The sequence below is a fragment of the Duganella radicis genome, assembly GCF_009720825.1.
Classification (GTDB): Bacteria; Pseudomonadota; Gammaproteobacteria; order Burkholderiales; family Burkholderiaceae_D; genus Rugamonas; species Rugamonas radicis.
This window is the reverse complement of record NZ_WNKY01000040.1, coordinates 1-55,912: the sequence shown is the minus strand read 5'-3', so window position 1 is coordinate 55,912 and position 55,912 is coordinate 1. Positions and strand designations below refer to the sequence as shown.

Below are 55,912 nucleotides of genomic sequence, written 5' to 3'. Positions count from 1 at the left end.
ACGCCCGTTTCCATGCCAACCTTGGCATAGGCGTTGACACCAGTTTGTCGAGATCCGAACATACTTTATCTCCTGTGAATGCGTCCGCGGTCAGGCCTTGGCCATGGCCGCGAACTGCTGCGTCAAGAACGACGCGGTGGTATTCATGCTGGCGATCGAGGTGTCGAGCGCCGTGTATTGGTCGCGGTAGCGTTTTTCAATGTCGGTCAGGCGCTCGCTGAAGGCGTCGCGCTGCTTGGTGATGTCCTTGACCGTGTTGTTCAAGCCGGTGGTGCGGCTGGCGATCGCGCCGCCGCTGCCGAGGTAGCCGCCGGCCAGGGTGTTGAGCTGGTAGGCATAGCCCTGCGAGAAGCCGAAGTTGCCGCGCGAACCGGTGGTGTCGCCGGTGATGGTCAGCTTCAGGCCGTCGACCGGGGCGCCGGCCGCGCCGGTCAGGGTCTGGCCGTCGCCGGTGGCGGTATAGCCGCCGATGGTGCCGGCCACGTCCTTGCCATCGACCGGGGCGCCGCTGCCAAAGATGGTCGCGAGGTCGGTGCCGCCGGTCGGGATGATGTGGATGTTGGACTTGGAACCATAGCGCGTCGAGGCCAGCTTGAGGGTGCCGTCGTCGCCCACGGTGGCGGTCACCGAGGCGCCGTTGTTGGAAAACGCGCTGACGCCGTTGATCGACGATTGCAGCAGGGTGGCCAGCTGCGACGGGTTGTAGGTGCCGGCCGGCAGGCTGATGGTGGCCGTGTTGTTCAGGTTGGACGGCACGGTGTCGTTCAGCGTCACGGTCCAGGTGGTGTCGGCGTCGATGGTGGTTTCGGCCGGCAGCACGGCGGTGCCCTGCAACACGCCCTGGGTGGCCAGCTGGGTGATGTTGACGCCGTAGTCGCCGGCCTGGGTCTTGCTGGTCGAGCTGACGAACTTGATGTCCGGATCGGAGCCGCGCCCGACCGCCGCGAACAGGCCGGCGATGTCGTTGAACTTGGTGTTGATGGCGCTTTGCAGCTTGGCGTTGTCCAGCGTCAGGGTGCCGTCCTTCTGGAACGACACGCCGATCTGCGACAGGTTGGTCAGGGTGGTGCCCTGCAGGCCGGTGATCGAGCCGCTCATCTGGCGGCGCACCGAGGCTTGCAGATTGCGCACGGTGGAGTCGCCCAACAGCGGGCCGCCGGTCTTGGTGTCGGGGTCGTAGGCGGTCAGCTGGGTGATCTGCGCGTTGAGGTCGTTGTAGGCCTTGACGAAGGTGTTGACCGAGGTGGTCAGCGAGCTGCTGTCCTTGGCCACGCTCAGGGTCGAGGTGCCGGTCTTGAGCGCGCTGATGGTCACGCCGGCGATGGCGCCGCTGATGGTGCTGCTGCTGCTGGTGACGGCGATGCCGTTGACCGTGGCCTGGGTGTCCAGCGCCGAGGCCTTCTGGCTCAGGTTCTGGGTGCCGGCCGGATCGTAGGCCAGCAGCGACACCAGGTCGGGGTCGGGCGGGTTGCCGCCGGAGCCGGCCAGGGTGATCTTCATGGTCGAGCTCTGGCCGGTGGCGCTGGAGGTCAGGATCAGGTGGTTGGGGGTGGCGCCGGTGCCGGTGGCGCCGTCCGAGACGATGCTGGCGGTGACGCCGAAGTTGCCCTTGTTGATGGCATCCATGATGCCTTGCAGCGTGTTGTTGGAGCTGTCGATCACGATGTTGCCGCTGGTGCGGGTGCCGTCGGCGGCGAAGCTGGCGCCCAGGTAGGCGCCGCCCACGCCGGCGGTGAAGCCGGCGCCGGCCGGGTTGGTGCCGCCCACGCTGATCGGGCTGCCGTCGGCCGAGATCAGCGAGATCGAGCCGACCGCCGTGGTGCTGGAGCCGAGGTTGGCGGCGCCGCTGTTGCCGATGCCGCCGGTGACGGTGCCGCTGACGTTTTCCGTGACGGCGATGTTGCTGCCGTCCGGATTGGTGAATTGCAGGGTGCCGTCGGCGGCGCTGCCGCTGACGGTGATGTTGGCGTCGGCCAGCGCGCGCGCCACCGCCGTGTTGCCGGTCAGCGCCGCGTCCAGCGCGGCCGCGGTGACGCCGGCGCCGGCGGCCACGTTGGCGCCCTGGGCGGCGATCTCGACGCCGCCGACCGACAGCGAATAGGTGCCGCCGCCGCTGGTGTCGATGTCGCCAAAGGTGGAGGCGCCACCGCTGCCGAACAGGGTGGCGCTGGTGGCGGTGGGGGCGGCCTTGGCCGAGACCCCGGTGGTCGAGCTCTTGGCGTTGATGGCGTCCGCCAGCAGGCGGGCGCTGCGGGTGGTGCCGTCGGTGGCGATCGCGGTGTTATTGATGGTCAGCGCGCCGGTGGTCAGGCCGCCGGTGCTCAGGCTGGCGCCCAGCTGGCTGCCGGTGAGGCCGAAGGTGCCGCCGCTGACGGTGCCGAGCGAGAAGTTGATCGTGGTCTTGGCGCCCAGGCCGATGGTGGCGGTGGTGCTCTTGTAGCCGCCCGAGGCCAGGGTTTGCGCCTGCGCCAGCTGGGTGATGTTGACCCGGTAGCTGCCCGGCTGGGCGGTGCTGCTGGCGGTGGCGGTCATCACGCTGGCGTCGCTCGGGGTGCTGAGCAGGGATTGGAAACTGTTGACCGAGGTCAGGCTGGAGAGCGAGGACTGGAAGGTGCCCAGCGCGCTCGACAGATTGCCAAACGCGGACACCTGCGCCAGGTAGCTGGCCGACTTTTTGTCGAAATCCGCCAGCGGCGCCGATTCCACCGCCATCAGCTTGCTGACGATGGTGTTGACGTCGATGCCAGAACCGATGCCGGGAGAAGAGAGGCCCACGTTGTGCTCCTAAGTAAAACAATAATATAAGACAATATCGGCAGAATCAAACCGGACTTGAGAGGGGAGAAAACCCGCCAGTTCGCGCAAAGCTGAAAAAACAGGCAGTGTGTTGAAAACCGGTACTGCCTCGTGATGGACAGCAATGGCGGAGACGGCGCTCCCGGAATCAGGATGCCACAGAAGGGGAAAAAGCGGCGCGCCCCAGGCGCGGCCGCTTCAGGCGGTTTGCTGGATCAGCAGACCGGTGCTGGATTTGGCCTCCAGCGATTTGGCGATTTCCAGCGCTTCGGGCGTGGGAATCTGGCGCAGCACTTCCTTGGTGGTCTGGTCCACCACCTTGACCACGGTGCGCTTGCTGTCGCTGTCGATGGAAAACTCCAGGCCCTGCGACTTGGCCTGCACCGACTTGTTCAGCTGGGACACCGCCTCGCTCACCTGCTCCAGCGAGGGCGCGGCCGAAGGCGCCTTCACCGCGGCGGCGGTCTCGACGGCGGTGGCCGGGGCGCGCGCGGCGCCCTGGGCGACGGCGGCGTCGGAACTGACCGGGGCGCGCTCGGCCGGGCGGCCGCTCGCGGCCGTGGTGGCCGAGCCTATGGTATCGATAGTCATGATGCTTCCTTTACGAAAAATCCCCGACTGACAAAATCAGCCGGGGAACCTGGTTACGGCGGCGCTTGCGGCGCCGTCTCATCCCCGGATTTTAGCCACGCAGCAGCGACAGCACGCCGTTCGGCAGCGAGTTGGCTTGCGCCAGGATCGCGGTGCCGGCCTGTTGCAGGATCTGGCCGCGGGTCAGGCTGGCCGTTTCCGCCGCGAAGTCGGTGTCCTGAATACGGCTACGGGAGGCCGACAGGTTCTCGGTCGCGGTGTTCAGGTTGGCGATGGTCGAGGCGAAACGGTTCTGGATCGCACCCAGCGCGGCGCGGTTGCTGTTGACCTGGTTCAGCGCGGCGTCGATGGTTTTCAGCGCGGCGTTGGAGCCATCCACGCTGGAGACGTCGATCTTGGACACCGATTGCAGGTCCGAGCCGGCCGACACGTTGACGATGTCGGTGCCGGTGTCGGACTTCAGGGCGAAGCCGCTGTCCGACGAGAACTCCAGACCGCCGCCCACCACGGCGGCCACGCCGCCGGTGGCCACGCCGGCCGCGAAGGTGACCAGGTTGCCGGCCACGGCCGCGGTGGCGCCGCTGGCGGCCTTGTCGGCGCCGCGCAGGTTGGAGGTGGCCAGCGCGTCGTTGGTGGCGGTGTTGGTGTTGACGATGTTGATGTCCGCGCCCGACGAGTTGGTCAGCTTGATTTCCTTGAAGCCGCTGGTGGTGTTGGTCACCACCGCCGCGCTGATGCCGGTGGTGCCGACCTGGGCGTTGATCGCCTGGGCCAGGCCCGACAGGTCGCCGCCCTTGACCTGGGCCGAGATGGTCACGGCGGTCGAGTTGGCGTCGGCTTCCACCGAGTTGTCGCCGCGCAGCTGGAACTGGAACGAGCCGTCCGCGATGGCGGTGTTGCCGCCGCCGCCGGTGATGGTGGCGGTGGTGGTGGCGGTGGCCTTGACGCCGCTCGAATTCGACAGCGCGTTGACGCTGGCGGCGATTTTCTTGGCGCTCTCGCCGAGGTCGACCTTGACGTTGGTGGTGGTGCCGGTGCCCGAGGTGAAGGTCAGGTTTTGCGCGGTGATGGCGTTGCTACCGGTGGTGGTGGCCGACGACGAGTTGGTGGCGCCGCCGTCCAGCACCGACTTCAGGGTGTTGTTGCCGATGTCGGTGGCCTTGGCCGACTGGATGCCGACGTTGATGGTCTGGCCCGAGTTGGCGCCGACCTGGAACTGCGACGAGGTCAGCGAGCCGTCCAGCACGTTCTGGCCGTTGAACTGGGTGGTGTTGGCCACGCGGTCCAGCTCCTGCGACAGGGCCGATACCTCGTTCTGGATCGACTTGCGGTCGGAATCCGAGTTGGTGCCGTTGGCGGACTGGACTGCCAGTTCGCGGATACGTTGCAGCAGATCGCCGGCGGTGCTCAAGCCACCCTCGGCCGTCTGCGCCAGCGAGATACCGTCGTTGGCGTTACGGGCGGCCGTGGTGTTGCCGCGAATTTGCGACGTGAAACGCTCGGAAATAGCCAGGCCAGCAGCGTCGTCTTTGGCGCTGTTGATGCGCAGACCGGACGACAGGCGTTGCAGCGACGTCGACAGGTTGGCTTGCGAGGAGGTCAGATTACGTTGCGAATTCAGCGATGCAACATTGGTGTTGATGACTTGTGCCATGATGTTTCTCCAAACTGGTGCTACTTATTGTGGGCCGGGTGCCTCATTTCCCCTTGGTTTGCCTCTCTGTTTCCGAAGCAATCAAACCGCAGTTATTCTCGGTAACGGGTTCCCATGTGGAAAGTTTAGGGAGAAAACGCCGGAAAATTTTTCCCTTCGGGGCTAAAGTTCGCTGCGCATGAGCGTCTAAACGACGTCAAAAAAAGAAACTTTAGGGCGAAAAAAAATTTATTTGCGGCCGCGAAAGGCGAAAAAAAGCCCGGCGCGGGGGCCGGGCGCGACGCCGAGGGGGCGGCGGCGGCCTATTCGGCCACCACCACCCGGTTCTTGCCGGTCTGCTTGGCGGTGTACATGGCCTTGTCGGCGCGCTTGACCAGCTCGGTCTGCTCCTCGTTGGGGCGGCGCAGGGCGACGCCGGCCGAGAAGGTGATCAGCACCTTCTCGTTATCGTGCAGGAAGAAGTGCTTGGTCAGCTCGCGTTGCAGCCGGGTCATGGTGGAGGCGGCCGCCTCCACCGTGGTTTCCGGCATCAGGATCAGGAATTCCTCGCCGCCGAAGCGGGCGATCACGTCCATCGAGCGCAGCGTGTCCTTGACGATCTTCACCAGGTGCTTGAGGGCGGCGTCGCCGGCGATGTGGCCGTAGGTGTCGTTGAGCTTCTTGAAGTCGTCCAGGTCCAGCACGGCGATGCACAGCGGCGTGCCGCGGCGGTCGGCGCGGGCGGTCTCGCGCTCGAACACATCGTCCAGGCCCCGGCGGTTGAGGCTGCCGGTCAGCTGGTCTTCGCGCACCAGCTCGCTCAAGTGCTGCAACTTGGCCTCCAGCGTGTGGATGCGCGCCTCGGCGTCCTGCACCTCCTGCTTGGCCAGCATCATCTTGTCGCGCGCCTTGAGCGCCTCGTTCTGCACCAGCCGGGTTTCCTTGAGCACCTCGTCGAGGATGCTGTTGAGCTCGGCGATATTGTCGGCCTTGCTGATCTTTTCCGAATAGCCGCCGATCTTCTCGTGGAAGTCGCCGGTCGAGGCCGCCACTTGGCCGAGGCGGTCGATAAAGGTCATCATCATGTTCTTGACGGTGAGCTTGACGTCCGCCAGGCTGTGCTTGAGCTGGCCTTGTTTATAAATCACTTCCTTCAGGCTGCGGGTGGCCTCCTCCAGCGCGCGCACGTCCAGCGGGCCGGCGATCAGGTTTTGCACCGCCTCGATCTGGCCGCGCAGCCAGCTGTCGTCGTCCAGCAGCTCGCTGACGTTTTCCAGCAGCAGCTTGAACAGGCGCAGCAGCAATTCCTGCTGCTCGCCGCTGTCGCCGCCGCGCAACTCGATCTGGTAGCACAGCTGTTTCAGGCGCACGGCGATCTCGGCCAGCGCCTCCTCGCTGTGCGCCAGCTTGGTGGCCGCGCCCAGCGATTCGGCCTCGGCCACCAGCACCGGCGCCCCGCTCAGCAGCGAGGCCACGGCAAAGGTCAGGGTGCGGCTCAGCAGGTCGCGCAGGGTGCGGGTCTGCTCGCTTTCCTCGCCGGGCAGGCCGGCCACCTCGATGCCTTTTTTGGGCGCCACGAAATGCTTCTCGACCAGCTGCGACAGCGCGCGCGCATAGGCTTCCCAGTCGCGCGACTTGACCGCGCGGTTGAAGCGGCGGCCGAATTCGGCCAGGTCGCCGGTGTTTTCCGTCAGCCGCGCGGCAAACTGGCTGAGCACCGATTCCGGGCCCGGATCGGCGCTGCCCAGCGGGGCCGGGGCGGTGGCGGCCGGCGCCGGGGCGATGCCGGCGATTTCGTTGTAAATGTCGCGGTAGGCTTCCGGCGTCGGCGCGATGCGGCGCACGGCCAGGCGGCGGAACGCCTCGCGTGCGATGTCGGCCGGGTTCTGCTCGGGAGTGGATGGTTTGCTGGACATGGTGACGCGCGGGCCTCTTAATGAATTACCAATTACGTCTATGATAAGCGAGCTGTCCGGCCGGCAATACTCGAATAAGGGGCGGGAAGGTGGCTTTCATCCGTGTATAACTATCTTAACTCCGCTTATTCGATCAGTTGGTTTTTTATGGCGTAATGGGTCAGTTCGGCGCTGTTTTTCAGCTTCATTTTCACCAGCAGGCGCGCGCGGTACTCGCTCACGGTCTTGACCGACAGCGACAATTCCCTGGCGATGGCGCCCACCGTCTTGCCGGAGGCGATCATGGTCAGGGTCTGGTATTCGCGGTCGGACAGGGTTTCGTGCAGCGGCGCCGCGTGCTCGTCGCCCACGTGGTTGGCCAGTTCCTGCGCCAGCGCCGCGCTGATGTACTTGAGGCCGCCCGCCACCTGGCGGATGGCGTTGACCAGTTCCTTCGGCGCGCTTTGCTTGGTCAGATAGCCGGCCGCGCCGGCCTTGAGCGCGCGCAGCGCGTACTGGTCCTCGCGGTGCATGGACAGCATCAGCACCGCCAGCTCCGGCTTTTCCTTCTTGATCTGCTTGAGCACCTCGATGCCGTTGCGGTCCGGCAGCGAGATATCGAGCAGCATCACCTGGCAGCCGGCCTTGCGGAACAGCTTGATGGCGTCCAGCCCGTTTTCCGCCTCGCCGGCCACCACGATGTCGCGCGTCTCGGCCAGGATTTGTTTCAAGCCCTCGCGCACGATGGCGTGGTCGTCGGCGATGAAGACCTTGATGATGGATTTCTCAGTCATGAATTCCCGTGCATTATTTCTCTTCCGCTATTGTAGCGTCCGCGGCGGCCGCGATGAGGCTGTCGCGCACGGTATCGCGCTTAATTTTAATCGCCACCACCGTGCCGCCGCCGCTGGCGTGGCTCAGCGTCAGGGTGCCGCCCAGCGCGCGCGCCCGTTCGGCCATGCCGCGCAGGCCGAAGGAATCGGCCTTGGCGCGGTCGGCGGCGCGGATGCCGCCGCCGTTGTCGCTGATCTTGAGGCTGACGTGGTGGCGCAGCCGCGCCAGCTTCACGCTGGCCTTGCTGGCGTGGGCGTGCTTGGCGATATTGGTCAGCGCCTCCTGGGCGATGCGGAACAGGGCGGTGGCCTGGTCGTCGTCGAGGCCGACGTCGCGGTGGTTGGCGCTGAAGCTGCTGGCGATGCCGGTCTGCTTGCCGAATTCCCTGACCTGCCATTCCAGCGCCGCCACCAGCCCGAGGTCGAGCAGGGCCGGGCGCAGGTCGAGCGCGATGCGGTGCACCGCGTCGATGGTGCGGTCGACCAGGGCGTCGACGTAGTCGGTTTTTTCGCGCAGGGCCGGCTCGGCCTGTTCCAGGCGCGCGGCCAGCATGGCCACCGCCATCTTGATGGCGGTCAGGTTGCCGCCCAGCTCGTCGTGGATCTCGCGCGCGATGCGGGTGCGCTCCTGTTCCTTGACGCGGTCGGTGTGGGCGCTCAGCTCGGCCAGGCGGGCGCGCGAATGGCGCACTTCCAGCTGCTCCAGCTTGCTGTCGGTGATATTGGTCATGATGCCGTCCCAGCGCACCGCGCCGCCGTCCAGCGCGTGCGGCGTGCAGCGCAGGTTGATCCACTTGACGTCCTTCCAGGCGTCGACCCAGATGCGGCCCTCCCAGTTCCAGCTCCACAGCGCGTTGGCCGAGGCGCGCATGGCGTCCAGGTAGGACTGGCGGTCGTCCTCCAGGATCAGGGCCAGGAAGCGCTGCGGCTGGGCGTGCAGCTCGGCGGCGGTCAGGCCCAGCAGGGCCAGGCACCCCTCGCTCAGGTAGGGGAAGCTGACCGTGCCGTCGGCGTGCAGCACGAACTGGTACACCAGTCCCGGCGTGTTGGAGACGATCGCGGCAAAGCGCGCGCGCACTTGCTCCAGTTCGGCTAACAGGGTGGGATGATCGACGCTCATCCTGTCATTCTACCGTGTCGGCCCGCGGCGGCGGAAGCGCTTGAGCAGGCGGCGGAAGCGCGCGGTCCAGCTGCCGGGCCGCGGCGCGGCGTGCAGGCGCCAGTGGCGCACGGCCTTGCGCAGCGCCTCGCAGCGGCGCCAGGCGCGGGTGGCGCGCAGCCGTTCGATCCAGCGTTCCTTCAGGGCCAGGAACCAGGCCAGCAGGGCGGCGAACCAGACCATGGTCAGCAGCACCGGCCGGGTCAGCAGATACAGCCGCGCCACCGCCGCCGCGCCGCCCAGCTTGGCCAGCACGATCACGCCCAGGCCCAGCAGCGGATGACCGTGCGCCATGCCCCACAGCGCCAACAGCTTGACCGGAAACAGCAGGATGGCCGGCAGCACGAACAGCACCAGCGCGGCGCGCGGGCCGAGCCGGCAAATCCCTGCTTCCAGCCGGTGCAGCGGCGGCCAGCGCGCCAGCCGGTTCATCAGGCGCGTGCCCAGGTCCCACAGCCAGTCTTCCAGCAACAGCAGCAACGCGGCCAGGTAGACCAGCGGCGCCAGCAGTCCGCGTTGAAAACGGTGGAATAATTTCATGCTTGTTCCTTTGCCAGCATGATACGTGAAAGCCGTTACAATAGGCCGCATGAATAAAGCTTTTGTAAAAGAACCGGACGGCGACGAGGACGACGAAGCGGCGGCGCTGGCGTTGGCGATCCCGGCTGGCGCCAAGAATTACATCCGGCCGGAAGGCTACCAGCGCATCAAGGATGAGCTGTTGCAGCTGATCGACGTCGAGCGGCCGGAAGTGGTGAAGATCGTGCACTGGGCCGCCTCCAACGGCGACCGCTCGGAAAACGGCGACTATATCTATGGCAAGCGCCGCCTGCGCGAAATCGACCGCCGCATCCGCTTCCTGACCAAGCGCCTGGACTCGGCCTTCATCGTCGACCCCAGCGCGCACCACGGCAGCGATCAGGTGTTCTTTGGCGCCACCGTCACCTACAGCAACCAGGACGGCGAGGAGCGCACCATCACCATCGTCGGCATCGACGAGCTCGATCCGCTGAACGGCAAGATCAGCTGGGTGGCGCCGGTGGCGCGCGCCCTGACCAAGGCGCGCGAGGGCGACACCATCACCTTCCAGGCGCCGCACGGGGTGGAACAGCTGGACATCCTGGAGGTGAGCTATCCTGCGCCGGTGGCTGATTAAAAGCGCCTGGTGGGTGCTGGCGCTGGCGGGCTGGCACGGGCTGGCGCGCGCGGCCGATGTCTACATCCTCGACATGAACTCCAGCAAATCGAGCTTTAGCGACAGCCACACCCTGCGGCTGGTGGCGGCGGCGCTGGAGGCGTCCAGCGCGAAATATGGCCCGTATGAATTCCGCGTGGCGCCGCTGCGCATGGAGCGCGACCGGTTGTTGCAGGAAATGCTCAAGGGCGAGCTGGTCAACCTGAGCGGACAGGTGACCTCGCTGGAGTGGGAGCAAAAGCTGATCCCGATCCGCATCCCGATCGACAAGGGCATCTCGTGCTACCGCCTGTCGCTGATCGACGGCCGCAACCAGGATCTGTTCAGCGCGGTGCGCACGCTGGAGCAGCTCAAGGCGCTGTCGCTGGGCAGCGGGCGCCAGTGGAGCCTGACCGCCACCTACCGGCAGGCCGGTTTCCATGTGGTGGAGGGCAGCGGCTCGGCGGGCCTGCACGGCATGCTGGCGGCGGGACGCTTCCAGCACTTTCCGCGTTCGATCGACGAGGCCATCTACGAGCAGGCCGCCTATGTGGGCAACTTCCCGACCCTGAGCCTGGAGCGCAGCCTGGCCTTGTACGTGCCGTCGCCGCGCTACTTCTTCCTGGGCGGCGGGCAAAAGCGGCTGGCGCAGCGGCTGGAATACGGCATGCAGCTATTGATCGCCGACGGCCGCTTCGACCAGATCTTCCATGAATTCTACGACGGCCTGATCGAAAAAGCCGGCCTGCGCAAGCGCCGCATCTTCCACATCGACAATCCGCAGCTATCGCCGCGGACGCCGCTGTCCAACAAGGCATACTGGTATCTGCCGTATTAAAATAGAACATCATGATGCGTTCGTCCCTGATCAAGCGCCGCCGTGTGGCCGGCGCGCTGCTTTGCCTGCTGGCCTTGCCGGGCCGGCCGCAGGGGGCGGCCCGCGATGTCTATGTGATCGATCACAATTTCAGCCGGCCGGACAGCCGCGATCGCTACACCTTGCTGCTGCTGAACGCGGCGCTGGAGGCCTCCAGCGCCCGGTACGGCGCCTACGAGCTGCGCCGCTCGCCGCTGGGCATGGAGCGCGACCGCCTGCTGTCGGAAATGAAGAAAGGCGAACTGGTCAATCTTAGCGCGCAGATCACCTCGCAGGAATGGGAGCGCGGCCTGATTCCGATCCGGATTCCGGTCGACAAGGGCATCTCCGGCTACCGCATTTCGCTGATTACGGGCAGCAAGCAGGCGCAGTTCAGCGCCATCACCACGCTGGAGCAGCTCAAGCGGCTGCCGCTGGGGGCGGGGCGGCAATGGAGTTCGACGGCGGTGTTCCTGCATGCCGGTTTCGACGTGGCCCAGGGGAATTCCACCGCCGGCCTGCACAGCATGCTGGCGGCGCACCGCTTCGAGCATTTTCCGCGCGGGATAGAGGAGGCGCTGTTCGAGCAGGCCGCGTACGCGCCGACCTTCCCCGGCCTGGAGGTGGAGCGCAGCCTGGCGATTTATTTCCCGCTGCCGCGCTACTTCTTCGTGACGCCCGGCCAGCCGCGGCTGGCGGAGCGGCTGGAATACGGCCTGCGGCAGCTGATCGCCGACGGCCGCTTCGACCAGATCTTCCATGATTTTTATGACGAGCTGATCGACAAGATCAACCTGCGCAAGCGCCGCGTCTTCAGGCTGGACAATCCCTTGCTGTCGCCGCAGACACCGCTGGCCAACAAGGCCTACTGGTACGACCCGTTCGACCACAAGTGAGCGCGCCACTGTGGTTTTCCCTATCCTACTATCAGGATATCCCGACATGCTTTTTCTGATAACAATGCTAGGCTGGCAACCATGTTATTTTTATCAGGACAATGTTGATGACCGAATCGAAATCCTTGCAGCTGGCCGCCGTGGTGGCGGCGCTGATCGCCATCCCGGCCGCCCACGCCAACCAGGCCGCCTCGCTGACGCCGCTCACGGCCAACACCTCCGCGCCGTCGGACTGGCGCTTCGTGCCGGGTCAGGTGTTCAATGGCGTCGCCGGCGCGCTGGACGGCGTGGCACGGCTGAGCTACACCAACGCCAGCGGCAGCTGGGCCTGCTCCGGGTCCTTGCTGGCGGGCGGCCAGTATGTGCTGACCGCCGCCCATTGCGCCGATGATTTCTCGTCCATGAAGGTGGACTTCGGCTGGGCCGGCGGCAGCGTCAAGGTCAGCCGCAGCGTGGCGCTGACCGGCGCCTATGTGAATCCGCGCTGGAACGGCGACCTCGACACCGGCGCCGACATCGCCATCCTCAAGCTGGACCAGGCCGTCACCACCATCCAGGGCTACCACCTGAGCACCACCAATGACGTCGGCAAGGATTACCTGATGGCCGGCTACGGCACCTCCGGGCCGGGCGGCGGCGACAGTGAACAGAACTGGGGCGAGCGCGCCTGGGGGCATTACGGCTATAACACCTTCGACGTCGACAGCGACAACTTCAACCGGATCAGCGGCCAGGCGGTCGACAACTGGGGCTACGACCCGGCCTACTACGCGCCGGGCGCCACCTACATGAGCGACTTTGACGACGGCAGCGCCGCCCACAACACCCTGGGCCGCATCGCCGATGCCACCGGCAATGGCTGGCGCAGCGGCAGCGGCCTGGGCGCGAACGAGGCGCTGGCGGCGGCCGGCGATTCGGGCGGCGGCGACTTCGTCTGGAATGGCAGCGAGTGGCTGCTGTCGGGCGTGCATTCCTGGGGTTTCCAGGGCAGCGACATGTGCCCCAATTTCAATCTGAGCGGTTGCGACGCCAGCGTCAGCAACCTGTCCGGCTACGGCGATCTGTCCGGCTCCACCGCGACCTATTCGCATCTGGCCTGGATCAACTCGGTGACGGCGGTGCCGGAACCGGCGGGCTGGGCGATGCTGCTGTCGGGCCTGGTGGCGGCGGGCGCGCTGGCGCGGCGCCGCCGGTCCGGCCCGCGCCAGGGCTAGCTGCTCAGCTGCGCTCGCGCAGGATGCGGTTGACGCCGGCCACGCGGCGCACGTTGCGCAGCAGGCCGGCCAGGTGCACCCGGTCCTTGACCTGCACCGTGAAGCGCAGCTGGTGCAGCACGTGTTCCTTGTCCTCGTCCATGCCGACGTACGTGATGTTGGCGTCCGCTTCGCCGATCTCGGCCGCCACGCGCGCCAGGATGCCTTTTTCGTTGTTGATCAACAGCTTGATGCGGCTGTCGAAGCGGCGGTTCAGTTCCGTGCCCCATTTGACCGCGATCCAGCGGTCCGGCTCCTTGGCCTTCTGGCGCTTGGCCTGCGTGCAGTCGGCCGTGTGCACCAGCAGCCCCTGGTCGCGGCGCAGCTGGCCGATGATGGAGTCGCCCGGGATCGGCAGGCAGCACGGCGCCAGCTGCACCGACACGCCCTCGCTGCCGCAGATGGTGACCGGGTCCAGCTCGGCCGCGCTGTTGTGGTCGACCGGCGCGCTGGCCGATTCGCCGCCGCGCAGGCCGAAGATGTGGCGCGCCACCAGCGCCGCCATGCGCTTGCCGACGCCGATGTCGGCATACAGCTCGTCCAGCGACTTGGCGCTCGATTCCTTCAGCAGGCGCTCGGTCAGGTGTTCCTCCAGGTCCGGGCTGATGCCCAGCGAGGACAGCGCGTGCGACAGCAACTGCTGGCCCAGCGCGATCGATTCCGGCAGATTGATGGTGCGCAGGTGATGGCGGATCGCCGAACGCGCCTTGCCGGTGCGGACGAACGACAGCCAGCTCGGGCTCGGCCGCGAGGCCGAGTCGGTCACGATCTCGACGATGTCGCCGTTGCGCAGCTCGGTGCGCAGCGAGGCCGGTTCATTGTTGATGGTGACCGACACCGTGTGGTCGCCAATCCCGGTGTGGATGGCGTACGCGAAGTCGATCGGCGTGGCGCCGCGCGGCAGCGCGATGATCTTGGACTTGGGCGTGAACACGTAGACCGAATCCGGGAACAGGTCGACCTTGACGTGTTCGAGGAATTCGGCCGAGTCGCCGGTCTGCTGCTGGATGTCCAGCAGCGATTGCAGCCAGGCGTGGGTACGCTGCTGCAAGTCCGACATATTCGCCTCGCCATTCTTGTACAGCCAGTGCGCCGCCACGCCCGATTCGGCGGTGCGGTGCATCTCTTGCGTGCGGATCTGGAACTCGACCGGCGTGCCGTACGGGCCGATCAGCGTGGTGTGCAGCGACTGGTAGCCGTTCAGCTTGCGGATCGCGATGTAATCCTTGAACTTGCCCGGCATCGGTTTGTACAGCGAATGCAGGGTGCCGAGCGCGACATAGCAATTCGGGAAGCTGTCCACCACCACGCGGAAGCCGTACACGTCCAGCACCTGCGAGAACGACAGGTGCTTGCTGCGCATCTTCTTGTAGATGCCGTACAGGGTTTTTTCGCGGCCGTACACCTCGGCCTCGATATTGGCCATGGCCAGCGTGTTCTTGACCGATTCGAGGATTTTCTTGACCACCTCGCGGCGGTTGCCGCGCGCCGCCTTCACCGCCTTGGCCAGGGTGCGGTAGCGCAGCGGGAACAGGTGGGCGAACGACAGGTCCTGCAATTCGCGGTAAATATTATTGAGGCCGAGCCGGTGCGCGATCGGCACGTACACTTCCATGGTCTCTTTGGAGATGCGCGCCTTGGCGGCCGGCTTCATCACCTCCATGGTGCGCATATTGTGCAGGCGGTCGGCCAGCTTGATCAGGATCACGCGCACGTCCGAGGCCATGGCCAGCAGCATCTTGCGGAAGTTTTCCGCCTGCGCCTCGATCTGGCTCTGGAACTCGATTTTCTCCAGCTTGGAGAGGCCGTCCACCAGGTTGGCCACCGGCGCGCCGAAGCGCTCGATCAGCTCTTCCTTCTTGACGTCCTGGTCTTCCATCACATCGTGCAGCAGCGCGGCCATGATGGCTTGCGCGTCCAGCTTCCAGTCGGCGCAGATTTCGGCCACCGCGATCGGATGCGAGATGTAAGGCTCGCCCGATTTGCGCAGCTGGCCGAGGTGCATTTCGTCCGAAAAGCGATACGCTTCCTTGACCTTTTTCAGGTCGGCAGCGTTCATGTATTCGGCCAGTTTTTCAGACAAATGGGATACCGACGCGACACCGGCCGTCATGGCGGGAGGCGTGGCCAAAGGCGACGAGGAAATCACGGGAGGTGCGGAGGGTGGAGCAGGTGGTGCGGAGGCGTTATCGCCCGCGGCCGATCCGGACATGACTGCGGCCGGCTGCCGGGCCGGCCTTTTCGCCCGCGCGGGCTTGTCACTCACTGTAGGATCTGCGGGGATCAGATTCATACGTTTGCGTTCCGTCTCGATGAGAATGTCCAATACTACTGCTAAACCGCATCATTCACATTGTTCGGGAACGCGGTCCCAACTTACATTGGGACCTTTTTCAACATTTCCAGACCGACTTTGCCGGCTGCGATTTCACGCAGGGCGACGACGGTAGGCTTGTCCTTGGCTTCCACCTTGGGGGTGTGGCCTTGCAGCAGTTGGCGTGCGCGGTAGGTCGCGGCCAGGGTCAGCTGGAAACGGTTAGGTACGTTTTTCAGACAATCTTCAATCGTAATGCGGGCCATCTAGTAACTCCTAAAAATCTTGTGTATTTATTTATTCAGCGTGGATGCCCAACTGGGCAAAGAGCGAGGCGTTGCGTGCCGCTTGTTGCGCAAACCGGCAACGGGCCGCTCGGACGATCGCCGTCAGTTCCGACAGCGCTACGTCGAATTCTTCGTTGATAATAGCATACTCGAACTCGGGGGCGTGGGCGATTTCGCCGCCTGCCGCCAGCAGGCGTTTGGTGATCACGTGCGGCTCGTCGGTGGCGCGTTTGTTCAGGCGTTGTTCCAGCGCGGCGATGGATGGCGGCAGGATGAAAATGCCGGCCGCCTGCGGGAACAATTTCTTGACCTGGCGCGCGCCCTGCCAGTCGATTTCCAGCAGCACGTCGGTGCCGGTCTTCATCTGTTCTTCCACCATCAGGCGCGAGGTGCCGTAGTAATTGCCGTGCACTTCGGCCCACTCCAGGAACTCGCCTTGCTTGGTGCGGGCGATGAAATCGTCCGCCGTGGTGAAGTAGTATTCCTTGCCGTGGGTTTCGCCCGGACGCGGCGCGCGGGTGGTGGTGGAGATCGACAGCTTGATGGTCGGTTCCTTGGCCAGCAGCGCGTTGACCAGCGTCGACTTGCCGGCGCCGGACGGCGCGGCCACAACAAACAGGCTGCCCGCAAATGCGTTGGTTGAGCTCATGGTGATCTTTCTAAAACGTCAGCGGGCGGCGAAACACGACGCCCAAAGATGTATTTTACCAAGAGCAATGGCCGGAGTTCAATTTACAGCAGGGAGAGGAAATGCTGCGCCGCGGCGGGCGCGCGTTCCTTGGCGCCGTTGATGAAGTAGACGTACACCTGTCCCGACTTGGCCTGCTGTTGCCAGTCCTTGGCCTGCTTGCTCCACTGCTTCAAGGCCGGCTTGCTGTAGCCGGTTTCGATGTCGCTTTGCGCATCCATCAAACGGGCGTAGACGAACTCGCCGGTGATGTCTTCAAAGTGCGGGAATTTCGGCGAGTCGGTGATGACGGTAGCCACTTTGTGCTTGCGCGCCAGCTTGAGGTAGTCGTCGTTGAGAAAGCTGTCGTGGCGGGCGTCCAGCACATGCTGGAGCTTGCGCTTGCCGAGCTTGGGCGGCAGCAGCTTGAAGAACGCTTCGATGTCATCGGCATCGAACTTTTTGGTGGCGGCCAGCTGCCACAGGATGGGGCCGAGCTTGTCGCCCAGTTCGGTGAGGCCGCTCTGCATGAAACGTTCGATGGATTCGCCGGCCTCGGCCAGCACCTTGCGGTTGGTGGCGTAGCGCGTGGCCTTGACCGAGAAGATGAAATCGTCGGGCGTTTTTTCGGCCCAGCTGGCGAAGTGCTCGGGCTTGGCGGAGCGGTAAAAGGTGCCGTTGATTTCGATGCTGGTCACTTGCGCGCTGGCGTATTCCAGCTGCTTCTTGATCGGCACGTCCTTGGGATAAAAGGTATCGCGCCACGGCGCAAAGTCCCAACCGCCGATGCCAGCCCTGATCTGCGCCATTCTGCGTCTCCTGATAGTATCGAAGTTTTAGTCTGCCAAGGATATAGCATGAAAGACCTGATCGTCGTTGCCACCATCACCGCCAAAGAGGGCCACGAAGTGCTGGTGCGCGAGGCGTTGGAAAAAGTGGTACCGCCGAGCCGCGCGGAAGCCGGCTGCCTGCGCTACGACCTGCACATCGATCTGGGCAACCACGCCAGCTTCGTCATGCTGGAAGCGTGGCGCGACGAAGCGGCGCTGGCCGAACACGAAACCACGCCGCATTTCCTGGAACTGGTGAAAACCGTCGGCGGCAAAGCTGACATCCAGGTCCTCAAACTCAACCAGGTCAGTCTGGGCTGAAGGCCTTGGCGGCGGCGAGGGTGTCGAGGGCTTCGCGCAGGTGTTTGATTTTGCCGTTCTCGGCCGCCAGCATGCCGGCGTAGGTTTGTTTGTAGACCTTGCCGGTCGAGAGCACCTTGGCTTCCACGCTGTATTCGCCGAACACCTTGTCTTCGGTGTCGATGAACAGCTGCACGTCCTTGAAGCGGAAGTCCGGCACGTTTTTCAGCAGGCCGCCGATGAAGGCTTCGATCGCGGCCGGGCCGACCGCGCGGGCGTTGATGCCCAGCGAGGACAGCGTCGGCAGTTCCAGCACGCCGTCGTCCGCGAACAGGGCCGCGGCGGCGGCGGGGTTCTGGATGTTGTCGAGGTAGGCATGCAGTAATTGGCTGGCGTTTTTCATGATGTTTCGCTTTCAGTGGAAGTTGGAATGGCTTCACTGTAGCGCGCCCCGAGTCATGGATAAACAGGCTAAAGACGAATACTTTATGCATATGGATGGATAATCGGGATAATAAAAAAGGAGCCGAAGCTCCTTTGTTTATTCCAGGTTCTGAACCTGTTCCCGCATCTGCTCGATCAGCAGCTTGAGTTCCATCGAAGCGTCGGCCAGCTCCTTGACCGAGGCCTTGGCGCCCAGCGTGTTGGCCTCTCGGTTCAGCTCCTGCATCATGAAGTCCAGGCGCTTGCCGACCTGGCCGCCTTTTTTCAGGATGTGACGGGTTTCGGACAGGTGCGCCGACAGGCGGCCCAGCTCTTCCGCCACGTCGATGCGGATGCCGTACAAGATCACTTCCTGGCGAATCCGCTCCAGCGCATCCTGGCGCGACAGCGCCGAATTCGAGCCTTGGCAAGCCAGCCCCAGCGCATCCTGCATGCGTTCCACGGCTTTCTGCTGGAACGCCGCCACCACCTGCGGAATCAGCGGCGTGATGCGCTTGACGATGCCTTCCATGGCCTCGATCCGCGACAGCAGCATGGTTTCCAGCGCCGCGCCCTCGCGCTGGCGGCTCAGCACGAATGCTTCCACGGTGCGGGCGGTGAGGGCGGCCACGTCGGCTTGCAGCGACTCCTGGCCAATCTGCGCCTCTTCGATCACGCCCGGCCAGCGCAGCAGCTCGGCAACCGACATCGTTTGCACGCCGGGGAACAGGCCGCTCACTTCGCCCTGCAAGCGTTGCAATTCGGTCAATAGGGGCAGATTCAGCGCCTGCGAGCCGGCGGTCGCGGCCTTGCGGCCAAAGCTCAGGCGCAGCTCGACTTTGCCACGCGTGATGGCAGCCATGATCGCCGAGCGTAAATCGGGTTCAAGGGCGCGCAAATCGTCGTTTATTCGGAACTGCAAGTCCAGGAAGCGCGAATTCACGCTCTTGATCTCGATGGTCAGTGTTCCCGCCGCACTTTCACTGGTGGCGACCGCGTAGCCCGTCATGCTCGAAATGCTCAATGGATATCCCCGATTTAATCTTTACAAAACAGTGATTTATCCACACAATCCGGTTGTCGAGGCGAGGAACCTTATGGCCGCACAAAACAACGCCCCCCTACCAGATGGTCTGGAAATTGCTGGATATCGCATTGTAAAGAAAATTGCGTCCGGTGGGTTCAGTATTGTTTACCTTGCGTACGATAGTGAGGGCGTGGCGGTGGCCATCAAGGAATATCTGCCTAGTTCTTTGGCACTGCGGCAGGAAGGCGAGCTGGTGCCGGCCGTCTCCAAGGCCAATCTGCCGGTGTTCCGCATCGGCCTCAAGTGCTTTTTCGAAGAGGGCCGGGCGCTGGCCCGCATCTCCCACCCCAATGTGGTCAGCGTGCTGAATTTCTTCCGCGCGCATGAAACGGTTTATATGGTGATGGCCTACGAGTCCGGCCATTCGCTGCAAGAGCATATCCAGCGGCAGCGCGGCAAGGGCGTGAAAGTAGGTGAACTTTTCATCCGCACGATTTTCACGCAGGTGGTGAAGGGGCTGCGCGAAGTCCACGCCAACAAGCTGCTGCACCTTGACCTGAAACCGGCCAATATCTACCTGCGCACCGACGGCACGCCGATGCTGCTGGACTTCGGCGCGGCGCGCCAGACCGTCAACACCGACATGCCGACCCTGACGCCGATGTACACCCCCGGCTTCGCCCCGCCGGAGCTGTACGCCAAGACCGGCATGGGGCCGTGGACGGATATCTACAGCATCGGCGCCTCCATGTTCGCCTGCATGGTCGGCTCGCCGCCGCAGCCGGCCGACCAGCGCAAGACCGGGGACAAGATGGCAGGGCATTTTGACAAGCTGGAAGGCCAGTATTCGCCCGAGCTGGTGGCGTTGGTGCGCTGGTGTTTGCAGATCGATCCACTGGCGCGGCCGCAAAGCCTGTTCGCCTTGCAGAAGGTGCTGCAAGCGAAGGCGCCGGCCGCCGTGCCGCCGGCGCCGCAGCCGCCCAGCGTGATGGACAAGCTGCGCGGGCTGGTGGGACGGCTGGGCGGCGGCGCGCGCGCCAAGGCCGGCCCGGACACCCTGGTCTGACTCGACAAGGACTGAACCATGCAATTCTCCGTGTATCAGGAAAGCCATATCGGCGGCCGCAAGGTCAATCAGGACCGCATGGGCTACAGTTTCACGCGCGACGCGTTGCTGCTGGTGCTGGCCGACGGCATGGGCGGCCATTTGCGCGGCGAGATCGCCGCCAGCGTGGCGCTGCAAACCATTTCCACCATGTTCCAGCAACAGGCGCAGCCCTACGTGAAAAAGCCGCAGCGCTTCCTGGAAGAGGCCTTGCAGGCCGCGCACCGCGACATCCACCAGTACCGTCACGCGCACCAGCTGCCGGAAACCCCGCGCACCACCATCGTCGCCTGCCTGATCCAGCACAACACGGCTACCTGGGCGCACTGCGGCGACTCGCGCCTGTACTGGATGCGCGGCGGGCAAATCCTCGGCCGTACGCGCGACCATTCGCATGTGGAGAACCTGATCGCCAAGGGCCTGGCGCTGCCGTCCGAGCGCGCCACCCATCCGGACCGCAACAAGCTGTGGAACTGCCTCGGCGCCGACACGCCGCCACGGGTGGAGCTGGGCGCCGGCGCCGGCCTGCTGCCGGGCGATCTGGTGCTGTTGTGTTCCGACGGTTTGTGGTCTATGCTGCCGGACGATGAAATTCTGCGCCGGCTGCAAGCGCAAACCGTCGTGCGCGCCGTGCCGGACATGCTGCAAGCCGCGCTGCGCGCTGCGGGCGACACCAGCGACAACGTCACCGCGCTGGCCATCATGTGGCAGGGCAGTTCGGTGGTGGACAGCATGGATGCGCTGGCGTCCACCATCATCTCGACCGAGACGCTGCCGGAAGACCTGCACAGCACCACCATCCGCGACACGCCGCTGCCCGAAATGGCATCGTCGGAGGTGGATGCCTTCGACGACGACGAAATTGAGAAGGCCATCGCGGAAATCCGCGGTGCCATCGAAAAATCCTCCCAAATACTCAAATAAGGAACTGTATGACTTCTGTTACCCGCCCAAGCGGCCGCCCGGTCGACGCCCTGCGCGCCCTGCGCCTGACCCGCGACTACACCAAGCACGCCGAGGGCTCGGTGCTGATCGAATGCGGCGACACCAAGGTGATTTGCACCGCCAGCATCGAAGAGAAAGTGCCTGGCTTCCTGAAGGGCAAAGGCCAGGGCTGGCTGACCGCCGAATACGGCATGCTGCCGCGTTCCACCCACAGCCGCATGGACCGCGAGGCGGCCAAGGGCAAGCAGTCCGGCCGCACGCAGGAAATCCAGCGCCTGATCGGCCGCTCGCTGCGCGCCGCCTTCGATCTGGAAGCCTTCGGCGAACGCACCCTGCACCTCGACTGCGACGTGATCCAGGCCGATGGCGGCACCCGCACCGCGTCGATCACCGGGGCCATGGTGGCGGCCTATGACGCCTTTTCCAAGCTGGTGGCGCGCGGTGCGATCCCGGCGATTCCGCTCAAGCATTTCGTGGCGGCGATTTCGGTTGGCGTGTATCAGGGCACGCCGGTGCTGGATCTGGACTACATCGAAGACTCGGGCTGCGATACCGACATGAACGTGGTGATGACCGACGCCGGCCACTTCATCGAAGTGCAGGGCACGGCCGAAGGCGCGGCCTTTGACCGCGCCGGCATGAACCGCCTGCTGGACCTGGCGCAGGCCGGCATCGCGGACCTGATCAAGCTGCAAAAACAATCACTGGGCATTTGATTCGCGTTGGAGGTTCAACATGATTAACCACCTGTTCCGCCTCAAGCATCGCCCATCCGGCGCGGTGAAGCGTAGCGATTTCTCGTTTGGCAGCGAGGAAGTGCGCGAACTCGTCGACGGTGAAGTGCTGGTGCAAATACAGTACATCTCGCTCGACCCGGCGATGCGCGGCTGGATGAACGCCAGCGAGAATTCCTACATGCCGCCGGTGGCCATCGGCGATGTGATGCGCGCCATTGCGGCGGGCAAGGTGGTGCGTTCGCGCAGCGGCTATTTCGCGGTGGGCGATCATGTGACCGGCCTGCTGGGCGTGCAGGAATACGCCATCTCCAGCGGGCAGGGACTGTTCAAGGTCGACGCCTCGCTGGCGCCGTTGCCGCTGTTCCTTGGCACACTGGGCATGACCGGCATGACGGCCTATTTTGGCCTGCTCGACGTCGGCCAGCCCAGGCCGGGCGACACGGTGGTGGTGTCCGGCGCGGCCGGCGCGGTGGGCGCGACGGTGGGGCAGATCGCAAAGATCAAGGGAGCCCGCGTGGTCGGCATCGCCGGCGGCGCCGACAAGTGCCGCTACCTGATCGATGAACTGGGCTTCGACGCCGCCATCGACTACAAGAGCGAGAGCGTGGCGGCGGCGCTGGCGCAGCATTGCCCGAACGGCGTGGACGTCTTCTTTGATAACGTCGGCGGCGAAATACTCGATGCGGTGCTGGGCCGCCTGGCCATGCATGCGCGCGTGGTGATCTGCGGCGCCATCTCGCAGTACAACAATCTGGAAGCGGCCAAGGGGCCGGCCAACTACCTGCAAATCATGGTCAAGCGGGCCACGCTGCGGGGCGTGATGGTGTCCGACTACTACCCGCGCGCCAAGGAAGCCATCACCGACATGGCCGGCTGGATCGCGGCCGGCAAGCTGAAAACCCGCGAGGATGTGGTGCCGGGACTGGACACCTTCCCCGAGACCTTTCAGAAGCTGTTCGACGGTTCCAACAACGGCAAGCTTGTGCTCAAGGTGGCGTAGGCGCAAACGGTTTACAATGTCGGCTTCAATTTACGCAGCCGAACATCATGACCCAACGCCTGATCCTCGCCTCCAACAACAAAGGCAAACTGAAGGAATTCAACGAATTGCTGTCCACCGTGGGCTTTTCCGTCCACGCGCAGGGGGAATTCGAGGTGCCCGAAGCGGATGAACCTTTTCACACGTTTGTCGAAAATGCATTGCAAAAGGCCCGACACGCGTCGCGCCTGACCGGCCTTCCGGCGCTGGCGGACGATTCCGGCGTGTGCGTGAACGCGCTGGGCGGCGCGCCGGGCGTGTACTCGGCGCGTTTTGCCGGCGAGCCGAAATCGGACGTGCGCAACAACGAGAAGATGATCGCCGAGCTGGCGAAGCATGAGGACAAGTCGGCGTACTACTACTGCGTGCTGGTGTTCGTGCGCCACGCCGACGATCCGCAACCCATCATCGCCGACGGCCGCTGGAATGGCGTGATGGTCGACACGCCGCGCGGCGAGGGCGGCTTCGGCTACGACCCTTACTTCTTCATTCCATCGCTGGGCAAGTGCGCGGCCGAGCTGGCGCCGGAACAGAAAAACGCCTTGTCGCATCGCGGCCAGGCACTGCGCGCATTGGTAGAGAAGCTGAAATGATTCCGATTAAAATCGTCGGCGCTAATACGCAAGGCAGCAAGCCAACGGCCGACATCAGCGAAGCGGCGGGTGTCGCTGCGAAGTACCTGCAAGGCGGCGCGCTGAATCTGACGGCGTTGCCGCCGCTGTCGCTGTACATCCACTTTCCTTGGTGCGTGCGCAAGTGCCCGTACTGCGATTTCAACTCGCACGAAGCCAAGGATGGCGGCGCCTTCCCGGAACAGGAATACCTGGACGCCGTGCGCACCGACCTGGAAATGGCGCTGCCGCTGATCTGGGGCCGCAAGATCTACACCATCTTCATCGGCGGCGGCACCCCCAGCCTGATGTCGGCGGCGGGGTTGGACCGTCTGCTGTCCGACGTGCGCACCTTGCTGCCGCTGGACAGCGACTGCGAAATCACGATGGAAGCCAATCCCGGCACCTTCGAGGCGGAGAAGTTCAAGTCCTACCGCGCCAGCGGCGTGAATCGCCTGTCGATCGGCATCCAGAGTTTCAACGAGCGTCACCTGAAAGCACTGGGCCGCATCCACGACGACAACGAGGCGAAACGCGCCGTGGAAATCGCACTGGCCAACTTCGACAACTTCAATCTGGACCTGATGTACGCGCTGCCGTCGCAAACGCTGGAAGAAGCGCGCAAGGATGTGGAAACGGCGATGGCCTTCAATCCGCCGCATCTGTCGCTCTACCATCTGACGATGGAGCCGAACACGCTGTTCGCCAAATATCCACCCGCGCTGCCGGACGACGACACCAGCGCCGACATGCAGGACATGATCGCCGGGCTGACCGCCGCCAACGGCTACAACCAGTACGAGATTTCGGCCTACGCGAAAGAAGGCCATCGTGCGCGGCATAACCTGAACTACTGGGAGTTTGGCGATTACCTCGGCATTGGCGCGGGCGCGCACTCCAAGCTGTCGTTCCCGCACCGTATCCTGCGGCAGGCGCGCTACAAGCAGCCCAAGGCTTATATGGAGCAGGTCAGGCAAGGCGCGCCGGTGCAGGAGGAGTATGAGATCCAGCGCGAGGACATGGGCTTTGAATTCATGCTCAACACCCTGCGCCTGCATGGCGGTTTCGATCCGAACCTGTTCAGCGAGCGCACCGGCCTGAGCATCAACGCGATTGAGAAACAGCTCAACGCGGCAGAGGCCAAAGGGCTGCTCTACCGCGACTACAAGATCATCAAGCCGACCGAATTAGGCCAGCGCTTCCTCAATGACTTGCAAGAGATGTTTTTGAAGGGTTAAAACGCAGGGCGGCACGCGGTGCCGGCGGCGCTGACAGCGCGCCGTGCAAGCCATCGTGTCCCAGCTTGAACGACGACGCCACATCGGCCAGCCGCGCCGCCTGCTCCTGCATGCTGGCCGCGGCGGCGGCGGCTTGCTCCACCAGCGCCGCATTCTGCTGCGTCACCGAATCCATCTGACCGATGGCGGTGTTCACCTGATCGATACCGATACTCTGCTCGCTGCTGGCCGAGGTAATCTCGCCCATGATATCGGTGACGCGCCGCACGCTGGACACCACATCGTCCATGGTGCTGCCGGCCTGCTGCACCAGCTTCGAGCCGGCATCCACCTGCTCGACCGAATTGCTGATCAACTCCTTGATCTCCTTGGCCGCGGCGGCCGAGCGCTGGGCGAGATTGCGCACCTCCGACGCCACCACCGCGAAACCGCGTCCCTGCTCACCGGCACGCGCCGCCTCCACCGCCGCATTCAGCGCCAGAATATTAGTCTGGAACGCGATGCCATCGATCACACTGATAATGTCGAAAATCTTGCGCGAGGAATCGTTGATGGAGCCCATGGTATCGACCACCTGGCCGACAATGGCGCCGCCTTTTTCGGCCACATCGGATGCCGCCTGCGCCAGCTGGTTGGCCTGCCGCGCGTTCTCGGCATTCTGACGCACGGTGGAGGTCAGCTCCTCCATCGACGACGCGGTTTCCTCCAGCGAGCTGGCTTGCTCCTCGGTGCGCTGCGACAGATCCATATTCCCCGAAGCGATTTCGTTGGACGCGGTGGCGATGGTGTTGGTGCCGATCTGCACCTGGCTGACCACAGTGCGCAGCGAATCGTTCATGCCGCGCAGGGCCTTCATCAAATCGCCGATTTCATCCTTGTTGGTCTGCGGCGTGAACTGCGTGGTGAGGTCGCCGTTGGCGACCGTGGTGGCGATTTCCACGGCGGATTTAAGCGGCGCGGTGATCGAACGGGTGATGATCCACGCCGCCACGGAACCCATGCTCACCATCAACACCGCCAGCACCAGCAGCAGCGTATTGCTGCGGTCATTGGCGGCATCGATGGCGTGGGCGGTATCGTCGATGGCCTTGCGCTGCATGCCGAGGAAATCCTTGACGCGGTTCTGGTAGGCGTCGGCGGAAGGCGAGAACGCATCCTTGAACAGCTGCTCGGCTTTGGCCGCATCGCCGCCTTTGCGGGCGTTCATCACATCGGTCTTGGCTTTTTGGTATTTGTTGCGCAGTTCTGTGATCTCTTCGTAAATCTTGCGCTCTTCATCAGTGACCAGCAGCTCCTTGATCTTGCCCAGCAATTCGCCGCCACGCTTGGTGCTGCTGGCGATAGCTTCGGCGAAGGTGTCGGAGAGTTTTTCATCGCTGCTGCGGGCGATCAGCGCGGTGCGGGCGATGGCGGAATAGATCAGCACATACCAGTCGGAGACGAGGCGCTCCTTGGCCAGCGGCTGCTCCATCATGGCGCGCGTGGCCTGGGCGTTGGTGCTGGCATTGACCAGTGCCACCGAGGTGGCGAGGATGGCCAGCAACAGGACCACGGCGAAACCGATGGCGAGACGGGTACCGATGCGCATCTGCGACAGAGCATTCATGATCTTCACTCCCAGGAAGAAAGCGGGAGTCAAGTATGCGCCTGTCTGGCGCCGAAGTGTATGGTGTGTTGCTGTTTGGGAACAGGTTAAAAACTGGCGGCCTGCTTGAGGTCGGGCCGCTCGCACCAGCGGGCGAAGGCCTCGGCCATGCGTTCGCTCTCGCCGATGGCGTGCAGCCAGTCGCGCGTGCGGTGTTCGTGGTTTTGGCCGTAGACCCTGAAGTCCTTGCGGTCGGGGAGCTTGGCGTTGGGCAGTCTGGCGACAAATTCCGCCGATGGCGAGACCAGAATCATGTTTTCCAGCGCCTGGTCGCGTGCGCGCCGCCACGGCATCGACTTATCGAGCCAGCCGGGCACGATGTAATCGCTGAAGTGCGGGTACAGCACCAGGCCGGGATCGCGCTGATAGGGCAGGTGCAGGTGATAGTCGATCAAGCCGCCGTCCCAGTAGGCGCCGTCGGGCGCGCCGGCGATATTGGTCACCGCTTCCAGCACCAGCGGGATGGAGCCGGAAGCCAGCAGCGCGTCACGCAGGTTTTCTTGCGACAGGCCGACGAAGTGGCCGGCGAAAGCGTCGAAATCGTCGCGCAGCCAGCGGGCGTCGTCGCGCTGATTGTGAAAGATCACGCGCTCCATGGAGGACGCGAGGCGCTTGCGCGACACGGCGTTGCCGGCGGCGGCCAGCAGGAAGCCAGCCATCTCGCGCCAGCGCGCGCCGTTGGTGGACGCCAGCGCGCCGATGCCGCGCATGGTGATAATCGAAACGTGATGCTCGGGATGACTGACCGCCTCATGACCGCGGCCATCGAGCAGCTCGTCGAGCAGGGCGCGGCAGGTTCGCGTGACATAGGCGGGCGTCACCTTGTCCGGATAGCGCTGGCTGGCATACAGGCGCGCCAGCCGCTTATGCGCCGCGACCGGGTCCTGGAACGCCGAAGCGGCCATGCGCCAGGCGCCGATGGATGCGCCGACCAGGCGGCGCTGGCGCGGCGCGTTCCTGAAAAACTCGCCGAACATCCAGCAATCCATCCCGTGCAGGATCAGGCCTTTCGGACCGCCGGCGGCGGCAGGAACAATAGCGATATCGGCGGCCTGGACGCCCTCGGCGGCAATCCGCTGGCGGGCGCGCTGGCCCAGACGAATAGAGATAGGAGAACTCATGACATGTCCAATAACCCGGGGTCAGTTCTTGCAATCCAACACGAGCACAGCATTGGAATAGCTGAGTTCGTGTTGGATTGCAAGAACTGACCCCGGATTTTACTTGAGGCCGCCGCCGAGGGTGCGGTACAGGTCGATGGCGGTGGTGGTACGCAGCAGGCGCGCTTGCACCAGGGTTTGCTGGGCGCTGAATAGTTCGCGTTGCGCGTCCAGCACGTCCAGCGAGCTGGCCACGCCGTTGTCGAAGCGCAGTTGCAGCAGTTTCAGGCGATCGGCTTGCGCTTCCTGCACGGCGCGCTGGGCGTTGACTTGTTCGCCCAGGTAGTCGCGCGCGGCCAAGGCGTCCGCAACTTCGCGGAAGGCGGTCTGGATGGTTTTTTCGTAGTCGGCTACGGCGAGGTTTTTGCGGACTTCGGCCAACGTCAGGTTGGCGCTGTTGCGGCCGGCGTCGAAGATGGGCAGCGTCAGTTGCGGTGCGAATGACCAGCTGCCGGAGCCGCTGTCGAACAGGCCATGCAGCGACGGGCTGCTGCTGCCCACCGCCGCCGTCAGGCTGATACGCGGGAAGAAGGCGGCACGCGCGGCGCCGATGTTGGCGTTGGCCGCTTTCAGGCGCTGCTCGGCGGCGCGAATGTCGGGACGGCGCGACAGCAGATCCGACGGCAGGCCTGCCGGCAGCGCGTTCAGGACGTCGATTTGCGCGTCGCTCGGCATGGCGCCCGAGGCGGCCGACGCCGGTGGCTGGCCGACCAGCAGCGTCAGTGCGTTTTCCGCCTGCGCGCGCTGGCGCGCCAGCGTGAGGGCGGCGGCGCGCGCGGTTTCCATCAGCGTTTCGTTGGAGCGCAGGTCGAGGCGCGACGATGCGCCCACTTCGGCGCGCTGCTGGGTGAGTTTGTAGGTGCGGGCGCGCGCTTCGTAGGTTTGCTGCGCCAGCGCGTACTGCTCGGCGTAGGCGCGTTCGGTGTAGTAGGCCTGCGCCACTTGCGCCACCAGCGCGATTTGCGCGGCTAGCCGTGCTTCTTCGGTGGCGAGGTAGCTCGCCAGCGCGGCGTCGTTCAGGCTTTTTACCCGGCCGAAGAAGTCCAGTTCAAACGAGGATACCGATACGCCCACGTCGTAACGCTCGCCGATGGTCGAGCGGCCAGTGGAGGACAGGAAGGCCGGCGTCTTGGCGCGGGTGTCGGCCAGGTTGGCGTTCAGGTTCGGCAGACGGTCGGCTGACTGGATGTTGTACTGCGCGCGCGCTTCTTCGATGCGCAGCACTGCCGTGCGCAGGTCACGGTTGTTGTCGAGCGCGGAGGCGATCAGCCGCTGCAAGCGTGGATCGGTGAAGTAGTCGCGCCAGCCGGTATCGACGGCGCTGCGGGCATCGGCGCGCAGCGGCAGGGGCACGCTGGTGCGCGACGCGGCGCCGGCGCTGTCGGACGGGAAGGCCGCCGCCACCGGCGCGGCAGGGCGCTGGTAGGTCGGCGCCATCGAGCAGGCCGACAGCAGCACGGCACTCAGCAGGGCAGCAGGCTTAGTCATAGGTTTCATGGTTTTTATCATTCAGTTCATGCGCGGCCAGCTTGCGCTGACGTTCGCTGCCTTTGAAGATGCGCCGCACCACCACAAAGAAGACCGGCACCAGGAACACCGCCAGCACGGTCGCGGTAATCATCCCACCCATCACACCGGTGCCGATGGCACGCTGGCTGGCCGATCCCGCGCCGGTGGCGATCACCAGCGGCAGCACGCCGAGAATGAACGCCAGCGAGGTCATGATGATGGGACGGAAGCGCAGGTGCACCGCCTCCAGCGTCGCCTCGATCAAGCCTTTGCCTTGCGCTTGCAGATCTTTCGCAAATTCGATGATCAGGATCGCGTTCTTGGCCGACAGGCCGATAATCGCAATCAGGCCGACCTTGAAGTAGACGTCATTCGGCAGCGCGCGCAGGTGGGCGCCCAGCAGCGCGCCCAATACGCCCAGTGGCACCACCAGCAGCACCGCTATCGGAATCGATTCGCTTTCATACAGCGCCGCCAGCACCAGGAAGGCCGCCAGCAGCGACAGGGCGAACAGCATCGGCGCCTGCGAGCCGGAGGTTTTTTCTTCCAGCGACTGGCCGGTCCATTCGATGCCGAAGCCCGGCGGCAGTTGCTCCGCCAGGCGTTCCAGCTCCGCCATCGCTTCGCCGGTGGAGCGGCCTGGCGCCGCGTCGCCGGTCAGTTTGATGGCCGGGTAGCCGTTGTAGCGCACCAGCTGCACCGGGCCTTGTATCCAGCGCGAGGTGGCGAACGAGGAGAATGGCACCATGGTCCCGCTGGCGCTGCGCACGTTGAGCTGCATGATGTCCTGCGGCTGCAAGCGGCGCGGCGCGTCGGCCTGCACGATCACGCGCTGTTGCCGACCGCTGCTGGTGAAGTCGTTCACATAGGAGGAGCCCAGCGCGGTCGACATCATGGAGTTGATGTCGGCGAAGGCCACGCCCAGCGCGTTGGCTTTCTCGCGGTCGATTTCCACCCGCAGTTGCGGCGCGTCTTCCAGACCCTCGGGACGTACGCCTTTCAGCACAGGGCTTTTGCCCGCCAGTTCCAGCAATTGGTTGCGCGCCGCGACCAGCGCGTCGTGGCCCTGCGCGCTGCGGTCCTGCAAGCGCGCGGTGATGCCGGTGGCGTTGCCCAGTTCACGGATCGGCGGAGGGCTGAGCGGGAAGATGATGGCATCCGGTATGCCCGACAGCGCGCCAAACGCGCGCTGCGCGATCGCCTGCGCCGAGTCTTCCGGTCCGCGTTCTTTCCAGTCCTTCAGCGGGATGAAGATCAGGCCAGCGTTCTGGCCATTGCCGGAGAACGAGAAGCCCGCCACCGAGATGGTGCGCGCCACGGCCGGCTGTTTGCGGAAGTAGGCGTCGGCCTGCGCCAGCACGGCCTGTGTGCGCGATTGCGACGCGCCCGGCGGCAGCTGGACGTTGGCGATCAGGTAGCCCTGGTCTTCGTTTGGCAGGAAGGACGATGGCAGCTTGGCGTACAGCCAGCCCACCACGCCGCACAGCAGCGCGAAGATCACGAGATAACGGCCGGTGCGCTTGAGGATGCGCGCGATCATGCCCTGGTAACCGGTGGCCGTCACCGCGAACTTGCGGTTGAACCAGCCGAAGAAGCCTTTCTTCTCGTGGTGATGGCCGGCCTCCACTGGCTTGAGCATGGTGGCGCACAAGGCCGGGGTCAGGGTCAGCGCCATCAGTGCGGAGAACAGCATGGCCGATACCATCGCCAGCGAGAACTGGCGGTAGATCGCGCCCACCGCGCCGCCGAAGAAGGCCATCGGGATGAACACCGCCACCAGCACCAGCGTGATGCCGATGATGGCGCCGGTGATCTGACTCATGGCCTTGCGGGTGGCGTCGCGCGGCGACAGGCCTTCCTCGCTCATGATGCGTTCGACGTTTTCCACCACCACGATGGCGTCGTCGACCAGGATGCCGATCGCCAGCACCATGCCGAACATGGTCAGCACGTTGATGGAGAAGCCGAACAGCTGCATCGCCGCGAAGGTGCCCATCAAGGCCACCGGCACCACGATGGTCGGGATCAGGGTGTAGCGGATGTTTTGCAGGAACAGGTACATCACCAGGAACACCAGCAGCACCGCTTCCAGCAGGGTCTTGACCACTTCCTCGATCGAGATTTTGACGAACAGCGAGGTGTCGTACGGGATGGTGTACTTCACGCCGGGCGGGAAGTACTTCGCCAGCTGATCCATTTTTTCGTGCACGGCGGTGGCGGTTTGCAGCGCGTTGCCGGTCAGGGACAGCTGGACGGCGATCGCCGCGAACGGCTGGCCGTTCAGGCGCGCGCTGGTGGTGAAGCTGGCGCCGCCCATTTCGATGCGGGCCACGTCTTTCAGCCGCACCAGCGACCCGTTCGGATTCGCGCGCAGCACGATCTGGCTGAACTCCGTGGTGGAGGTCAGCTGGCCGCTCACCACGATGGGCGCGGAGTAGGTTTGCTGCGCAGGGCTGGGCAGGTCGCCCAGCGTGCCGGAGGTGACTTGCGCATTCTGCGCGCGGATCGCCGCCGTCACGTCGGCCATGTTCAGTTTCAGGCCGACCAGCTTTTGCGGATCGACCCAGATGCGCATGGCGCGCTCGGTGCCGAACAACTGCGCTTGCCCCACGCCGGGAATGCGCTTGATTTCGTTGACCACGTTGCGCGCCATGTAGTCGCCCAGACCGGTGGGATCGAGCCGGCCGTCGGTGGAGGTCAGGCCGACGAACATCAGGATGTTTGAGCGGGCTTTGTTGACTTGCACGCCTTGCTGCGTGACGGCGGCCGGCAGGCGAGATTCCACCCGCTTGATGCGGTTCTGTACATCCACCGCCGCCAGGTCAGGATTGGTGCCGGGGACGAAGGTGACGGTGATGTTGACGGCGCCACTGGCCTCGCTTTGCGATTCCACGTATTGCAGGCCGTCGGCGCCGTTCATTTCCTGTTCGATGACGCTGGTGACGGCGTCGTCCAGCACTTGCGCGGTGGCGCCGGGGTAGTTGGCCGTCACCACGATGGATGGCGGCGCAATGGTCGGGTATTGCGATACCGGCAGCACGGTGATCGCCAGCATCCCGCCCAGCAGGATGAACAGGGCGATCACCCATGCGAACACCGGGCGATCAATGAAGAACTTGGCCATGTGGGTCCCCGCTTACTTGGCCGCGGCCGCGGCTGGCGTGGCGGGAGCCGGCGTGGCGCCCACCGGGCCTTTCCACGGCTGCGGGTTCACGGTGGCGCCGGGCTTGGCCTTCTGGAAGCCTTCGACCACAATGCGCTCGCCGCCTTTCAGGCCGGCGCTCACCACCCAGTTGTTGCCGTCGTTGGCATTGGCCGTCACCGGCTGCGAAACCACTTTGTTATCGGCGCCGACGATCAGCACCGTCGATCCCTCGTTGGTGCGGACGATGGCTTGCTGCGGCACGGTGATGGCCGCCTCGCTGACGCCCTGCTCAAGGCGGGCGCGCACGTACATGCCGGGCAGGAGGACGCGGTTCGGATTCGGGAATTCGGCGCGCATGGAGACGGTGCCGGTGCTTTCGTCCACCGACACATCGGAGAACAGCAGCTTGCCGGCCTGCGGGTAGGGCTGGCCGTCTTCCGTCACCAGCGTCACGCGTACCTGGTCTTTGCCGGCGCGTTGCAGCTTGCCCTCGGCCAGCGCGCGTTGCAGCTTCAGCACGTCGGTGGACGATTGCGTGATGGTGACGTAGATCGGATCGAGCTGCTGCACGGTGGCCATCGGCGTCGCTTCGCCCTGGCCGACCAGCGCGCCCTCGGTGACCAGCGCGCGGCTCACGCGGCCGGAGATGGGCGAGGTGACGGTGGCGTAGCCCAGCGTCAGGCCGGCGTTGGTGCGGGCCGCCTTGCTGGTGGCCAGATCGGCCGCCGCCTGTTTCTGCGCGGTGACGGCGTCGTCGTATTCCTGCTGACTGACCGCCTGCGCCGCCAATAATGGTTTATACCGTTTCACCTTGAGATCGGCCTGCGCCAGATTGGCCTCGGCCTTGGCCACCGCCGCCTGCGCGCTGTCGTACGAGGCCTGGAACTGCGCCGGGTCGATGCGGAACAGGACTTCGCCCGCCTTCACATCGCCGCCTTCCTTGTACACCCGTTGCAGCACGATGCCGGCGGTGCGCGCGCGCACCTGTGCGATGCGCGAGGCCTCGGTGCGGCCGGGCAGTTCGCTGTTCAGGGTGACGGCGGCGGGAGCGACGGTGATGACGGAAACGGCGGCGGGCGGCGGCGCGCTCTTGGGCGCTTCCTTGTCGCCGCAGGCGCTCAACAGGGTAAGGAGGGCAAGGGCGGTGCAACGAGGGACGAATCTCATGGATGTCTCGCGGTGTTTATAGTTAAGGCAAGATTGTAATGCAAAAAAGGCAGGAGGGCGGCCTGTGCCGCGCTCCTGCCTTTTGCAGAGCAATCCCGGCGATTAACGCATGCCGGAGATGATTTGTTTCAGCTTGGCGGTATCGGCCACGAAGGAGCGGATGCCTTCGGCGGTCTTCTCGGTGGCCATGGCGTCTTCGTTGAACATGAAGCGGAAGGTCGGCTCGTCGATGGCGATCTTGCCGATCGGCGCGCTGCTGCTGGCGTCCGGGCTCAGTTTGCGCTCGAGCGGGGCGTTGGTGTCGGCCAGTTTTTGCAGCAGGTCCGGGCTGATGGTCAGCAGGTCGCAGCCGGCCAGTTCCAGGATCTGGCCGGTGTTGCGGAAGCTGGCGCCCATCACTTCGGTGTTGTAGCCGAACTTGCGGTAGTAGTTGTAGATGCGCTTGACCGACTGCACGCCCGGATCTTCGGCGCCCTGGTAGTCGATGCCGGTGGACTTTTTGTACCAGTCGTAGATGCGGCCGACGAACGGCGAAATCAGCTTGGCGCCCGCTTCGGCGCAGGCGATGGCCTGCGGCAGCGAGAACAGCAGCGTCATGTTGGTGTGGATGCCTTCCTTCTCCAGGATTTCGGCGGCGCGGATGCCTTCCCAGGTCGAGGCCATCTTGATCAGCACACGTTCGCGGTCGATGCCGTTCTTTTCGTACAGCTTGATCAGGTCGCGGCCCTTGGCCACCGAGGCGGCGGTGTTGAAGGACAAGGCGGCGTCGATTTCGGTCGACACGCGGCCCGGGATCACGCGCAGGATTTGCTTGCCGAAGGCGACCAGCAGGTGATCGATCACTTCGCCGGTGCTGGCGTCCATGTTATCGCGCACGGCTTTTTCCAGCAGCGGCTTGTACTCTTCTTTTTGCACCGCCTTCAGGATCAGCGACGGATTGGTGGTGGCGTCGCGCGGGGTGTATTGCTGGATGGCCTGGAAGTCGCCGGTGTCGGCGACCACGATGGTGTGTTGCTTGAGCTGTTCGAGTTGGTTCATAAGTGCTGCCAATCTGATAAGAAAAGTGGTGGTCGCGCTTATTTTACTCCGTCTCAGCCGAGGCGCATCACAATTGCGCCGCAAGCGATCAGGGTGATGGCGAGGATGCGGCCGGGCGCCAGTTTTTCGCGCAGGAACAGGGCGGCGATGACGGCGGCGAACAGGATGGCGGTTTCGCGCAGGGCGGCCACGGCGGCCACCGGGGCGTGCGTCATGGCCCACAGGGCCAGGCCGTAGGAGGCCAGCGTGCCGAAACCGCCCAGCAGCATCACACGCAGGTGGGCGCGGGCGTAGGCCGGGATTTCGCGCCAGCGGTTGGTGGAGCAGAGCAGCAGCAGGGCGGCGGTCAGCACGAACAGCCACATGGTATAAGCGGCCGGCGCGGCGGATTTGCGCACGCCGACGCCGTCGATCATGGTGTAGGCGGCGATGACGGCGGCGTTGAGCAAGGCGTAGGCGGTGGCGCGGCGCCGCGCTGCACGGTTGGCGGCGGTGTCGGCGCCGGCGCTGGCGCCGCGCAGGATGGTCAGGGTCAGCACGCCGCCGCAGATCAGCGTGATGGCGACGTCCTGCCGCCAGTGCAGGCGTTCGCCCAGCAGCGGCACGCTGGCCAGCGCCACCAGCAGCGGCGCGGCGCCGCGCATCAGCGGGTAGGCCTGGCTCATGTCGCCATGTTTGTAGGCGGCGGCCAGCAGGCGGTAATAGATCACCTGGCAGCAGGCGGAGGCGATCAGCCACGGCCAGCTGTCGGCGCGCGGCATGGCGGCGAAGGGCAGCAGCGGCAGCGAGACGGCGCCGGCGCCGCAGGCCACCAGCAGGGTGGTCAGGTATTTATCGGGACCGGCCTTGACCAGCGCGTTCCAGCTGGCGTGCAGCAGCGCGGCAAACAGCACGACGGTGACCACCGAACCTTCCATCGGCTAGCGCAGCTCCTTGCGAATTACCGGCTCCGGCACATTGCGGGTTGTCGCCATCATCGTTATCAATTGACGGAAATAGAGTCTTCTATCATATACGAGTTGCGGATTTCGTCCCGCCCCGGGTGTGCGGTGTCAGCCGAAGCGCGCCTGGTACTCGCTGGGCACCACGCCCAGCTGCGCGGCGAACGCGCGCCGCAGATTGTATTCGCTGCCAAAGCCACTCTGGGCGGCGGCGCGCTTGACCGACATGCCGGGCTGCTCGAGCAGCGCGCAGGCGCGCTCCATGCGCAGCCGCAGCAGCAACTGCGCCGGCGACACGCCCGCTTCCCGCTGTAACTTGCGGTGCAGCGAGCGCACCGACAGGGCAAACGCGGCCGCCATCTGGTTGACATCGATCGGCTGCTTAAGGCGCGGACGCAACCACGCCGTCAACTGGCCGTGCAAGCCTTGCGGGTCGGCCTGCGCCAGCAATTCAGAGCTGAACTGGCGCTGGCCGCCGGGGCGCTTGAAAAACACCACCAGCCGCTTGGCCACGCGCAACGCGAAGGAGCGGCCCAGGTCCTCGCCGACCAGGCTAAGCGCCAGATCGATGCCGGCGGCGATGCCGGCCGACGTATAGATAGGGCCGTCCTTGATATAGATGGCGTCTTCCTGGACGGTGATGGCCGGGAACTGTGCCTGCAGCTGCGCCGCGTCCTGCCAGTGGGTGACGGCGCGGCGCCCGTCCAGCAATCCGCTGCGCGCCATCACGAATGCGCCGGTGCATACCGAGCAGCAGCGCTTGACGGCGTTCGCGCCGCCGCCGGCCTCGGCCACCCAGCGCACGATGTCCGGCGTCAGCGCCGGGCTGCTGCCATCCTCCAGGCCTCGACCGCCCACCATGATCAGCGTCGCTCCGGCCAGGCCGCCGGTGGGCAGCGGCGCGGTGAGTACGCTCAGCCCGGCGGCGGAGGTGACCAGGCCGCCGCCGGGCGAGACCATGTGTATTGCGTATGGCGCGGGCCGGCCGGCGTCGCGCGCCTCGTCGTTCGCGGTGGAGAACACCTGGGCCGGGCCGGTGGCGTCGAGCAGCGCGAAGCGCGGCAGCACCAGCAGCCACACGTCGATGGCGGGCGCGGTGACGGACGTCGGGGCGGAATCGGGGCTGGAATGTTGAGCGGCACGCATATTGGCAGATATTCCATCATCGATGTCACTTGTGTCAAGCGCGGAACTGGGAAGATGCTGCCTTTCGTTTCGGGAGGCGCGCATGACCCGCTCCATCGGCATCTATGTTTACGACGACGTCGGGATTCTTGACGTCGCCGGCCCCTATGAAGTATTTACCTGTGCCACGCGCGTCAGCGCCATGGCGACGCCGGAGGCGCCGCCGTTCCGGATCCGCACCGTCGGCCGCACCCCGGCGCTGCTGCGCGCGCGCGCCGGATTGACCGTTTTCCCCGAGGCCGACTTCGGCGGCGCCGGCATCGACGTGCTGATCGTGCCCGGTGGCGTCGTCGACGCCGAATTGGCCAGGCCCGATGTCATGGCCTGGATCGCCGGCGTCGCGCGTGACTGCGAACTGGTGGCCGCCATCGGCACCGGCGCTTTCCTGCTCACACAGGCCGGGCTGCTTGACGGCCGGCCGGTGGCGGCGCGACAGCCGCCGGCCGGGCCGGCCGCCGCGTTTCCCGAGTTGCGGATAGCGGGCAAGCGGCGCCTGCCCAGCCATGGCGCCATCGTCGCCGCCGGCGGCGTCACGGCCGGCATCGACGTGTCGCTGCACCTGGTCGCGCGGCTGGCGGGGCGTGAGTTGGCGCGCGCCACCGCGCGCCACATGGACTACGATTGGACTGACTAGGAAAAGCGCGAGAAGGTAGAGCGGGAGCCGAGTGGTATCACTCGAGCTCGCCCTCAGAATGGATCAGCCGATGAAGGAATCGAATTGCAGGTCGAATTCCTGCAAGGCTTTCTGGGCGTTCTGCATTTTCTTGCGGAACTCGGGGCCGCGCTGCAGGGCCAGGCCGACCGCCAGCACGTCGATCACCACCAGGTAGGCCAGGCGCGCCGAGATCGGCGTGTAGGGGTCGATGTTGAAGATCAGGTCGATCGGGATCAGCACCGTCGCCAGGTCCGCCAGCGGGGTGCCGGACGGCGCCAGCACGATCACGTCGGCGCCGCCGCGGCGCGCCAGTTTCACCGAGCGCACCAGCGACGGGCTGTTGCCGCGCTGGGAGATCGCCACCAGCGCGTCGCCCGTGCGCAGCAGGGCCGCCGCGATGCTGTGGATGTGCGGGTCGGCATAGGCCACCGTCGGCACGCCGGAGCGGAAGAATTTGTGCTGCGCGTCGGCCGCCACGATGCCGGAGGTGCCTTGTCCGTAAAACTCGATCTTGTTGGCCTTGGACAGGATGTCCAGCGCCTTCTGGATCGCTTCCGGATCGAGGTTGTTGCGCAGGTCGAGCAGGGTGTTGATCGAGCGGCTGCAAATCTTGTTGACCAGGTCCGCCGCCAGGTCGTCCTGGGTCGGCTGTTCGTTCAGGCCGGGCAGGGCCAGCGCCAGGCCCTGGGCCAGCTTGAGCTTGAACTCGTGCCAGCCGTCATAGCCCAGCGTGCGGCAGAAACGTACCACGGTCGGTTCCGACACTTGCGCGCTTTTGGCCAGCGCAGTGATGTTCTGGTTGACCGTCTGCGTCGGATGTTCGAGCACGGCCAACGCCACCTTGCGCTCCGATTTGGAGAGCGAGTCGAGTTGGGTACGGATGGAATCGAGCAGCATTAGTCTTCCGGCAGAACTTCTTCACGCCATTGCAGGCCGTCGCGGCCGATCAGGGCCGAGGCGGCCGCCGGGCCCCAGGTGCCGGACGCGTATGGCAGCGGGTAGCTGTCTTCCGATTCCCAGCTGTTGAGGATAGGCTCGACCCATTCCCACGCCGCTTCCAGTTCGTCGCCGCGCATGAACAGGGTCAGTTGCCCGCGCAGCACGTCCAGCAGCAGGCGCTCGTAGGCTTCCATGCGCGGCGATTTGAATTGCTCGCGGAAATCCAGCTCCAGCTCGGCCTGTTTCAGGCGCATGCCGTCGCCCGGCGTTTTCGCCATCAGGTTCATGCGCAGGCCTTCGTCCGGTTGCAGACGGATCACCAGCGAATTCGGCTGGAAGCTGTTGGTTGGCTGGTTGAAGATGGAGTGCGGGATCTGCTTGAAGCGCACCACGATTTCCGCCAGGCCGTCGGCCATGCGCTTGCCGGTGCGCAGGTAGAACGGCACGCCGGCCCAGCGCCAGGTGTCGATTTCCGCTTTCATGGCAACAAAGGTTTCGGTGCGCGAGTGGGCCGGCGCATCCGGTTCGTCGCGGTAGCTCGGCACGGCCTTGCCGTCCACGTGGCCGGCGCGGTACTGGCCGCGCACGATGTTTTGCGCCAGCGTGGTCGGGGTGAAGCGTTTCAGCGAGCGCAGGACCTGCAATTTCGAGTCGCGCACGGCGTCCGGCGAGATCGAGGTCGGCGGTTCCATGGCGACAATGCACAGCAGCTGTAACAGGTGGTTCTGCAGCATGTCGCGCAGCGCGCCCGAGGTGTCGTAGTAGCCGAGGCGGTTGCCCACGCCCAGTTTCTCGGCGATGGTGATCTGCACGTCGGAGATCCACTCGCGGCGCCACAGCGGTTCGAACAGGATGTTGCCGAAGCGCAGGGCCAGCAGATTCTGCACGGTCTCTTTGCCGAGGTAGTGGTCGATACGGTAGATCTGCGATTCCTCGAACACCTTGCCCACTTCGGCGTTGATCTGCTTGGCCGAGGCCAGGTCGCGGCCCAGCGGTTTTTCCAGCACCACGCGCGAATTCGGCGTCACCAGGCCGTTTTCCTTCAGGCTCTCGCAAATCTGGGCGAAGATGGCCGGCGGCGTCGCCAGGTAGTAGACCTTGGTGATCGCCTCGTCCTTGCGCAGCGCCTCCACCAGCGGCTTGTAGCTGGTGGCGTCGGTGGCGTTCAGCGACACGTAGACGATGCGGGCGGTAAAGCGCTGCCACGCGGACTGGGTCACGGCCGGCGATTTGATCAGCGGTTTGGACGTGGTTTCCACCGTTTGCAGGAATTCTTCCTGGCTGGCGTCCGCGCGGCCCACGCAAATGATGCGGGCGGTCGGAGGCAGGTCATTGGCGACATCGCGGGCATACATCGCAGGCAGCAATTTGCGCATCGCCAGATCGCCGCTGCCGCCAAACAGAACCAGATCAAAATCGGAAAGAGCCATAGTATGAAAATCGTCGCAAAAAAAGTGCCGAAGGAATTGCCGTACAGAGCACGGCCGCTACTGTAAATTTACTACTTATTGGGGTGGTTTGCAAGAAAATTTACTACATTCCCCTATGGCGGGGCCGCTGTTGTTGCGGCCCTGCGCACGATTGCACCACGCCTGCGCCGCCTCTCCGTGGCAGGCTCGGACAACCAATCCTTTCCCCGCCCGACAAATTATAAGCTGGCCCGTCATCTCATGCATGGCTGGCGACCCACAACGGACCCGCGGCCGGGCTTATTCGATCTCGATGGACTTGACGCCGATCGCCAGCTGGCGCGGATCGGCGTTGATCCCCAACTCGCGCGGCGACACCGCGTCGGGCAGTTCCAGATGGATCTCGCCCTGCGTGCTGGCTGGCGCCGGCACGGTCAGCGCGATGGTGGCGCGGGCGGTGGTCTTGAACACAAATTCGTGCTTCTCGCCACCGTCGACCGACACCACCACGCGCTGGCTGTGGCGGTCGTTGACCATCGCGGTAATCAGGTTGATCTTCAGCGATAGCGTGGCGCGCTCCGCCTTGGCCGGTAGCACGTACTGGAAGCTGGCTTCGCGGCCCTCGGTCCAGCGTCCGAAAGGTTCCGCCGGGCCGAAGCCGCGCAGGCGCTCGGCTGGAAGCTGCTTGCTGGCCAAATCCCAGTAGCCGAGACGCGCCCTGGTGGTGACGTACACGGGCCGGGTGTGCCAGCGCTTGCTTGTCAGGTCCAGCTGGCACAGGCCCTGTAACTGGTGGGTCTTGGCATAGGCCTGCACCCGCAGCAGATAGTCCGGAGCGGCTGGAGCGGCGAAATTCCAGTCGGGGGGATTGAAGCTGGCGAAACCGTTAATGGTCGGCAAGTGAACCAATTCGGCGATCAGCATGGCGTCCACATTGTGCGGATACAGTGAGCCGACCGGGAACGAGCTGTCGCCATCCACCGTGTCGGGCGAGGCGGTGGTGAAGAAGGCGCGGCATTCGGCCGGCGCGGGCGGCACGCCGCTGGTGCGATCGAGCAGCAATTGCCGGTCCAGCGTGGTGATGGGGCTGTGGTTGATTTCTTCCGCCAGCAGCAGCGCGCTTACCGCCAGCAGCACCAGCGGCGACCATGATGAACGTGATAGATACCATGCCGCCAATGCGGTTGCCGGCAGCGTCAGCAGCAGGAAGATGCGTGACACGACACGCAGCCCGCCGCCGCCCGGCCAGTAATGGTAGAGCCACGCCCACCCCGTATCCTGGTCGAAACGGATCGAGAGCAGCCACAGGATCAGGCTGGCGGCGGCGATGCCGACCATAATCGTCTTCACGTCCGCCGGCAGCGGCAGCCGGCGCCGGAAGATATCGAGGATGCACATGCCGGCCAACAGCAGCAGGACCGGGGCGATGCCGGCCTCGCGTTCGCCGCTACCCAGGTCGCACATCTGGCAGCCGGCGTGCAGGGCCGTGATCATGTCGCCGAATACCGCGTTGCCGGTGCCAACGTTGAAACTGTCGAACAGGCTGGGGATGTAGAACAGGATTTCGCTCCACGGCCGCTGCCTGCCCGCGCCCAGGTAAACGCTGATGAAGGGCAGCAGTGACAGCGCGGCGACCAGCGCAATGCCCAGCAGCGCTCCTTTGTTGACGATGACGGCGTGCCCCAGTTGCTTGAGCCCGGGCAGACCGCGCAGCAGCAGCTGGAAGGCCACCGCGACCACCGCCAGCACGGCGAAAAACCAGGCGGTGTAGAGACAGCTCATCATCCATGCCGCAAACAGCAGCGCGGCGAGACTGCCGAACACCAGCAGCCGGCGTCCCTGCGACAATAGCAGGGCCTGCGCCGCGTTGTAGATCAGTAGCGCTTCGACCGGCGCCAGCGATACGGACAGCAGTTGGGCATGTGACAGTTGCATGAAGCTGTTGTTGCTGAGTGTGAAAATGGCGGCGCCCAGCAATGCCCACTCGACTGGCAATTTGAGCATGCGGCGCGCAGCCGCCATGAAGCCGAAGAAGCCCACACCTTTGATGACGATGTTTGTCAGCTCATTGGCGAGGAACACGTCCAGGGACGCGGCGCGAAACAGCGAATACAGCACACCGTTCAGGAACAGGCCTTCGTTGTAGCCGAGCGTGTTGGGGTAGGGGTAGAAATAATTCGGGGTGGCCCAGTGCGACCAGCCGCGAAATACGTTGAACCAGTGCTCCAGCAGGGCCACCTGGATGACGCCGTCGTAGCGGTCGCCTGAGAGGTGGCCGAAGCGGTTGAGGATTTGCTGGCGGAAGAAGACCGCCAGCACGAGCAACGCCACCGCCAGCGTCAGTCCGGTAATGGTGCGTTGCCCGATCAAGGGGCGAGCATGGTTGAAGCGCATTGTTTTCCATCGTGTTGAGATATTGAAAACAATGCTAATATGAAAATACTAATTGAGCAATATCCTTGCTTAACTATTGCTCAAAGTTTCACTGCAATGGATGGTCAGGCGGAGCGGTAGACCGGCTCCTCGCGGCCGGCGACGTCCATCTCGATCGCCAGCAGCTTGCCGCTCAGCGGGTACTGCTCCAGTTCCGGCGCCGGCCGCGCGCCGGCGCTGGTGACGTACAGGGTTTTCAGATCCGCGCCGCCAAACGCCGGCATGGTCGGGCAGCGCACCGGCAGCTTGATCTCGCCCAGCAGCTCGCCCTGCGGCGACAGCTTGGCGATGCGGGCACCTTCAAACATCGCCACCCAGTAATTGCCGTCGCTGTCCACGGCCGCGCCGTCGGGACGGCCGCCGTAGTTGTGCTCCTTGTCCATCGAGAACTGGTGCAGCAGGCGCTGGTTGCCGACCGTGCCGGTGGCGACGTCGTAATCCAGCCTGGTGACGCGGTGCGCGGCGGTGTCGGCGTGGTACATGGTCTGCTGGTCCGGGCTGAAGCCCGAGCCGTTCGAATTGGTCATGCCGCCCGACCAGGCCTTGCGCAGCTTGCCCTGTTCCAGCACGTACATCTCGGCCGCCGGCTTGTCGCGCGGTTCGTAGATGGTGCCGACCCAGAAGCGGCCCGCCGGGTCGACGTGGCCGTCGTTGAAGCGGGTGATGGCCTGGTCGTAGGGCGCGGCCGCGATGCCGGTCAGCCTGACTTCGTCGCTGCTGGTGTCCAGGTGCGCGAAGCCGCTGCGCATGGCGACGATCAGGCCGCCCTGGTCGCTGAGGCCCAGCGTGGCCGGTTCGCTGGCCAGCTTCCAAGAACGGTGCGCGCGGCTGGCGGGATCGAGGCGGTGCACGGTGAAGGCCGGGATGTCGACCCAGTACAGTGCCTGTTCCTGCGGATGCCATAGCGGGCACTCGCCGGTTTGCATCACTGCGTCGTAAGCTACTTGGATGTTCATATGTGTTGTGCCGCTTTCGCCATGAAGATCAGGCCATTGGTCGAGCTGTCGTGGCGTTCCGGTTTCACTTCGCCGCTCAGTTCCGACTGGATGTTCTTGGCCAGCACTTTGCCCAGTTCCACGCCCCACTGGTCGAAGCTGTTCACGTCCCAGATCACGCCTTGCACAAAGGTCTTGTGCTCGTACAGCGCGATCAGCGCGCCCAGCGCGCCCGGGGTCAGCTGGTCCATCAGGATGGTGTTGGATGGACGGTTGCCGGGGAAGGTCTTGTGCGGCACCAGCGCGTCGATTTCCTCGGCGCTCAGGTTCGAGCCTGCCAGGTCGGCGCGCACTTCATCGGCGGTTTTGCCCTTCATGAAGGCTTCCGACTGCGCGAAGCAGTTGGCCAGCAGCGCATCGTGATGGCCGGCCAGATCGTGGGTGGCGCGCAGCGCGGCGATGAAATCGATCGGCGTCACGTCGGTACCCTGGTGCAGCAACTGGAAGTAGGCGTGTTGCGCATTGGTGCCGCACTCGCCCCACACCACCGGGCATGTGACGGTGTCGACTTCGCCGCCGCCACGGGTGACGCGCTTGCCGTTCGATTCCATGTCCAGCTGTTGCAGGTAGGCCGGGAAGCGGTTCAGGTCCTGATGGTACGGTGCGATCGACAGCGAACCGGCGTTCAGGAACTGACGGTTCCAGAAGCCGACCATGGCCAGCAGCACCGGCATGTTCTGCTCCAGCGGCGCCTCACGGAAGTGTTCATCCATGGCGTGCGCGCCGGCCAGGAAGTCGTTGAAGTAGCCGAAGCCCACCGCCAGCGCCACCGACAAGCCGATCGCCGACCATACCGAGTAGCGGCCGCCGACCCAGTCCCAGAACGGGAACATGTTGGTGGTGTCGATGCCGAATTCCGCCACCGCCTTGGTGTTGGTCGATACGGCCACGAAGTGCCTGGCCAGGTCTTCGTGCTTGCCGCCGCTTTGCAGGAACCAGTTGCGCGCGGTGCCCGCGTTCAGCATGGTCTCGGCGGTGGTGAAGGTTTTGGAGGCGATGATGAACAGCGTGGTTTCAGGATGCACCTGTGCCAGCGCCGCGTCCATGTCATGGCCGTCGACGTTGGAGACGAAGTGCATCTTCAGGCGCGGATGGGCGTACGAGCGCAGCGCCAGCACCGCCATTTTCGGGCCCAGGTCCGAGCCGCCGATGCCGATGTTGACGATGTCCGTGATCTGTTTGCCGCTGTAGCCCAGCCACTGGCCGTTGCGTACGCGGTCGGTGAATTCCTTCACATGGTCCAGCACCGCGTGCACGTCGGCGTTGATGTCCTGGCCGTCCACCACCAATGCTTTGCCGCGCGGCATACGCAGGGCGGTGTGCAGCACGGCGCGTTGTTCGGTAAGATTAATCTTCTCGCCGCTGAGCATGGCGTCGCGCTGGCGTTCGACGCCGCGCTCACGCGCCAGATCCAGCAGCAGGCCGACGGTGGTGGCGTCCAGGCGGTTCTTGGAATAGTCGAGGAACAGGCCGGCCGCGTCGACCGTCAATTTCGGAAAACGCTGCGCGTCGGCGGCAAACAGCTGGCGCAGTTGCCAGTGTTTGGCGTCGGCGGCGTGGGATGCCAGGGCTTGGAAGCTGGCGGTGGTGGTCAGTGCAGGCTGGCGCATAATGTTGTAGGTAGGAGGGGGATGGCCGAATGATACAGGAAAATCAGGTAAATTCACTACGGTTTGGTGGCGTGCCCCTGAATATTTCTGCCCCGAGAGGGTGTTGCACGGGATGGGTCGGCCTAAGAAAAGCCGGTGGGCTTTGCGATTTTGTAGTAAAATTTCACGGAATCCATTCATAAGGAACGATCATGGCGTTGCATCCAGTCCTGGAAAAAGTCACCAATCGCATCATTCAGCGCAGCAAACCATCGCGCGGGGCTTACCTGGCCCATCTCGAAGCGGCCCGCGTCAAAGGCCCGCAGCGCGGCACCCTGGCCTGTACCAACCTGGCGCACGGCTTTGCCGCCTTCCCGGCCAACGACAAGCTGGTGCTGAAGGAAGTGAAAAAGCCATCGGTGGCGATTGTCTCGGCCTACAACGACATGCTGTCGGCGCACCAGCCGTTCGAGCGCTTCCCTGAAATCATCAAGCAGGCCGTGCGCGAAGTCGGCGCGGTGGCGCAATTCGCCGGCGGCACGCCCGCCATGTGCGACGGCGTGACCCAGGGCCAGCCGGGCATGGAGCTGTCGCTGTTCTCGCGCGACGCCATCGCCATGGCCGCCGCCGTGGCGCTGTCGCACAATATGTTCGACTCGGCGCTGTACCTGGGCGTGTGCGACAAGATCGTGCCGGGCCTGCTGATCGGCGCGCTGCACTTCGGCCACCTGCCGGCGGTGTTCGTGCCGGCCGGCCCGATGACCACCGGCCTGTCGAATTCCGAGAAAGCCAAGATCCGCCAGCTGTACGCGCAGGGCAAGGCCGGCCGCGCCGAGCTGCTGGAAGGCGAGTCGAAGTCCTACCACGGCGCCGGCACCTGCACCTTCTACGGCACCGCCAACTCCAACCAGATGCTGATGGAGGTCATGGGCCTGCACCTGCCGGGCGCCGCCTTCATCACCCCGAACACGCCGCTGCGCGATGAACTGACCAAGGCCGCCGCCCGGCGCGCCGCCGTCATCACCGACCAGGGCAGCGAATACATCCCGGTCGGCCATGTGGTCGACGAGAAGGCCATCGTCAACGCCATCGTGGCGTTGCTGGCCACCGGCGGTTCCACCAACCACACGCTGCACCTGCCGGCCATCGCCAAAGCGGCCGGCATCGTGATCGACTGGGACGACTTCGACGAGCTGTCGAAGGTGGTGCCGCTGCTGTGCCGCATCTACCCGAACGGCGAGGCAGACGTCAACCACTTCCACGCCGCCGGCAGCACCGGCTTCGTGATCCGCGAACTGCTGGACGCCGGCCTGCTGCACGACGACGTCACCACCATCCTCGGCAAGGGTCTGCGCAAGCACTGCGCCGAGCCGTTCCTGGGTGAGAAAGACCAGGGCGTGGTGTTCCGCGACTCGCCGGCCGAATCGGGCGACGAGAACGTGTTGCGCAAGCACGGCAACCCATTCTCGCCGGATGGCGGCATGGTGCTGGTGCAGGGCAACCTGGGCCGCGCTGTGATGAAGGTGTCGGCCGTGAAGCCGCAGCACCGCACGGTGCAAGCGCCGGCGCTGGTGTTCAATTCGCAGGAGGATTTCATGGACGCCTACAAGGCCGGTCAGCTGGACCGCGACTTCGTGGCCGTGATCCGCTTCCAGGGCCCGCGCGCCAACGGCATGCCGGAACTGCACGCGCTGACCCCGGCGCTGGCCAACCTGCAGGACGCCGGCCGCAAGGTGGCGCTGGTGACCGACGGCCGCATGTCGGGCGCCTCGGGCAAGGTGCCGGCCGCGATCCACGTCTCGCCGGAGATTCTGGCCGGTGGTCCTTTGGGCCTGGTGCGCGACGGCGACATCATCAAGGTGTGCGCCGAAACCGGCACGCTGGAGGCGCTGGTGGATTCGGCCGCGTGGCACGCGCGCGCGATGGCGCACGCCGACATGTCGGTCAACCACGTCGGCATGGGCCGCGAACTGTTCTCCATGTTCCGCAACAGCGTGTGCGAAGCGGAGAAGGGCGCCACCACCTTCCCGCTGCCGTCGCCGATCGCCACCACGGTGAACCTGCATGACAAAGAACCGGTCGGTAACACCGTGCCGGGTTCCGACGAAGATTTCTCGACCAAGAAAGAAGCCTGATATGACTCTGTCCCTGCTCGATATTATGCGTACCTCGGCCGTGATCCCGGTGATCGCGATCGATGATCCTGAACATGCAGTGCCGCTGGCGAAAGCGCTGGTGGCGGGCGGCATCCGCGTGCTGGAAGTGACCCTGCGCACCAGGCACGGCCTGGGCGCGATCAAGGCGATGTCGGAAGTGGAAGGCGCCATCGTCGGCGTCGGCACGCTGACCCAGCCGGAAGAATTCGCCGCCTCGCGCGACGCCGGCGCGGTGTTTGGCGTGTCGCCGGGCCTGACCCCGGCGCTGATCGCCGCCGCCAAGAGCAGCGGCCTGCCGCTGCTGCCGGGCGTGATGACGCCATCGGAAGTGATGGTGGCGCGCGAGCAGGGCTTCAAGCAGCTCAAGCTGTTCCCAGCGGTGCCGGCGGGCGGCGTCGGCATGTTGAACGGCATCGGCGGCCCGCTGCCGGACATCACCTTCTGCCCGACCGGCGGCATCTCGATCGAGACCGCGCCGCAGTTCCTGAAACTGAAGAACGTGGCCTGCGTCGGCGGCTCCTGGCTGACCCCGAAAGACCTGATGGCCAACGGTGAGTGGGACAAGATCACCGAACTGGCCAGGGCGGCCAGCGCCCTGCGCGGCTAAACCACAACGGCGCTACGGCGCCGTTTTTCATATGCAGGCGGCGATGTGCTCGCGCAGCCATTGGTGGGCGGGGTCGCGGTGCAGGCGTTCGTGCCAGAGCATGGTCATTTGGTAGCCGGGGATGGCCACTGGCGGCGCCACCACGCGCAGGGCCGGGTTGTCGCGCACCAGGCGCTCGGGCAGCATGGCCACCAGGTCGCTGCGGCATAACGCCGAGATCACAAACAGGAAGTGCGGCACCGACAGCACCACGCGCCGCGTCAGCCCGGCTTCCGCCAGCGTTTTATCCGTGGCGCCGCTGAAGCCGCCGCCGTCCGGCGACACGATCACGTGTTCCAGCGCGCAGAACTGCCGGAGGGTCGGCTTGCGTTTCAGGCGTGGATGGCCGGCGCGGCCTGCCAGCACGTAGCTTTCCTTGAACAGAGGCCGGTGGCGCATGCCCGGCGGCGCGCCGTCGCTGGTGTGGAAGGCGAGGTCGATGATGCCTTGCTCCGCCTGCCGCGCGATGTGCGGAGGCGCCAGTTCCAGCACGGCGATGCGCGTGCCCGGCGCGGCGGCGCGCAGGCTGGCCATGGCCGGCAGCAGGATGGTCGATTCGCCGTAGTCGGTGGCGGCCACGCGCCAGGTGTGCTCGGCCTGCGCCGGATCGAAGGGCGCGGCCGGGGAGACGGCGCGGCCCAGTGCTTCCAGCGCCTGCCGCAGTGGCTCGCGCAGCGCCTCGGCGCGCGCGGTGGGGCGCATGCCGCGTGGGCCCGGCAGCAGCAGGGGATCGCCGAAGATGTCGCGCAGCCTGGCCAGGTGCACGCTGATCGATGGCTGCGAGAAGTTCAGCCGCTGCGCCGCGCGCGTGACGTTGTGCTCCGCCAGCAGCACATCCAGCGTCACCAGCAGGTTGAGGTCCAGTCGCCTGAGATTAGTCATGTCTATAGCTGGAATATTGGGAATTCATTTCTACTATACCTGAAGGACGCTTATTCTGAGGTTTTCAAGGAGCCTCTCATGAATGTCCTGATTGTTTATGCCCATCCCGAGCCACGTTCGCTGAACGGCGCGCTGAAAGACTTTGCCGTGCAACACCTGCGAGCCGCAGGCCACGCGGTGCAGGTGTCCGATCTGTATGCGATGGAGTGGAACGCCACGCTGGCTGCCAGCGAAATCCCGGAACGCGTGCATCATCGCGCCGACATTTTGCGCGAGCAGGAAAAGCTGCGCTGGGCCGACACGGTGATCTTCCAGTTCCCGCTGTGGTGGTTTTCCATGCCGGCCATCATGAAGGGCTGGGTGGAGCGCGTGTACACGCTGGGCTTCGGCTACGGCGTCGGCGAGCATTCCGACCGGCGCTGGGGCGACCGCTACGGCGAGGGCACGCTGTCCGGCAAGCGCGCCATGCTGGTGGTGACGGCGGGTGGCTGGGAATCGCACTACAGCCCGCGCGGCATCAACGGCGCGGTGGATGAGCTGCTGTTCCCCATCCATCACGGCATCCTGTACTACCCGGGCATGGAGGTGCTGCCGCCATTCCTGGTGTATAAGGCGCGCAGCATGGGCGAGCAGCGCTTCGCCGCCATCACCGAACAACTGGGCCAGCGCCTCGACACGCTGGCGACCACGCCGCCGATTCCGTACCGCCGCCAGAATCACGGCGACTACGATATCCCGGCCATGATCTTAAAGGCCGATATCGCGCCCGCAGCCAGCGGCTTTGCGGCGCACCTGGCTTAGCCCAGCCGCATGCGCAGGCCGATCGGCGACATGGTGAAGCCCATCAGTTCCTCCGGCGGCTTGCCGTCCACGGTGGCGATCGACTGGATCTCAAAGCTGGACAGCAGCATGGCGCTGGCCAGTTTGATTTCCAGCAGCGCCAGGTAGCGTCCCGGACAGGTGCGCACGCCGGCGCCGAAGGGCATCGATACCTGCTTGTTGATGGTCGGCTCCAGCCAGCGCTCCGGCTTGAAGTCGGCCGCATCCGGCATGTGCGCGTCCGACACGCTGTCGTTGCGCATCACGCACCACAGCAGGCCGCCTTTGGGCACGATCACATCGCCGACCACCGTGTCGCGCAGGGCTTCCAGCGGGATGAAGGGCGCCACCGGCTTGAGGCGCATGGCTTCCTGCGCGCAGGCGTCGAGATAGTCCAGGCCATCCATCTGCTCGATGCTGAACGCCGAGGGATCGGGCGCCACGCGCATGACCTCCTCACGCGCCTTGCGCATGGCGGCGGGGTTCTGTTGGAGCAGGTACAGCATCCACGCCAGCGAGTTGCTGGTGGTGTCTTCGCCGGCCAGCAGCATGGTGGTGACGTTGCCGGCCACCGCCTGGTCATCGACGCCGCTGCCGCCCTGGTCGGCCGCGCAGATCATCGCTTCCAGCAGATTGGCGGGCTGCTGGCGGCGCTGTGGCTCGGCGGCAAGGCGCGCGCGGGCGGCGGCGATCAGTTGGTCGACCGCCTTGCGCAGTTCAAGCAGGCTGCTGTCCAGCTGCCGGTCCTGCGGCAGCCGGATGTAGCGCCAGTAGGGGAACAGCGCGATCGACCGGCGCGCCACCGCCGGCAGCACCACGTCCATGTGGCGCTGGATCACGTCCTCGCCGCCGTCGATGGTGTTGACTTCGGTGCCGAACGCCAGCCCGGCGATGATATCCACGCTGTAGCGTTTCAGGTCTTCGGCCAGATCGATGTCGCTGCCGCTGCGCGCGGCCAGCTGCCAGCGCCGCTGCAAGCGCCGCACCACCGAGACCAGCGACGGAAAATACGCTTTCACCGCGTGCGGCGCCAGCGCCGCCATCACCATGCGGCGCTGATCGCGCCACGCCGCGCCCTCGGCCAGGAACACGCCCGGCAGGCCGCCCATTTCGTCCGAGACGCGCGCGGTGATGGACGGGCGGCGGAAACCGTCCGGGCGGTCGCGCAGCATCGCGCTCACCAGCTCGTGGCTGGCCACCACCAGCGTTTGCACGTTGCCAAAGCTGATCTTGAACAGCGGTCCGTATTGCCTGGTCCAGGCCTCGACGTCCTGGTGGATGCGCAGCGGCCGCATCTGCGGCAGGTTGCCCGCCAATGGCCACGGACGTGGGCCGGGCAGGTCGTGCATATGACGAAGTTCGGCGGCAATCGCGTTTTGCATGTCAGCTCCCTCTTTGGACGAGGCCTCAGTGTGCGCCGGCCAGCGCGGCAAGTATTGAATGATTCCGACATGGTATAAACTATTTGCCATGAATGCCGCCGAGCCGACCACCCGCCTGATCTTCCCGCGCCAGCCGCTGGCGTCCTGCGTGCGCGCCTACGTGGTGCGCAGCACGGTGGAGGCGCCGCTGACCGACCGGCAGGACCGCTACAACCATTTCCCCGCCACGCCGCACTGTTCCATCACCTTTTATATCGAAGGCGAGGCCGAGGTGGTCGAGCCGCCCGATGCGCCGCAGGAGCGGATACGCGTGGTGTTCTGCGGTCCGCAAACACGGCCCATCGTCACCTACAATCCGGGGCCGGTGCGGGTGCTGATGGTGATGTTTTACCCGCAGGCGCTGCACGCCATGTCCGGCGTCGATGTCTCGCAATGGGTGGATCGCTGGGCGCCGGTGGAGCTGGCGCTGGGCGCCGAGTGGCAGGCCCTAGCCGAGGCGGTGCTGGCCGCGCCGGAGCGCGGCGTGCGGCTGCTGGAGGAGTTTCTGCAACCGCGCTGGCAGGCGGCGCGGGCCGGCGGCGCCGGCGCCATGGCCGGCGACTGGGTGCGCCACCTGGCCACGCAGGTGGCCGACAGCGCGCTGGGCAGGGGCGTGCGCAGCATCGAGCGCCGCATCAAGGCCAGCGCCGGCCAGCCGCTGCGCAAGCTGCTGCGCTTGCAGCGCGCCGAGCGGTCCTTCTTTGAGGCGCGCGACGAATTCATGAGCGGCAAGGCCGTATGGTCCGACATTGCCGCGCGCGGCGGTTATTCCGACCAGGCCCATTTGTGCCGCGAGGCGCGCGAGATCACCGGCCACACGCCGGGCGAACTGGCGCGCGTGCTGGCCTCCAGCGACGAACGCTACTGGATTTACCGGATCTGGAATTAGGCGGCGGCGATGCGGTTGCGGCCGCCGCGCTTGGCCTGGTACAGCGCGCGGTCGGCGGCGCCGATCAGGGCCTCGATCGCCACCGGCGCGGCGGCCGGTTGGGTGGCGATGCCGATGCTGACCGTCACCAGCCGCGACGGATCGCTGTTGCGCTGGTGCGGGATGGCCAGCGCCTCGGCCCGCGCGCGGATGCTTTCCGCCATCCGCCAGGCCTGCTCCGGATCGGTCTCCGGCAGGATCATGGCGAACTCCTCGCCGCCGTAGCGCGCCATCAGGTCGCACGGGCGCTTGAGCATGCCGGCCAGCGCGGTGGCCACCTGGATCAGGCACTGGTCGCCCTTCTGGTGGCCGTAGTGGTCGTTGTAGGGCTTGAAGTGGTCGATGTCGATCATCAGCAGCGACAGCGGCGTGCCGCCGCGCTTGGCGCGCCGGTGTTCCTTCTCCATCGCCACGTCGAAGTGGCGGCGGTTGGCGATGCCGGTCAGGCCGTCGGCGAAGCTCTGCGAGCGCAGCACCATGGCCTGCTCGCGCAGCAGCTTTTCCCGTCCGACCGCGATGCTGACGTCGGTGACCTGGATCAGGCAGTGGCGCGGCGCGCCGGCCACCGCGATCGGCGTCACCTCCACCGCCTGCTGGATGCGCTGGCCGCGCAGGTACAGGTCGAACGGCGCCTTGTTCAGGGTCTGCGACAGCAGGGAGGGGAAGTTGTTGTACAGCGCGTGCTGGATGGCGGCGTCGACCCGGCCGCCGCGCAGCCCGGGGCAGACGGCGAAGAAGTCCTGCCCCAGCACCTGCTCGGACGGCAGCCCGGCATGCCGGGCCATCCAGCTGTTCCACAGTACCACGTGGCGCTCGCCGTCGAGCACGATGGCGCCCAGGTTGAGCGCGCGGAACACGCTTTCCAGCAGGGGCGGGCGCAGTGGGTTCATGCCGCCCTCAACCCTGCCCCTGGCCCATCGCGCGCGCGATGTAGAGGTTGATCTGCTGCTTTAGGTCGTGCAGCGCCGAGAGGTCCAGCACGAAGGCCACGTAGCCGTGGATCTGGTGCTTCTCCAGCAGGAAGTCGATGTGCAGCATCAGCACCACGCCGTCGGCCTGGCTGCCGGTGGCGATCAGGATCTGGTCGCTGGTGCCGAGGTGGTAGCGCGGCAGCGAGCCCTCCAGCTCGCGCTGGAAGATGTTGGCCAGCGTGCCGACGCAGGAATTGAGCATGATGTTGCCGATCTCGCACATGGCTTCCTGCTCCATCTCGGTCAGCTCCTTGAGCGGCATCGCCTCGCCCACCATCAGGCGCACGATCTCCAGGCTTTTGTCCTCCGGGAACATGAGGATGGCCTCGGTCTCGAAGGCGCCGCCGAAGTGCTGGCTGACGCCGCAGATGCGCTCGGGCAGGCCGTCGCCCTTGCCCAGCAGGCGCGCCGCCTCGGCGCGCGGGAGGAAGCTGATCGACGGCACCGACATGCGCACCGCCTCGTTGACGATGGCGCTCATCGAGGCGGCGGCCTGGCCGACGCCGATGTTGAAGATCTCGATCAGGGCGTCGTTTTCCAGGGCGGACAGGTTGAACATGGTTACGCTTCCAGCGTGGCCACCAGCTGGGCGATGCGCGCCGCGGTGATGGGCTTCTCGACAAAGCCGATGCCCATGGCGCTGGCGCGCTCGCGGGTGGCGCTTTGCACGTTGGCGGTCAGCAGCGAGATCGGCACCGAGGGGAATTCCTGGCGCAGTTGCTCGGCGGCGGCGAGGCCGCCCATGCCGGGCATGTTGACGTCCATCAGGATCAGGTCGGGCGTGACGTCGCGCGCCTTGAGCAGCGATTCCTCGCCGGTGCCGGCCTCCTCGACGATCCAGTCGGCGCGCAGGCCGGCGATGTACTGGCGCGCCATCATGCGCGAGACGCGGCTGTCGTCGACGATCAGGACGGTTTTGGTGGTGGTCATGTCTCTATCCCCGGCGGTTCTTGTTGTGGATGCATTCTCGCATATCCTGCGCGCCCGGCGGCGGCCGGTGTTGCTTGCTTTGTACGCTTTTCATGCATGTTGTCCTGGGGTAATTTTTGAGCGCAAAGCGGGATGGTAAAATAGCGCCTTTCCGATTCCCCCTTCCTGATAGATTGATCATGACCCAAGACGAACTGAAACAAGCCGTAGCCCGTGCCGCCATCGCCTACGTGGTGGAGAACGAGATCATCGGCGTGGGCACCGGCTCGACCGCCAATTTCTTCATCGACGAGCTGGCCAGGATCAAGCACCGGATCAAGGGCACCGTGGCCTCGTCCGAAGCCACCGCCGCCCGCCTGCGCGGCCATGGCATCGCCGTGTTCGATCTGAACGACGTGGCGGAGATGGCGGTGTACATCGACGGCGCTGACGAGATCGACCATTCCGGCGCCATGATCAAGGGCGGCGGCGCGGCGCTGACGCGCGAGAAGATCGTCGCCTCGGTGGCGAAGCAGTTCGTCTGCATCGCCGACGGGTCCAAGCTGGTGGACGTGATGGGCAGGTTCCCGCTGCCGGTGGAAGTGATCCCGATGGCGCGCGCGGCGGTGGCGCGCGCGCTGGTCAAGCTGGGCGGCACGCCGCAGCTGCGCCTGAAGCCGGGCACGCAGGAAGCGTTTGTGACCGACAACGGCGGCTACCTGCTGGATGTGGCGGGCCTGTCGATTACCGAGCCGAAAGCGCTGGAAGAGAAGATCAACCAGATCGTCGGGGTGATCGCGGTGGGCCTGTTCGCCGCCCGCGGCGCCGATGTCTGTCTGCTGGGCACCGCCGAGGGCGTGAAGACCCTGAAGTTTTAAGCGCTGTCGTCCCGGCGCGGGCCGGGACCCAATTGGGTTCCGGCCGGCGCCGGAACGACCTTACTCGGCGGGCGGCACGTAGCCCTGCGCCATGTCGGCGCCGTCGCCGAAGAAGTGCTTTTCCATCTGCGCCGCCAGGTATTTGCGGGCGCGCTGGTCGGCCAGGTTCAGGCGGTTTTCGTTGACCAGCATGGTCTGGTGCTTGAGCCAGGCGGCCCAGGCTTCCTTCGACACCTGCTCGTAGATCCGCTTGCCCAGTTCGCCCGGATACGGCGGGAAGTCCAAGCCCTCGGCTTCCTTGTTGAGTTTAATGCATTGAACGGTGCGGGCCATGTGGGTTGCTCCTAAACTGAAAAACGGGATTATAAGGTCTTAATCAAAACCTGGGATTTGCGCTGCCAGTTGTACATGCGCTGGCGGTCCCTGGGCAGGGCGTCGACCGTGGCCGGGGCGAAGCCGCGCTTGATGAACCAGTGCGCGGTGCGGGTGGTCAGCACGAACAGCTTGTGCACGCCCATGGCGCGCGCGCGGTTTTCCATGTGCTTGAGGATGCGGTCGCCGTCGCCCTGGCCCTGCACCTCGGGGTTGACGGTCAGGCAGGCCATTTCCGCCATTTTCTGCTCGGGGAACGGGTACAGGGCGGCGCAGCCGAAGATCACGCCGTCGTGCTCGATCACCGAGAACATCTCGATCTCGCGCTCGATCAGCTCGCGGCCGCGCTTGACCAGGGTGCCGTCGGCCTCGAGCGGTTCGATCAGCTTGATGATGCCGCCCACGTCCTCGATGGTGGCCGGGCGCAGCGATTCCAGGTTCTCGTGCGAGATCATGGTGCCGACGCCGTCGTGGGTGAACAGTTCCAGCAGGGCCGAGCCGTCCATGTCGAACGAGACGATGTGCGAGCGCTCGACGCCGTTGTCGCAGGCCTTGATGCAGTGCTTGAGGTAGAAGGCGGTGGCGTCCGGCAGGAAGCCGGCCTGCAGCACGGCCTCGGCCTGGTGCGAGGACAGTTCGCGGATCTCGGCGCCGGCGGCGTCGGTCATCAAGGGGGTCTCGGTGATGAAGATCAGCTTGTCGGCGTGCAGGGCGATGGCGGTGGCGCAGGCCACGTCCTCCATGGTCAGGTTGAAGGCCTCGCCGGTGGGCGAGAAGCCCAGCGGCGACAGCAGCACCAGGCCGTCCGAGCCGAGGATGGAGTGGATGGTCTCGGCGTCCACCTTGCGGGTGACGCCGGTCAGCTCGAGGTCGACGCCGTCGATCACGCCGAGCGGCTTGGCGGTGATGAAGTTGCCGGAAATGATACGGATCGCCGCGTTGGACATCGGCGTGTTGGGCAAGCCCTGGCTGAAGGCGGCCTCGATGTCGAGCCGCAGCTCGCCGGCCGCCTCCTTGGCGCATTCCATGGCGGCGGGGTCGGTGATGCGCAGGCCGTGGTGGAAGCGGCCTTCGACGTTGCGCAGGGCCAGCTGTTCGGCCACCTGCGGGCGCGAGCCGTAGATCACGGTGACGTTGATGTCCAGCGCGTGCAGCAGCGACAAGTCGTGGGCCAGCACCGGCAGGGCGCCGGCGGCCACCAGTTCACCGGGGAAGGCGACCACGAAGGTCTTGCCGCGGAAGGCGTGGATGTAGGGCGCGACGGAGCGCAGCCATTGGACGAATTGGGTAGGGTTTTCCATTAGCCGCATTATAATTCGGGGCGCGACGTCCGCGCCAAATACCTTTGTAAAAAACAATGTCAGAAGCCAGCAACAAGCCACAAAAACCGTCTTCCAGCCCTCAAACCGCTGTCAAACGTCCCGCGCCAGCCGCTCAAGCCCGTCCGGTGGGGCAGGGGCAGCCGCGCCCGCAGGGGGAGCGCGGCGCGCGCGCGCCGCGTGGCGACGGCC

General features: G+C 65.2%; 51 protein-coding genes (1 of these 51 cut by a window edge). 17 read left to right on the top strand and 34 right to left on the bottom strand.

Annotation, left to right across the window (positions count from 1 at the left end):
• The 8 genes from fliS to GM676_RS24715 all read right to left on the bottom strand — a co-directional run.
• Positions 1-62 carry the beginning of a flagellar export chaperone FliS gene (gene fliS / locus GM676_RS24750; RefSeq protein WP_155466872.1) on the bottom strand. 376 nt of this gene lie to the left of the window's left edge, so the window shows 62 of its 438 coding nt (coding positions 1-62); it begins with the start codon at positions 60-62; its stop codon lies off the left edge, out of view.
• A gap of 28 nt (positions 63-90) precedes the next feature.
• Complete coding sequence (gene fliD / locus GM676_RS33000) at positions 91-2,775, bottom strand: flagellar filament capping protein FliD (protein ID WP_371866361.1); 2,685 nt, start codon at positions 2,773-2,775, stop codon at positions 91-93.
• Between the two features lie 219 nt (positions 2,776-2,994).
• Complete coding sequence (locus tag GM676_RS24740) at positions 2,995-3,387, bottom strand: flagellar protein FlaG (protein ID WP_155466871.1); 393 nt, start codon at positions 3,385-3,387, stop codon at positions 2,995-2,997.
• 91 nt (positions 3,388-3,478) lie between these two features.
• The gene (locus GM676_RS32835; RefSeq protein WP_155466870.1) at positions 3,479-5,041 is read right to left on the bottom strand and encodes a flagellin N-terminal helical domain-containing protein; all 1,563 of its coding nucleotides are present in this window, start codon (positions 5,039-5,041) and stop codon (positions 3,479-3,481) included.
• A 302-nt stretch (positions 5,042-5,343) separates the two neighbouring features.
• On the bottom strand, positions 5,344-6,936 hold the full coding sequence (locus GM676_RS24730) for a sensor domain-containing diguanylate cyclase (protein ID WP_155466869.1): 1,593 nt from the start codon (positions 6,934-6,936) through the stop codon (positions 5,344-5,346).
• 125 nt (positions 6,937-7,061) lie between these two features.
• The gene (locus GM676_RS24725; RefSeq protein ID WP_155466868.1) at positions 7,062-7,709 is read right to left on the bottom strand and encodes a response regulator; all 648 of its coding nucleotides are present in this window, start codon (positions 7,707-7,709) and stop codon (positions 7,062-7,064) included.
• A 13-nt stretch (positions 7,710-7,722) separates the two neighbouring features.
• The gene (locus GM676_RS24720; RefSeq protein WP_155466867.1) at positions 7,723-8,868 is read right to left on the bottom strand and encodes a sensor histidine kinase; all 1,146 of its coding nucleotides are present in this window, start codon (positions 8,866-8,868) and stop codon (positions 7,723-7,725) included.
• A 9-nt stretch (positions 8,869-8,877) separates the two neighbouring features.
• Positions 8,878-9,447: a hypothetical protein gene (locus GM676_RS24715; RefSeq protein WP_155466866.1), complete on the bottom strand. Its 570-nt coding sequence runs from the start codon at positions 9,445-9,447 to the stop codon at positions 8,878-8,880.
• 49 nt (positions 9,448-9,496) lie between these two features.
• Between GM676_RS24715 and greB the strand changes: the two genes are divergently transcribed.
• The 4 genes from greB (at position 9,497) to GM676_RS24695 (ending at position 13,047) form a co-directional block, all read left to right on the top strand.
• Complete coding sequence (greB, locus tag GM676_RS24710) at positions 9,497-10,063, top strand: transcription elongation factor GreB (RefSeq protein WP_155466865.1); 567 nt, start codon at positions 9,497-9,499, stop codon at positions 10,061-10,063.
• A 13-nt stretch (positions 10,064-10,076) separates the two neighbouring features.
• The gene (locus tag GM676_RS24705; RefSeq protein ID WP_371866360.1) at positions 10,077-10,919 is read left to right on the top strand and encodes a hypothetical protein; all 843 of its coding nucleotides are present in this window, start codon (positions 10,077-10,079) and stop codon (positions 10,917-10,919) included.
• Positions 10,920-10,930: 11 nt separating this feature from the next.
• Positions 10,931-11,833: a transporter substrate-binding domain-containing protein gene (locus GM676_RS24700; RefSeq protein ID WP_229262850.1), complete on the top strand. Its 903-nt coding sequence runs from the start codon at positions 10,931-10,933 to the stop codon at positions 11,831-11,833.
• 107 nt (positions 11,834-11,940) lie between these two features.
• Positions 11,941-13,047 (top strand): trypsin-like serine protease, encoded by a 1,107-nt coding sequence (locus GM676_RS24695; protein ID WP_229262849.1) that lies wholly within the window; start codon positions 11,941-11,943, stop codon positions 13,045-13,047.
• 4 nt (positions 13,048-13,051) lie between these two features.
• Here GM676_RS24695 and GM676_RS24690 read toward each other — a convergent pair whose 3' ends face one another.
• The 4 genes from GM676_RS24690 to GM676_RS24675 all read right to left on the bottom strand — a co-directional run bounded on the left by GM676_RS24690 (position 13,052) and on the right by GM676_RS24675 (position 17,163).
• Positions 13,052-15,379 (bottom strand): RelA/SpoT family protein, encoded by a 2,328-nt coding sequence (locus GM676_RS24690; protein ID WP_155466864.1) that lies wholly within the window; start codon positions 15,377-15,379, stop codon positions 13,052-13,054.
• A gap of 83 nt (positions 15,380-15,462) precedes the next feature.
• Positions 15,463-15,666, bottom strand: a complete 204-nt coding sequence (gene rpoZ, locus GM676_RS24685) for a DNA-directed RNA polymerase subunit omega (RefSeq protein ID WP_005665923.1) — start codon at positions 15,664-15,666, stop codon at positions 15,463-15,465.
• Between the two features lie 31 nt (positions 15,667-15,697).
• On the bottom strand, positions 15,698-16,336 hold the full coding sequence (gmk, locus tag GM676_RS24680; RefSeq protein ID WP_155466863.1) for a guanylate kinase: 639 nt from the start codon (positions 16,334-16,336) through the stop codon (positions 15,698-15,700).
• A gap of 83 nt (positions 16,337-16,419) precedes the next feature.
• Positions 16,420-17,163, bottom strand: a complete 744-nt coding sequence (locus GM676_RS24675) for a DUF72 domain-containing protein (RefSeq protein WP_155466861.1) — start codon at positions 17,161-17,163, stop codon at positions 16,420-16,422.
• A gap of 48 nt (positions 17,164-17,211) precedes the next feature.
• On the opposite strand from GM676_RS24675, the gene GM676_RS24670 reads away from it, so the two are divergent.
• The gene (locus tag GM676_RS24670) at positions 17,212-17,505 is read left to right on the top strand and encodes a putative quinol monooxygenase (protein ID WP_155466859.1); all 294 of its coding nucleotides are present in this window, start codon (positions 17,212-17,214) and stop codon (positions 17,503-17,505) included.
• Here the strand turns inward: GM676_RS24670 and GM676_RS24665 are convergent.
• Entirely contained in the window at positions 17,492-17,887 is a 396-nt protein-coding gene (locus GM676_RS24665) for a nuclear transport factor 2 family protein (RefSeq protein ID WP_155466857.1), read from the bottom strand. The two genes, GM676_RS24670 and GM676_RS24665, sit on opposite strands and share 14 nt — an antisense overlap.
• Before the next feature lie 138 nt (positions 17,888-18,025).
• A complete protein-coding gene (locus tag GM676_RS24660; RefSeq protein WP_155466874.1) occupies positions 18,026-18,916 on the bottom strand; it encodes a YicC/YloC family endoribonuclease in 891 nt (296 codons plus the stop codon).
• An 88-nt stretch (positions 18,917-19,004) separates the two neighbouring features.
• Between GM676_RS24660 and GM676_RS24655 the strand changes: the two genes are divergently transcribed.
• Genes GM676_RS24655 through hemW form a run of 6 tightly spaced genes read left to right on the top strand, consistent with a single transcriptional unit; the run spans position 19,005 to position 24,609 of the window.
• Positions 19,005-20,000 (top strand): serine/threonine protein kinase, encoded by a 996-nt coding sequence (locus tag GM676_RS24655; RefSeq protein ID WP_155466855.1) that lies wholly within the window; start codon positions 19,005-19,007, stop codon positions 19,998-20,000.
• 18 nt (positions 20,001-20,018) lie between these two features.
• A complete protein-coding gene (locus GM676_RS24650) occupies positions 20,019-20,963 on the top strand; it encodes a PP2C family protein-serine/threonine phosphatase (RefSeq protein ID WP_155466853.1) in 945 nt (314 codons plus the stop codon).
• Positions 20,964-20,971: 8 nt separating this feature from the next.
• Positions 20,972-21,700, top strand: a complete 729-nt coding sequence (gene rph, locus GM676_RS24645) for a ribonuclease PH (protein WP_155466851.1) — start codon at positions 20,972-20,974, stop codon at positions 21,698-21,700.
• 19 nt (positions 21,701-21,719) lie between these two features.
• A complete protein-coding gene (locus GM676_RS24640) occupies positions 21,720-22,721 on the top strand; it encodes an NADP-dependent oxidoreductase (protein ID WP_155466849.1) in 1,002 nt (333 codons plus the stop codon).
• 47 nt (positions 22,722-22,768) lie between these two features.
• Entirely contained in the window at positions 22,769-23,353 is a 585-nt protein-coding gene (gene rdgB / locus GM676_RS24635) for an RdgB/HAM1 family non-canonical purine NTP pyrophosphatase (RefSeq protein WP_155466847.1), read from the top strand.
• Positions 23,350-24,609 carry a radical SAM family heme chaperone HemW gene (gene hemW / locus GM676_RS24630; RefSeq protein ID WP_155466845.1) on the top strand — a complete coding sequence of 420 codons (1,260 nt, stop codon included), beginning with the start codon at positions 23,350-23,352 and terminating at the stop codon, positions 24,607-24,609. The genes rdgB and hemW overlap by 4 nt, the downstream gene beginning before the upstream one ends.
• Here the strand turns inward: hemW and GM676_RS24625 are convergent.
• The 8 genes from GM676_RS24625 to GM676_RS24590 all read right to left on the bottom strand — a co-directional run bounded on the left by GM676_RS24625 (position 24,575) and on the right by GM676_RS24590 (position 36,360).
• The gene (locus GM676_RS24625) at positions 24,575-26,215 is read right to left on the bottom strand and encodes a methyl-accepting chemotaxis protein (protein WP_155466843.1); all 1,641 of its coding nucleotides are present in this window, start codon (positions 26,213-26,215) and stop codon (positions 24,575-24,577) included. The two genes, hemW and GM676_RS24625, sit on opposite strands and share 35 nt — an antisense overlap.
• An 86-nt stretch (positions 26,216-26,301) precedes the next feature.
• Positions 26,302-27,375, bottom strand: coding sequence for a patatin-like phospholipase family protein (locus GM676_RS24620; RefSeq protein ID WP_155466841.1), 1,074 nt, complete (start codon positions 27,373-27,375; stop codon positions 26,302-26,304).
• Between the two features lie 99 nt (positions 27,376-27,474).
• Positions 27,475-28,911 carry an efflux transporter outer membrane subunit gene (locus GM676_RS24615; RefSeq protein ID WP_155466839.1) on the bottom strand — a complete coding sequence of 479 codons (1,437 nt, stop codon included), beginning with the start codon at positions 28,909-28,911 and terminating at the stop codon, positions 27,475-27,477.
• Positions 28,895-32,047: an efflux RND transporter permease subunit gene (locus GM676_RS24610; RefSeq protein ID WP_155466837.1), complete on the bottom strand. Its 3,153-nt coding sequence runs from the start codon at positions 32,045-32,047 to the stop codon at positions 28,895-28,897. The genes GM676_RS24615 and GM676_RS24610 overlap by 17 nt, the downstream gene beginning before the upstream one ends.
• A gap of 12 nt (positions 32,048-32,059) precedes the next feature.
• On the bottom strand, positions 32,060-33,235 hold the full coding sequence (locus GM676_RS24605) for an efflux RND transporter periplasmic adaptor subunit (protein ID WP_155466835.1): 1,176 nt from the start codon (positions 33,233-33,235) through the stop codon (positions 32,060-32,062).
• A 102-nt stretch (positions 33,236-33,337) separates the two neighbouring features.
• Complete coding sequence (tal, locus tag GM676_RS24600; RefSeq protein WP_155466833.1) at positions 33,338-34,273, bottom strand: transaldolase; 936 nt, start codon at positions 34,271-34,273, stop codon at positions 33,338-33,340.
• 53 nt (positions 34,274-34,326) lie between these two features.
• Positions 34,327-35,190 (bottom strand): EamA family transporter, encoded by an 864-nt coding sequence (locus tag GM676_RS24595; RefSeq protein WP_155466830.1) that lies wholly within the window; start codon positions 35,188-35,190, stop codon positions 34,327-34,329.
• A 135-nt stretch (positions 35,191-35,325) separates the two neighbouring features.
• Positions 35,326-36,360, bottom strand: a complete 1,035-nt coding sequence (locus GM676_RS24590) for a GlxA family transcriptional regulator (protein ID WP_155466827.1) — start codon at positions 36,358-36,360, stop codon at positions 35,326-35,328.
• 82 nt (positions 36,361-36,442) lie between these two features.
• Between GM676_RS24590 and GM676_RS24585 the strand changes: the two genes are divergently transcribed.
• Positions 36,443-37,033: a DJ-1/PfpI family protein gene (locus tag GM676_RS24585; protein ID WP_155466824.1), complete on the top strand. Its 591-nt coding sequence runs from the start codon at positions 36,443-36,445 to the stop codon at positions 37,031-37,033.
• A 63-nt stretch (positions 37,034-37,096) separates the two neighbouring features.
• On the opposite strand, the gene GM676_RS24580 is transcribed toward GM676_RS24585, so the two are convergent.
• The 5 genes from GM676_RS24580 to pgi form a co-directional block, all read right to left on the bottom strand.
• Entirely contained in the window at positions 37,097-37,951 is an 855-nt protein-coding gene (locus GM676_RS24580) for an SIS domain-containing protein (protein ID WP_155466821.1), read from the bottom strand.
• On the bottom strand, positions 37,951-39,423 hold the full coding sequence (zwf, locus tag GM676_RS24575; protein ID WP_155466818.1) for a glucose-6-phosphate dehydrogenase: 1,473 nt from the start codon (positions 39,421-39,423) through the stop codon (positions 37,951-37,953). Before zwf ends, GM676_RS24580 begins: the two co-directional genes overlap by 1 nt.
• 279 nt (positions 39,424-39,702) lie before the next feature.
• Positions 39,703-41,796: a DUF7024 domain-containing protein gene (locus GM676_RS24570; protein ID WP_155466815.1), complete on the bottom strand. Its 2,094-nt coding sequence runs from the start codon at positions 41,794-41,796 to the stop codon at positions 39,703-39,705.
• A gap of 104 nt (positions 41,797-41,900) precedes the next feature.
• Entirely contained in the window at positions 41,901-42,791 is an 891-nt protein-coding gene (locus GM676_RS24565; RefSeq protein WP_155466812.1) for an SMP-30/gluconolactonase/LRE family protein, read from the bottom strand.
• The gene (pgi, locus tag GM676_RS24560; RefSeq protein ID WP_155466809.1) at positions 42,788-44,440 is read right to left on the bottom strand and encodes a glucose-6-phosphate isomerase; all 1,653 of its coding nucleotides are present in this window, start codon (positions 44,438-44,440) and stop codon (positions 42,788-42,790) included. The genes GM676_RS24565 and pgi overlap by 4 nt, the downstream gene beginning before the upstream one ends.
• 191 nt (positions 44,441-44,631) lie before the next feature.
• On the opposite strand from pgi, the gene edd reads away from it, so the two are divergent.
• Complete coding sequence (gene edd / locus GM676_RS24555; RefSeq protein WP_155466807.1) at positions 44,632-46,554, top strand: phosphogluconate dehydratase; 1,923 nt, start codon at positions 44,632-44,634, stop codon at positions 46,552-46,554.
• A 1-nt stretch (position 46,555) separates the two neighbouring features.
• Complete coding sequence (gene eda / locus GM676_RS24550) at positions 46,556-47,182, top strand: bifunctional 4-hydroxy-2-oxoglutarate aldolase/2-dehydro-3-deoxy-phosphogluconate aldolase (protein WP_155466805.1); 627 nt, start codon at positions 46,556-46,558, stop codon at positions 47,180-47,182.
• A 27-nt stretch (positions 47,183-47,209) separates the two neighbouring features.
• Here eda and GM676_RS24545 read toward each other — a convergent pair whose 3' ends face one another.
• Positions 47,210-48,103, bottom strand: a complete 894-nt coding sequence (locus GM676_RS24545; protein WP_155466803.1) for a LysR family transcriptional regulator — start codon at positions 48,101-48,103, stop codon at positions 47,210-47,212.
• 78 nt (positions 48,104-48,181) lie between these two features.
• Between GM676_RS24545 and GM676_RS24540 the strand changes: the two genes are divergently transcribed.
• Positions 48,182-48,904 carry an NAD(P)H-dependent oxidoreductase gene (locus GM676_RS24540; protein ID WP_155466801.1) on the top strand — a complete coding sequence of 241 codons (723 nt, stop codon included), beginning with the start codon at positions 48,182-48,184 and terminating at the stop codon, positions 48,902-48,904.
• Here GM676_RS24540 and GM676_RS24535 read toward each other — a convergent pair.
• Positions 48,901-50,304: a cytochrome P450 gene (locus GM676_RS24535; protein WP_155466799.1), complete on the bottom strand. Its 1,404-nt coding sequence runs from the start codon at positions 50,302-50,304 to the stop codon at positions 48,901-48,903. The genes GM676_RS24540 and GM676_RS24535 overlap by 4 nt on opposite strands.
• Before the next feature lie 88 nt (positions 50,305-50,392).
• On the opposite strand from GM676_RS24535, the gene GM676_RS24530 reads away from it, so the two are divergent.
• On the top strand, positions 50,393-51,232 hold the full coding sequence (locus GM676_RS24530; protein ID WP_155466797.1) for a helix-turn-helix domain-containing protein: 840 nt from the start codon (positions 50,393-50,395) through the stop codon (positions 51,230-51,232).
• Here the strand turns inward: GM676_RS24530 and GM676_RS24525 are convergent.
• From GM676_RS24525 to GM676_RS24515, 3 genes are read right to left on the bottom strand one after another with little or no spacing between them, the layout of a single operon-like run.
• On the bottom strand, positions 51,229-52,161 hold the full coding sequence (locus tag GM676_RS24525) for a sensor domain-containing diguanylate cyclase (protein WP_155466796.1): 933 nt from the start codon (positions 52,159-52,161) through the stop codon (positions 51,229-51,231). The two genes, GM676_RS24530 and GM676_RS24525, sit on opposite strands and share 4 nt — an antisense overlap.
• Before the next feature lie 7 nt (positions 52,162-52,168).
• Positions 52,169-52,801: a chemotaxis protein CheC gene (locus GM676_RS24520; RefSeq protein ID WP_155466795.1), complete on the bottom strand. Its 633-nt coding sequence runs from the start codon at positions 52,799-52,801 to the stop codon at positions 52,169-52,171.
• Positions 52,802-52,803: 2 nt separating this feature from the next.
• The gene (locus GM676_RS24515; protein WP_155466794.1) at positions 52,804-53,172 is read right to left on the bottom strand and encodes a response regulator; all 369 of its coding nucleotides are present in this window, start codon (positions 53,170-53,172) and stop codon (positions 52,804-52,806) included.
• 179 nt (positions 53,173-53,351) lie between these two features.
• Between GM676_RS24515 and rpiA the strand changes: the two genes are divergently transcribed.
• On the top strand, positions 53,352-54,029 hold the full coding sequence (gene rpiA / locus GM676_RS24510) for a ribose-5-phosphate isomerase RpiA (protein WP_155466793.1): 678 nt from the start codon (positions 53,352-53,354) through the stop codon (positions 54,027-54,029).
• A 60-nt stretch (positions 54,030-54,089) separates the two neighbouring features.
• Here rpiA and GM676_RS24505 read toward each other — a convergent pair whose 3' ends face one another.
• Entirely contained in the window at positions 54,090-54,362 is a 273-nt protein-coding gene (locus GM676_RS24505; protein ID WP_155466792.1) for an oxidative damage protection protein, read from the bottom strand.
• Between the two features lie 29 nt (positions 54,363-54,391).
• Positions 54,392-55,702 (bottom strand): amino-acid N-acetyltransferase, encoded by a 1,311-nt coding sequence (argA, locus tag GM676_RS24500; protein WP_155466791.1) that lies wholly within the window; start codon positions 55,700-55,702, stop codon positions 54,392-54,394.
• Positions 55,703-55,912 lie beyond the last annotated feature (210 nt).

What these genes read in the sequence shown, in the direction of transcription:
- GM676_RS24740 (WP_155466871.1), bottom strand. Translation starts at nt 3,387, where the DNA reads ATGACTATCGATACCATAGGCTCGGCCACCACGGCCGCGAGCGGCCGC.
- GM676_RS32835 (WP_155466870.1), bottom strand. Translation starts at nt 5,041, where the DNA reads ATGGCACAAGTCATCAACACCAATGTTGCATCGCTGAATTCGCAACGT.
- GM676_RS24730 (WP_155466869.1), bottom strand. Translation starts at nt 6,936, where the DNA reads ATGTCCAGCAAACCATCCACTCCCGAGCAGAACCCGGCCGACATCGCA.
- GM676_RS24725 (WP_155466868.1), bottom strand. Translation starts at nt 7,709, where the DNA reads ATGACTGAGAAATCCATCATCAAGGTCTTCATCGCCGACGACCACGCC.
- GM676_RS24720 (WP_155466867.1), bottom strand. Translation starts at nt 8,868, where the DNA reads ATGAGCGTCGATCATCCCACCCTGTTAGCCGAACTGGAGCAAGTGCGC.
- GM676_RS24715 (WP_155466866.1), bottom strand. Translation starts at nt 9,447, where the DNA reads ATGAAATTATTCCACCGTTTTCAACGCGGACTGCTGGCGCCGCTGGTC.
- greB (WP_155466865.1), top strand. Translation starts at nt 9,497, where the DNA reads ATGAATAAAGCTTTTGTAAAAGAACCGGACGGCGACGAGGACGACGAA.
- GM676_RS24700 (WP_229262850.1), top strand. Translation starts at nt 10,931, where the DNA reads ATGATGCGTTCGTCCCTGATCAAGCGCCGCCGTGTGGCCGGCGCGCTG.
- GM676_RS24695 (WP_229262849.1), top strand. Translation starts at nt 11,941, where the DNA reads ATGACCGAATCGAAATCCTTGCAGCTGGCCGCCGTGGTGGCGGCGCTG.
- GM676_RS24690 (WP_155466864.1), bottom strand. Translation starts at nt 15,379, where the DNA reads ATGAATCTGATCCCCGCAGATCCTACAGTGAGTGACAAGCCCGCGCGG.
- rpoZ (WP_005665923.1), bottom strand. Translation starts at nt 15,666, where the DNA reads ATGGCCCGCATTACGATTGAAGATTGTCTGAAAAACGTACCTAACCGT.
- gmk (WP_155466863.1), bottom strand. Translation starts at nt 16,336, where the DNA reads ATGAGCTCAACCAACGCATTTGCGGGCAGCCTGTTTGTTGTGGCCGCG.
- GM676_RS24675 (WP_155466861.1), bottom strand. Translation starts at nt 17,163, where the DNA reads ATGGCGCAGATCAGGGCTGGCATCGGCGGTTGGGACTTTGCGCCGTGG.
- GM676_RS24670 (WP_155466859.1), top strand. Translation starts at nt 17,212, where the DNA reads ATGAAAGACCTGATCGTCGTTGCCACCATCACCGCCAAAGAGGGCCAC.
- GM676_RS24665 (WP_155466857.1), bottom strand. Translation starts at nt 17,887, where the DNA reads ATGAAAAACGCCAGCCAATTACTGCATGCCTACCTCGACAACATCCAG.
- GM676_RS24660 (WP_155466874.1), bottom strand. Translation starts at nt 18,916, where the DNA reads ATGACGGGCTACGCGGTCGCCACCAGTGAAAGTGCGGCGGGAACACTG.
- GM676_RS24655 (WP_155466855.1), top strand. Translation starts at nt 19,005, where the DNA reads ATGGCCGCACAAAACAACGCCCCCCTACCAGATGGTCTGGAAATTGCT.
- GM676_RS24650 (WP_155466853.1), top strand. Translation starts at nt 20,019, where the DNA reads ATGCAATTCTCCGTGTATCAGGAAAGCCATATCGGCGGCCGCAAGGTC.
- rph (WP_155466851.1), top strand. Translation starts at nt 20,972, where the DNA reads ATGACTTCTGTTACCCGCCCAAGCGGCCGCCCGGTCGACGCCCTGCGC.
- GM676_RS24640 (WP_155466849.1), top strand. Translation starts at nt 21,720, where the DNA reads ATGATTAACCACCTGTTCCGCCTCAAGCATCGCCCATCCGGCGCGGTG.
- rdgB (WP_155466847.1), top strand. Translation starts at nt 22,769, where the DNA reads ATGACCCAACGCCTGATCCTCGCCTCCAACAACAAAGGCAAACTGAAG.
- hemW (WP_155466845.1), top strand. Translation starts at nt 23,350, where the DNA reads ATGATTCCGATTAAAATCGTCGGCGCTAATACGCAAGGCAGCAAGCCA.
- GM676_RS24625 (WP_155466843.1), bottom strand. Translation starts at nt 26,215, where the DNA reads ATGAATGCTCTGTCGCAGATGCGCATCGGTACCCGTCTCGCCATCGGT.
- GM676_RS24620 (WP_155466841.1), bottom strand. Translation starts at nt 27,375, where the DNA reads ATGAGTTCTCCTATCTCTATTCGTCTGGGCCAGCGCGCCCGCCAGCGG.
- GM676_RS24615 (WP_155466839.1), bottom strand. Translation starts at nt 28,911, where the DNA reads ATGAAACCTATGACTAAGCCTGCTGCCCTGCTGAGTGCCGTGCTGCTG.
- GM676_RS24610 (WP_155466837.1), bottom strand. Translation starts at nt 32,047, where the DNA reads ATGGCCAAGTTCTTCATTGATCGCCCGGTGTTCGCATGGGTGATCGCC.
- GM676_RS24605 (WP_155466835.1), bottom strand. Translation starts at nt 33,235, where the DNA reads ATGAGATTCGTCCCTCGTTGCACCGCCCTTGCCCTCCTTACCCTGTTG.
- tal (WP_155466833.1), bottom strand. Translation starts at nt 34,273, where the DNA reads ATGAACCAACTCGAACAGCTCAAGCAACACACCATCGTGGTCGCCGAC.
- GM676_RS24595 (WP_155466830.1), bottom strand. Translation starts at nt 35,190, where the DNA reads ATGGAAGGTTCGGTGGTCACCGTCGTGCTGTTTGCCGCGCTGCTGCAC.
- GM676_RS24590 (WP_155466827.1), bottom strand. Translation starts at nt 36,360, where the DNA reads ATGCGTGCCGCTCAACATTCCAGCCCCGATTCCGCCCCGACGTCCGTC.
- GM676_RS24585 (WP_155466824.1), top strand. Translation starts at nt 36,443, where the DNA reads ATGACCCGCTCCATCGGCATCTATGTTTACGACGACGTCGGGATTCTT.
- GM676_RS24580 (WP_155466821.1), bottom strand. Translation starts at nt 37,951, where the DNA reads ATGCTGCTCGATTCCATCCGTACCCAACTCGACTCGCTCTCCAAATCG.
- zwf (WP_155466818.1), bottom strand. Translation starts at nt 39,423, where the DNA reads ATGGCTCTTTCCGATTTTGATCTGGTTCTGTTTGGCGGCAGCGGCGAT.
- GM676_RS24570 (WP_155466815.1), bottom strand. Translation starts at nt 41,796, where the DNA reads ATGCGCTTCAACCATGCTCGCCCCTTGATCGGGCAACGCACCATTACC.
- GM676_RS24565 (WP_155466812.1), bottom strand. Translation starts at nt 42,791, where the DNA reads ATGAACATCCAAGTAGCTTACGACGCAGTGATGCAAACCGGCGAGTGC.
- pgi (WP_155466809.1), bottom strand. Translation starts at nt 44,440, where the DNA reads ATGCGCCAGCCTGCACTGACCACCACCGCCAGCTTCCAAGCCCTGGCA.
- edd (WP_155466807.1), top strand. Translation starts at nt 44,632, where the DNA reads ATGGCGTTGCATCCAGTCCTGGAAAAAGTCACCAATCGCATCATTCAG.
- eda (WP_155466805.1), top strand. Translation starts at nt 46,556, where the DNA reads ATGACTCTGTCCCTGCTCGATATTATGCGTACCTCGGCCGTGATCCCG.
- GM676_RS24545 (WP_155466803.1), bottom strand. Translation starts at nt 48,103, where the DNA reads ATGACTAATCTCAGGCGACTGGACCTCAACCTGCTGGTGACGCTGGAT.
- GM676_RS24540 (WP_155466801.1), top strand. Translation starts at nt 48,182, where the DNA reads ATGAATGTCCTGATTGTTTATGCCCATCCCGAGCCACGTTCGCTGAAC.
- GM676_RS24535 (WP_155466799.1), bottom strand. Translation starts at nt 50,304, where the DNA reads ATGCAAAACGCGATTGCCGCCGAACTTCGTCATATGCACGACCTGCCC.
- GM676_RS24530 (WP_155466797.1), top strand. Translation starts at nt 50,393, where the DNA reads ATGAATGCCGCCGAGCCGACCACCCGCCTGATCTTCCCGCGCCAGCCG.
- GM676_RS24525 (WP_155466796.1), bottom strand. Translation starts at nt 52,161, where the DNA reads ATGAACCCACTGCGCCCGCCCCTGCTGGAAAGCGTGTTCCGCGCGCTC.
- GM676_RS24520 (WP_155466795.1), bottom strand. Translation starts at nt 52,801, where the DNA reads ATGTTCAACCTGTCCGCCCTGGAAAACGACGCCCTGATCGAGATCTTC.
- GM676_RS24515 (WP_155466794.1), bottom strand. Translation starts at nt 53,172, where the DNA reads ATGACCACCACCAAAACCGTCCTGATCGTCGACGACAGCCGCGTCTCG.
- rpiA (WP_155466793.1), top strand. Translation starts at nt 53,352, where the DNA reads ATGACCCAAGACGAACTGAAACAAGCCGTAGCCCGTGCCGCCATCGCC.
- GM676_RS24505 (WP_155466792.1), bottom strand. Translation starts at nt 54,362, where the DNA reads ATGGCCCGCACCGTTCAATGCATTAAACTCAACAAGGAAGCCGAGGGC.
- argA (WP_155466791.1), bottom strand. Translation starts at nt 55,702, where the DNA reads ATGGAAAACCCTACCCAATTCGTCCAATGGCTGCGCTCCGTCGCGCCC.